At 60.6% G+C, this 56,778-nt stretch carries 58 protein-coding genes (2 of these 58 only partly in view); 38 read left to right on the forward strand and 20 right to left on the reverse strand.

Features of this window, described 5'->3' with window-relative positions:
* The 5 genes from VF684_RS07985 to VF684_RS08005 form a co-directional block, all read left to right on the forward strand.
* Positions 1–292: the end of a TenA family transcriptional regulator gene (locus VF684_RS07985; protein ID WP_005362310.1), read on the forward strand. It extends 362 nt beyond the left edge of the window; the window shows 292 of its 654 coding nt (coding positions 363–654); its start codon lies beyond the left edge, outside the window; the stop codon is at positions 290–292.
* Between the two features lie 42 nt (positions 293–334).
* Positions 335–1,204, forward strand: a complete 870-nt coding sequence (locus VF684_RS07990; RefSeq protein ID WP_139731166.1) for an SDR family oxidoreductase — start codon at positions 335–337, stop codon at positions 1,202–1,204.
* Between the two features lies 1 nt (position 1,205).
* Positions 1,206–1,838, forward strand: coding sequence for a tetratricopeptide repeat protein (locus tag VF684_RS07995; protein WP_201998445.1), 633 nt, complete (start codon positions 1,206–1,208; stop codon positions 1,836–1,838).
* Between the two features lie 130 nt (positions 1,839–1,968).
* Positions 1,969–2,655: a response regulator gene (locus VF684_RS08000; RefSeq protein WP_005335091.1), complete on the forward strand. Its 687-nt coding sequence runs from the start codon at positions 1,969–1,971 to the stop codon at positions 2,653–2,655.
* Positions 2,652–4,094: an ATP-binding protein gene (locus VF684_RS08005; RefSeq protein ID WP_139439962.1), complete on the forward strand. Its 1,443-nt coding sequence runs from the start codon at positions 2,652–2,654 to the stop codon at positions 4,092–4,094. The genes VF684_RS08000 and VF684_RS08005 overlap by 4 nt, the downstream gene beginning before the upstream one ends.
* A gap of 94 nt (positions 4,095–4,188) precedes the next feature.
* Here the strand turns inward: VF684_RS08005 and VF684_RS08010 are convergent, their stop codons facing one another.
* From VF684_RS08010 to rloA3, 3 genes are all read right to left on the reverse strand, one after another.
* Positions 4,189–5,481 (reverse strand): phospholipase, encoded by a 1,293-nt coding sequence (locus tag VF684_RS08010; protein ID WP_139439961.1) that lies wholly within the window; start codon positions 5,479–5,481, stop codon positions 4,189–4,191.
* 33 nt (positions 5,482–5,514) lie between these two features.
* Positions 5,515–5,991 (reverse strand): CesT family type III secretion system chaperone, encoded by a 477-nt coding sequence (locus VF684_RS08015; RefSeq protein WP_234879851.1) that lies wholly within the window; start codon positions 5,989–5,991, stop codon positions 5,515–5,517.
* 138 nt (positions 5,992–6,129) lie between these two features.
* A complete protein-coding gene (gene rloA3, locus VF684_RS08020) occupies positions 6,130–6,624 on the reverse strand; it encodes a retropepsin-like aspartic peptidase RloA3 (protein ID WP_139439960.1) in 495 nt (164 codons plus the stop codon).
* Positions 6,625–7,006: 382 nt separating this feature from the next.
* Here rloA3 and VF684_RS08025 point away from each other — a divergent pair, with 382 nt between their 5' ends.
* From VF684_RS08025 to VF684_RS08045, 5 genes are all read left to right on the forward strand, one after another.
* A complete protein-coding gene (locus VF684_RS08025) occupies positions 7,007–8,050 on the forward strand; it encodes a GMP reductase (protein WP_139439959.1) in 1,044 nt (347 codons plus the stop codon).
* Positions 8,051–8,144: 94 nt separating this feature from the next.
* Entirely contained in the window at positions 8,145–9,341 is a 1,197-nt protein-coding gene (gene earP, locus VF684_RS08030; RefSeq protein ID WP_376899849.1) for an elongation factor P maturation arginine rhamnosyltransferase EarP, read from the forward strand.
* 45 nt (positions 9,342–9,386) lie between these two features.
* Positions 9,387–9,953 (forward strand): elongation factor P, encoded by a 567-nt coding sequence (gene efp, locus VF684_RS08035; protein WP_005335100.1) that lies wholly within the window; start codon positions 9,387–9,389, stop codon positions 9,951–9,953.
* A gap of 134 nt (positions 9,954–10,087) precedes the next feature.
* Positions 10,088–10,852 (forward strand): DUF3530 family protein, encoded by a 765-nt coding sequence (locus VF684_RS08040; protein ID WP_139439957.1) that lies wholly within the window; start codon positions 10,088–10,090, stop codon positions 10,850–10,852.
* Between the two features lie 145 nt (positions 10,853–10,997).
* Positions 10,998–11,954 carry a D-2-hydroxyacid dehydrogenase gene (locus VF684_RS08045; RefSeq protein ID WP_139439956.1) on the forward strand — a complete coding sequence of 319 codons (957 nt, stop codon included), beginning with the start codon at positions 10,998–11,000 and terminating at the stop codon, positions 11,952–11,954.
* A gap of 80 nt (positions 11,955–12,034) precedes the next feature.
* Here VF684_RS08045 and VF684_RS08050 read toward each other — a convergent pair whose 3' ends face one another.
* Positions 12,035–12,517, reverse strand: coding sequence for a YMGG-like glycine zipper-containing protein (locus VF684_RS08050; protein WP_005354064.1), 483 nt, complete (start codon positions 12,515–12,517; stop codon positions 12,035–12,037).
* A gap of 487 nt (positions 12,518–13,004) precedes the next feature.
* On the opposite strand from VF684_RS08050, the gene VF684_RS08055 reads away from it, so the two are divergent.
* Positions 13,005–13,607 (forward strand): nitroreductase family protein, encoded by a 603-nt coding sequence (locus tag VF684_RS08055; protein WP_139439955.1) that lies wholly within the window; start codon positions 13,005–13,007, stop codon positions 13,605–13,607.
* 113 nt (positions 13,608–13,720) lie between these two features.
* On the opposite strand, the gene VF684_RS08060 is transcribed toward VF684_RS08055, so the two are convergent.
* Both VF684_RS08060 and VF684_RS08065 read right to left on the reverse strand, forming a co-directional pair.
* Complete coding sequence (locus VF684_RS08060) at positions 13,721–14,371, reverse strand: HAD-IA family hydrolase (RefSeq protein ID WP_139439954.1); 651 nt, start codon at positions 14,369–14,371, stop codon at positions 13,721–13,723.
* An 8-nt stretch (positions 14,372–14,379) separates the two neighbouring features.
* On the reverse strand, positions 14,380–14,625 hold the full coding sequence (locus VF684_RS08065; RefSeq protein ID WP_123172510.1) for a hypothetical protein: 246 nt from the start codon (positions 14,623–14,625) through the stop codon (positions 14,380–14,382).
* 116 nt (positions 14,626–14,741) lie between these two features.
* Between VF684_RS08065 and VF684_RS08070 the strand changes: the two genes are divergently transcribed.
* Positions 14,742–15,650, forward strand: coding sequence for a LysR family transcriptional regulator (locus tag VF684_RS08070; protein ID WP_139439953.1), 909 nt, complete (start codon positions 14,742–14,744; stop codon positions 15,648–15,650).
* Positions 15,651–15,744: 94 nt separating this feature from the next.
* Here the strand turns inward: VF684_RS08070 and VF684_RS08075 are convergent, their stop codons facing one another.
* From VF684_RS08075 to VF684_RS08090, 4 genes are all read right to left on the reverse strand, one after another.
* A complete protein-coding gene (locus tag VF684_RS08075) occupies positions 15,745–16,683 on the reverse strand; it encodes a sensor domain-containing diguanylate cyclase (protein ID WP_139439952.1) in 939 nt (312 codons plus the stop codon).
* A gap of 199 nt (positions 16,684–16,882) precedes the next feature.
* Entirely contained in the window at positions 16,883–17,539 is a 657-nt protein-coding gene (locus VF684_RS08080; protein WP_139439968.1) for an excalibur calcium-binding domain-containing protein, read from the reverse strand.
* A 132-nt stretch (positions 17,540–17,671) separates the two neighbouring features.
* Positions 17,672–18,238: a cysteine hydrolase family protein gene (locus VF684_RS08085; protein ID WP_139439951.1), complete on the reverse strand. Its 567-nt coding sequence runs from the start codon at positions 18,236–18,238 to the stop codon at positions 17,672–17,674.
* Between the two features lie 49 nt (positions 18,239–18,287).
* A complete protein-coding gene (locus VF684_RS08090) occupies positions 18,288–19,451 on the reverse strand; it encodes an FAD-dependent oxidoreductase (protein WP_139439950.1) in 1,164 nt (387 codons plus the stop codon).
* A gap of 265 nt (positions 19,452–19,716) precedes the next feature.
* Between VF684_RS08090 and miaB the strand changes: the two genes are divergently transcribed.
* The 5 genes from miaB to lnt all read left to right on the forward strand — a co-directional run bounded on the left by miaB (position 19,717) and on the right by lnt (position 25,388).
* Complete coding sequence (gene miaB, locus VF684_RS08095; protein WP_005335132.1) at positions 19,717–21,150, forward strand: tRNA (N6-isopentenyl adenosine(37)-C2)-methylthiotransferase MiaB; 1,434 nt, start codon at positions 19,717–19,719, stop codon at positions 21,148–21,150.
* A gap of 54 nt (positions 21,151–21,204) precedes the next feature.
* Entirely contained in the window at positions 21,205–22,254 is a 1,050-nt protein-coding gene (locus VF684_RS08100; protein WP_005362369.1) for a PhoH family protein, read from the forward strand.
* Positions 22,251–22,715: an rRNA maturation RNase YbeY gene (ybeY, locus tag VF684_RS08105; RefSeq protein WP_376899843.1), complete on the forward strand. Its 465-nt coding sequence runs from the start codon at positions 22,251–22,253 to the stop codon at positions 22,713–22,715. Before VF684_RS08100 ends, ybeY begins: the two co-directional genes overlap by 4 nt.
* 95 nt (positions 22,716–22,810) lie before the next feature.
* On the forward strand, positions 22,811–23,695 hold the full coding sequence (gene corC, locus VF684_RS08110; RefSeq protein WP_005354092.1) for a CNNM family magnesium/cobalt transport protein CorC: 885 nt from the start codon (positions 22,811–22,813) through the stop codon (positions 23,693–23,695).
* Between the two features lie 148 nt (positions 23,696–23,843).
* Positions 23,844–25,388 (forward strand): apolipoprotein N-acyltransferase, encoded by a 1,545-nt coding sequence (gene lnt, locus VF684_RS08115; protein ID WP_376899841.1) that lies wholly within the window; start codon positions 23,844–23,846, stop codon positions 25,386–25,388.
* A gap of 65 nt (positions 25,389–25,453) precedes the next feature.
* Here the strand turns inward: lnt and nqrE are convergent, their stop codons facing one another.
* The 5 genes from nqrE to VF684_RS08140 form a co-directional block, all read right to left on the reverse strand.
* On the reverse strand, positions 25,454–26,053 hold the full coding sequence (nqrE, locus tag VF684_RS08120) for an NADH:ubiquinone reductase (Na(+)-transporting) subunit E (protein WP_043822505.1): 600 nt from the start codon (positions 26,051–26,053) through the stop codon (positions 25,454–25,456).
* Between the two features lie 200 nt (positions 26,054–26,253).
* The gene (locus tag VF684_RS08125; RefSeq protein WP_162516372.1) at positions 26,254–26,646 is read right to left on the reverse strand and encodes a hypothetical protein; all 393 of its coding nucleotides are present in this window, start codon (positions 26,644–26,646) and stop codon (positions 26,254–26,256) included.
* Between the two features lie 260 nt (positions 26,647–26,906).
* Positions 26,907–28,088 (reverse strand): MerR family transcriptional regulator, encoded by a 1,182-nt coding sequence (locus VF684_RS08130; protein WP_376899838.1) that lies wholly within the window; start codon positions 28,086–28,088, stop codon positions 26,907–26,909.
* Positions 28,089–28,245: 157 nt separating this feature from the next.
* Positions 28,246–29,976, reverse strand: a complete 1,731-nt coding sequence (gene recJ / locus VF684_RS08135; RefSeq protein ID WP_323924968.1) for a single-stranded-DNA-specific exonuclease RecJ — start codon at positions 29,974–29,976, stop codon at positions 28,246–28,248.
* Positions 29,942–30,589 (reverse strand): disulfide isomerase DsbC N-terminal domain-containing protein, encoded by a 648-nt coding sequence (locus VF684_RS08140; RefSeq protein ID WP_005335146.1) that lies wholly within the window; start codon positions 30,587–30,589, stop codon positions 29,942–29,944. Before VF684_RS08140 ends, recJ begins: the two co-directional genes overlap by 35 nt.
* A gap of 316 nt (positions 30,590–30,905) precedes the next feature.
* On the opposite strand from VF684_RS08140, the gene mscL reads away from it, so the two are divergent.
* Positions 30,906–31,316, forward strand: coding sequence for a large-conductance mechanosensitive channel protein MscL (gene mscL / locus VF684_RS08145; RefSeq protein ID WP_047438040.1), 411 nt, complete (start codon positions 30,906–30,908; stop codon positions 31,314–31,316).
* 72 nt (positions 31,317–31,388) lie between these two features.
* On the opposite strand, the gene xerD is transcribed toward mscL, so the two are convergent.
* The gene (gene xerD / locus VF684_RS08150) at positions 31,389–32,288 is read right to left on the reverse strand and encodes a site-specific tyrosine recombinase XerD (protein ID WP_088868661.1); all 900 of its coding nucleotides are present in this window, start codon (positions 32,286–32,288) and stop codon (positions 31,389–31,391) included.
* Positions 32,289–32,538: 250 nt separating this feature from the next.
* Between xerD and fldB the strand changes: the two genes are divergently transcribed.
* The 3 genes from fldB (at position 32,539) to VF684_RS08165 (ending at position 36,000) form a co-directional block, all read left to right on the forward strand.
* Entirely contained in the window at positions 32,539–33,057 is a 519-nt protein-coding gene (gene fldB, locus VF684_RS08155; RefSeq protein ID WP_021229741.1) for a flavodoxin FldB, read from the forward strand.
* Positions 33,058–33,259: 202 nt separating this feature from the next.
* The gene (locus VF684_RS08160; protein WP_323876039.1) at positions 33,260–34,660 is read left to right on the forward strand and encodes a TldD/PmbA family protein; all 1,401 of its coding nucleotides are present in this window, start codon (positions 33,260–33,262) and stop codon (positions 34,658–34,660) included.
* Complete coding sequence (locus VF684_RS08165; protein ID WP_376899834.1) at positions 34,660–36,000, forward strand: TldD/PmbA family protein; 1,341 nt, start codon at positions 34,660–34,662, stop codon at positions 35,998–36,000. Before VF684_RS08160 ends, VF684_RS08165 begins: the two co-directional genes overlap by 1 nt.
* An 84-nt stretch (positions 36,001–36,084) precedes the next feature.
* Here VF684_RS08165 and VF684_RS08170 read toward each other — a convergent pair whose 3' ends face one another.
* On the reverse strand, positions 36,085–36,579 hold the full coding sequence (locus VF684_RS08170; RefSeq protein WP_279461712.1) for a zinc ribbon-containing protein: 495 nt from the start codon (positions 36,577–36,579) through the stop codon (positions 36,085–36,087).
* A 145-nt stretch (positions 36,580–36,724) separates the two neighbouring features.
* Here VF684_RS08170 and leuS point away from each other — a divergent pair, with 145 nt between their 5' ends.
* The 14 genes from leuS to lipA all read left to right on the forward strand — a co-directional run bounded on the left by leuS (position 36,725) and on the right by lipA (position 51,279).
* Positions 36,725–39,301, forward strand: coding sequence for a leucine--tRNA ligase (leuS, locus tag VF684_RS08175; protein ID WP_201913181.1), 2,577 nt, complete (start codon positions 36,725–36,727; stop codon positions 39,299–39,301).
* 205 nt (positions 39,302–39,506) lie between these two features.
* Complete coding sequence (locus VF684_RS08180; protein ID WP_005335160.1) at positions 39,507–39,989, forward strand: LPS-assembly lipoprotein LptE; 483 nt, start codon at positions 39,507–39,509, stop codon at positions 39,987–39,989.
* Positions 39,989–41,026, forward strand: a complete 1,038-nt coding sequence (gene holA, locus VF684_RS08185; RefSeq protein ID WP_120415559.1) for a DNA polymerase III subunit delta — start codon at positions 39,989–39,991, stop codon at positions 41,024–41,026. Before VF684_RS08180 ends, holA begins: the two co-directional genes overlap by 1 nt.
* Positions 41,020–41,670, forward strand: a complete 651-nt coding sequence (gene nadD, locus VF684_RS08190; protein ID WP_139731226.1) for a nicotinate-nucleotide adenylyltransferase — start codon at positions 41,020–41,022, stop codon at positions 41,668–41,670. Before holA ends, nadD begins: the two co-directional genes overlap by 7 nt.
* A 103-nt stretch (positions 41,671–41,773) precedes the next feature.
* Entirely contained in the window at positions 41,774–42,115 is a 342-nt protein-coding gene (gene rsfS / locus VF684_RS08195) for a ribosome silencing factor (RefSeq protein WP_005335165.1), read from the forward strand.
* A 19-nt stretch (positions 42,116–42,134) separates the two neighbouring features.
* A complete protein-coding gene (rlmH, locus tag VF684_RS08200; protein WP_005335166.1) occupies positions 42,135–42,602 on the forward strand; it encodes a 23S rRNA (pseudouridine(1915)-N(3))-methyltransferase RlmH in 468 nt (155 codons plus the stop codon).
* A 103-nt stretch (positions 42,603–42,705) separates the two neighbouring features.
* On the forward strand, positions 42,706–44,628 hold the full coding sequence (gene mrdA / locus VF684_RS08205) for a penicillin-binding protein 2 (protein WP_139442252.1): 1,923 nt from the start codon (positions 42,706–42,708) through the stop codon (positions 44,626–44,628).
* Positions 44,621–45,724 carry a rod shape-determining protein RodA gene (gene rodA / locus VF684_RS08210; RefSeq protein ID WP_005335170.1) on the forward strand — a complete coding sequence of 368 codons (1,104 nt, stop codon included), beginning with the start codon at positions 44,621–44,623 and terminating at the stop codon, positions 45,722–45,724. The genes mrdA and rodA overlap by 8 nt, the downstream gene beginning before the upstream one ends.
* Complete coding sequence (gene mltB, locus VF684_RS08215) at positions 45,724–46,722, forward strand: lytic murein transglycosylase B (RefSeq protein WP_201913180.1); 999 nt, start codon at positions 45,724–45,726, stop codon at positions 46,720–46,722. Before rodA ends, mltB begins: the two co-directional genes overlap by 1 nt.
* On the forward strand, positions 46,664–47,644 hold the full coding sequence (locus VF684_RS08220) for a septal ring lytic transglycosylase RlpA family protein (RefSeq protein WP_201913179.1): 981 nt from the start codon (positions 46,664–46,666) through the stop codon (positions 47,642–47,644). The genes mltB and VF684_RS08220 overlap by 59 nt, the downstream gene beginning before the upstream one ends.
* A 186-nt stretch (positions 47,645–47,830) precedes the next feature.
* Positions 47,831–49,021 carry a D-alanyl-D-alanine carboxypeptidase family protein gene (locus VF684_RS08225; protein WP_064335649.1) on the forward strand — a complete coding sequence of 397 codons (1,191 nt, stop codon included), beginning with the start codon at positions 47,831–47,833 and terminating at the stop codon, positions 49,019–49,021.
* Positions 49,022–49,313: 292 nt separating this feature from the next.
* Positions 49,314–49,577: a DUF493 family protein YbeD gene (gene ybeD, locus VF684_RS08230; protein WP_005335178.1), complete on the forward strand. Its 264-nt coding sequence runs from the start codon at positions 49,314–49,316 to the stop codon at positions 49,575–49,577.
* Positions 49,578–49,639: 62 nt separating this feature from the next.
* Positions 49,640–50,317, forward strand: coding sequence for a lipoyl(octanoyl) transferase LipB (gene lipB / locus VF684_RS08235; protein ID WP_040066806.1), 678 nt, complete (start codon positions 49,640–49,642; stop codon positions 50,315–50,317).
* The gene (lipA, locus tag VF684_RS08240) at positions 50,314–51,279 is read left to right on the forward strand and encodes a lipoyl synthase (RefSeq protein WP_181223069.1); all 966 of its coding nucleotides are present in this window, start codon (positions 50,314–50,316) and stop codon (positions 51,277–51,279) included. Before lipB ends, lipA begins: the two co-directional genes overlap by 4 nt.
* A gap of 107 nt (positions 51,280–51,386) precedes the next feature.
* Here the strand turns inward: lipA and VF684_RS08245 are convergent, their stop codons facing one another.
* Both VF684_RS08245 and VF684_RS08250 read right to left on the reverse strand, forming a co-directional pair.
* Positions 51,387–51,950: an NUDIX domain-containing protein gene (locus VF684_RS08245; RefSeq protein ID WP_058059287.1), complete on the reverse strand. Its 564-nt coding sequence runs from the start codon at positions 51,948–51,950 to the stop codon at positions 51,387–51,389.
* A gap of 7 nt (positions 51,951–51,957) precedes the next feature.
* Complete coding sequence (locus tag VF684_RS08250) at positions 51,958–52,758, reverse strand: DUF2989 domain-containing protein (protein WP_270905309.1); 801 nt, start codon at positions 52,756–52,758, stop codon at positions 51,958–51,960.
* A 211-nt stretch (positions 52,759–52,969) separates the two neighbouring features.
* Here VF684_RS08250 and VF684_RS08255 point away from each other — a divergent pair, with 211 nt between their 5' ends.
* Both VF684_RS08255 and VF684_RS08260 read left to right on the forward strand, forming a co-directional pair.
* The gene (locus tag VF684_RS08255) at positions 52,970–54,403 is read left to right on the forward strand and encodes a glyceraldehyde-3-phosphate dehydrogenase (protein ID WP_376899826.1); all 1,434 of its coding nucleotides are present in this window, start codon (positions 52,970–52,972) and stop codon (positions 54,401–54,403) included.
* 87 nt (positions 54,404–54,490) lie between these two features.
* Entirely contained in the window at positions 54,491–54,784 is a 294-nt protein-coding gene (locus VF684_RS08260; protein ID WP_201913173.1) for a YeaC family protein, read from the forward strand.
* Between the two features lie 261 nt (positions 54,785–55,045).
* Here VF684_RS08260 and ansA read toward each other — a convergent pair whose 3' ends face one another.
* Positions 55,046–56,053 (reverse strand): asparaginase, encoded by a 1,008-nt coding sequence (gene ansA, locus VF684_RS08265; RefSeq protein ID WP_042054747.1) that lies wholly within the window; start codon positions 56,051–56,053, stop codon positions 55,046–55,048.
* Positions 56,054–56,499: 446 nt separating this feature from the next.
* Here ansA and gltS point away from each other — a divergent pair, with 446 nt between their 5' ends.
* Positions 56,500–56,778 carry the 5' portion of a sodium/glutamate symporter gene (gltS, locus tag VF684_RS08270; RefSeq protein WP_005348115.1) on the forward strand. 921 nt of this gene lie beyond the right edge of the window, so the window shows 279 of its 1,200 coding nt (coding positions 1–279); its start codon is at positions 56,500–56,502; its stop codon lies beyond the right edge, outside the window.

Raw genomic sequence — 56,778 nt, forward strand, 5'->3', positions numbered from 1 at the left:
CCAGCGCGGCAACCCCATGGGCTTCTTCGGCATGGTACAGGTGCTGGAAGGCACCAGCGTGGCCATCGCCCTCACCGTCGCCGACCAGCTGAAAAAGGGACTCGGCCTGCCACCGCAGGCGATGAGCTACCTGAGTTCCCACGGCGCCCTGGATCAGGAGCACCTCAAGTTCTTTGAATCCCTGATGGATCGGGTCGAGAGTCCGGCGGATCAGGCCGCCATCATCCACGGGGCCAAGGTGGTCTACCGCCTCTATGGCGAGATGCTCTACAACCTCACCGCCACACCGTAAGTTGGCAGCGGATCAGCAGACAGCAAAAAGGGAACCCACACCATGAACCTTGAAGGGAAACTCGTGCTGCTCACCGGCGCCAGCGGTGGCATAGGTGAGGAGCTGGCACAGGAGCTGGCGGCCCAAGGGGCACACCTGCTGCTGCACGGTCGTCGCGGCCCGGCACTGGAGCGGCTGTGCAAGTCACTGCCCCATCCCGAGCGCCATCAGGTGGTGCTCGCCGACCTCGGCTCTGCGCAGGAGCGGGCCAAGCTGTTGCAACACCCGGCGCTGGAGGACGGGATCGACATCCTGATCAACAACGCTGGCTGCAACCAGTTTGCCTGGCTGGAAGATCAGAGCTTCGAGCAGGTGGAGCGCCAGCTGCTGCTCAATATCGAGGCGCCCATCCAGCTCACCCGAGCCCTGCTGCCAACCATGCGCAAGCCGGGGATCATCATGAACATGGGGTCGAGCCTGGGCAGCATCGGCTACCCCGGTTACAGCGTCTACTGCGCCAGCAAATTTGCCCTGCGCGGCTTTAGCGAAGCGCTGGGACGGGAGCTGGAGGGGAGTGGCATCAAGGTGCTGCATTTCGCCCCACGCGCCACCCGCACCAAACTCAATTCCGAGGCCGCTTACGAGATGAATGCAGCGCTCGGCACCCAGACCGACAGCCCGCAGGAAGTGGCCGAAGAGGCGGTCATCGCCCTGTGCAACGAAACCCGCCGCAGCTGGCTCGGCTGGCCGGAAAAACTGTTCGTGCGGCTCAATGCCCTGCTGCCCGGTATCGTCGACAAAGCGCTGGCCAGACAGCTGCCGATCATCAAACGTTATGCCCGTCATCTTCAGCCAGGGACGACTGATACCGGCGCCAACAGTGCGCCACAACCAGACTTGTCCCGCCCGATCCCGACCAAGAAGGAGCATTAATATGAATTTTTTCCGTCAATCCGTGACCTCTTGTGCCATCGCCATCCTGCTGGGATCCACCTCAGTCATGGCCGCGAGTGATGCCCTCGTCCCCATCCAGCAACAGTGGGCCGCCTGCCAGTATCAACAGAGCGGCAAGGCGAAAGAGAGCTGCCTCGAAACCTTGAGCACCCAGGCCGAAGCGGCCAGCGCCAAGGAGCCTTTTCGCGCCGATCTGCTGATCTGGTCGGCCATCGTCAAGAGCACCTGGGCGGGGGCCAAAGGGGGGCTGGGGGCACTGGGTCTGGTGAAAGAGGCCAAAGCCAAGCTGGAGCTGGCACTCAAACAGGATCCCAAGGCGCTGGACGGCTCCGCCTATACCAGTCTGGGCTCCCTCTACTATCAGGTGCCCGGCTGGCCGGTCGGCTTTGGCGATGACGAAAAGGCAGAGCAACTGCTCAAGCAGGCGCTGGCCATCAATCCCGATGGCATCGATCCCAACTTCTTCTACGGTGACTTCCTGCTGGATCAGGGTCGCAAGGCCGAGGCCAAAACCTACCTCGACAAGGCGCTGGCCGCCCCGGCCCGCCTGGGTCGCGAAGTGGCCGATGAAGGGCGTAGAATGGAGATCCGCGATCGGCTGGCCAAGCTATAAAACCCTGATGGATCAAAGAACTATTTAAACTCTGCCCACCAGCTTGCATACTGGTGGGCAGGGTTGTTTATGCCACGGCACGCCCTGGCGCTGAGCCAGATCGCCACACCCAACAAACAGGGAGAAAAGAATGCGGATCCTGCTGGTAGAAGATGATGTGATGCTGGGGGATGGTATGCAGGATGCACTGCGCCATAGCGGCTATACGGTGGACTGGCTGCAACAGGGGTTGCCCGCTCTGGCAGCCCTCAAGAGTGACGAGTTCGCCGCCCTGATCCTCGATCTCAACCTGCCCGACATCGATGGCCTCAGCCTGCTGCGCAAGCTGCGGCGAGAGGGCCACCAGTTGCCGGTGTTGATCCTCACCGCCCGCGATGCGCTGGACGATCGGGTGGTCGGCCTCGATGCCGGCTCCGACGACTACATGGTCAAGCCCTTCGCCCTGCAGGAGCTCAACGCCCGCCTGCGCGCCCTGGTTCGCCGCAGCAAGGGGCAGGCTCAGGCGGTGCTGGAGTATGGCGATATCCTTATCTATCCAGAATCCCAGCAGGTCACCTATCAGGGCGAGGCGGTCAAACTCACCCCCCATGAATACAAGTTGCTGCAGGAGCTGATCAGCCAGAGCGGCCGGGTGCTGAGCAAGGATCAGCTGCAACAGAGCCTCTACGGCTGGGATGAAGGGGCCGAGAGCAACGCGGTAGAGGTGCATATCCACCATCTGCGCAAGAAGTTCTACAGCGACCTCATCCGCAATATTCGCGGGGTCGGTTACATCATTCCCCAGCTCGAACAGCCAAGCCGGACACCCGCACGATGAAACGTCCCCGCTCCATTCGCCGCTTTCTGCTCACCGGTATCCTGACGCTGGTGAGCCTGAGTCTTACCATCAGCGCCTTTATCGGCTACATGGAGGCGAGCCACGAAATGGAGGAGCTGTTTGATGCCCGCCTCGCCCAGTCGGCCCGCATCACCAACCAGCTGCTGGCCCGCTACATGGCCCAGCAGGGGCAGTTGCCCGCCAACGGCACCGTCTATCAGGAGTGGGAGGCGCAAAACCCCGATGAGTGGCAAAAAGATCCCGGCCTCAACCTGACCGGCGAGGATCGGGAGATCACCCCCTACGGCCATGAGTTCGAACGCAATCTCTACTTCCAGCTGCTCGATGAAAAGGGCGGCTTGCTGCTGCGCGCCCCCAGCGCCCCTGATCAGCCGCTGGTCACCCTGGCTATCGGCTTCGACACGGTCGAAAAAGATAATCACCAGTGGCGCACCTTCACTCTCTACAACCAGCAGGAGCAGACCTGGCTGGTGGTGGCCGAGCGGGACGACGAGCGCAGCGAACTGGCCAGCAAGATGGCCACCCTCACCATGCTGCCGCTGCTGATCACCCTGCCGTTCCTGCTGGCCCTGCTCTGGTGGCTCATCACCCGCGGGCTGGCCCCCCTGCGTCAGCTGGCCCAGGCCATCAGCGAGCGTCACCCCGCCAACCTGAGCCCCCTCAGCCTCAAGACAAGCGCTCAGGAGCTGACGCCCCTCACCAACGAGATCAACCGGCTGATGCAGGCGCTGGCGGAAACCATAGAGCGGGAGAAGCAGTTCACCAACGAGGCGGCCCACGAGCTGCGCACCCCGCTGGCGGTACTGCGGATCCACAGTGAAAATGCCCTTGCGGCCGAAGATGAAGTGAGCCGCCAGCAATCCCTGCACAAGATGCTGCAGGCCCTCGATCGCAGCGATCGGCTGATCCGCCAACTGCTGACCCAGGCCCGCATCGACAACCAGCAGGGGCTGGTATTGACCGAACTGGAGGTGGGTCACCTGCTGCAAGGCACCCTGGCAACGCTTGCTCCCATCGCGCTCAAGAAGGATCAGCAGCTGTCGCTGGAGTGTGAATTGCCGCTGCTGGTGATGGGGCAGGCCACCCTGCTCGATCTGCTGTTCAGCAATCTCATCGACAATGCGCTGCGCTATACCCAGCCGGAGGGCGAGATCAGGGTGCGGGTACTGCGAGAGGGCAACCGGGTGAGGGTGGATGTGAGTGACAACGGCCCCGGCATTCCCGCCAGTGCCTTGCCCCGGCTGTATGAACGCTTCTTTCGGGTCAATCCCCAGCAGGGGGATGGCGTGGGGCTCGGCATGGCCATCGTCTCACGCATCGCCCAGCTGCACGGCGCCGACCTCGATGTCCACAACCGGCCGGAAGGGGGGCTGGAGGTGAGCGTCTGGCTACCGACCCACACCCACTCCCTGCCCTGATCCGAAAATGACAACGCCTCCCGAGGGAGGCGTTGTTTATAGATAATTAGCACGCTGATGCTACGCGACTTGTCGCCGCGCCATCACCGGCAGATCAGGCAAGCAGCGCATCCAGACCTGCCGTCACCGCCTCCATGCGATGCCCGCCAGAGTGTTCAATCACATAACGCTTGCCCACCTGGGAAGAGGCATCCAGCCCGAACACACCGTGTTCCACCTTCTGGCTCAGCGGATCCCCGCTGGTGTTGACGTGGGTGACATTGGCATCGTCCAGCTTGTGAGCGAGGCGATCCCGCAATCCGACATGCAGCCCCATGCTGTTGAACGCCGTGACCTTGAGCCCGTGCTTGATGCCGGCATATTGCGCCAGACCGCCCCCCAATGAGTGGCCTAGCACCTCGACCTTGCAGCCATACTGCTGGGCAAAGGCCTTCACCAGCCGGTCGGCATCTTGAAACGCGCTGTCCTTGATGCCAAGGGCCGCGCCAGCATCGCTCTTCAGGGTGCCGGGGCGTTTGGCAGGCTGAGTGCCCACAAACGAGAGCACCATGGTATCGCCACGCTTGTAAACGGCGACCTTGAGCGCAGACCAGGCATCACCTGTCAGGATAAAGGGGTCATTCTCGTTCTTGCCCGGGGTGACATGAAGTGTCAGGGCACTCCCGGTGCCACCGGAACCATCTTCACGGCGGGCCAATATCGAAGGGGGAATATCTGCCAGCGTGGCGTGACTGTAGCCTGCCGGCATCTCCCGATAACTGCTGGAGCAGCTGACCCGCGCCAGCTGGGCCGCATCCATCACCGCTCTCGCCCCCTCGGCAGTCAGCGGTTCCTGCTGCGCCTTCGCCACGAAGGCCGGTTTGATGATCCCCTTGGCGGCACTCAAGGCCTGCTGTGAGCCCTGTTGCAACCGCTCTGACATACCGAGCGGCAGATGGGAGGCCCCCTTCATCACGCTCCCCGCCAACCCCAGAGAGGAGGAGGCCACCAGACGCGCCGCTGACTCGCCAAGGTTTTTCATCCCGGCCACTCCTGCCGTCACCGCACCGCTGGCCACGCTGCTGACACCACCGGTGATATTGGCCAGCCCTTTGATGATGGCGCCCGTCCAGTAACGGGCTTTGCCCTTGGCGCTCTGGGCATGGGAGTCATGGCCGCCCTGGATGGCGATGCCAATCTTGCGAGCCGGGGCACTGAGGGTCAACCACTTGAGCGAGGTGTTCAAGACCTTGCCCGGCTGAACCCGGGAGCCGAAGCCGAGGCTGGTATAGTGAGAGGCCAGATTATGATGAACCGAGTGCTGGCGAGATGAGGATTGCACCTCCCCATGCTCATGAGAGGCCACAGCGGTAGCGCGCTGGGGTTGTCCAATGCTTTGAATAGACATCTTCTACTCCTGATTAATACCAATGACGATCCATCAACACGGGATCATGACGCCAGATAACGGGGAGGGAATGGCAGCTGTCTCCTGCCGGGCGCTCAACGCCTGCAACTGCGTCTGCAAGGTGACGCCGAGATCAAGAAATTCACCCAGGGTTTGCATAAACAGGGTTTTATCGAGCATCTCGATGAGAGAGGAAAAGGTCAGCACCAGATGATTGCTGCGACTGTCCAGACTGATCTGACTTCCCCCCGTGGCCAAACCAAACATGTTCAGCTCAAGGGCCGAGCGGGTCAGCTGCAACTGACTGACCGCATCGTCAGGCAGACGCAGCAAGGGGATATAAAGGTAGCATGCCTGCAGCTCATCGTTATCGGGCACTTCGACCAGGCACTCGCCATCCAGACCGAATGGCACACGACAGTGGCCATCGCTGCCCAGACTCAAGGCTACGCCCTGCTGTTCGCCCGCGAGCAATAGCCATTCAGATACGATTTGTTGATAGGGTTTCACTATGATGCACTCCACGCTCAAGCCCTTGCTGGCGAACGAGCTCGCACACTTCAGGGTATGGTGGAGATGCTACCTCTGGTAGAGGGGCGGGGATTTAGCTGTGAAACGGCGTTTTTTAGATTCACGCCGAAATTGCCCCTAACGGCAGGCGGGCTGTACGGTAAAGGTTCGACTGGCATCCACCGGGCCCAGCTCCGCCAGCAGACGTCGGCCCAGCAGCACCGGATAGATCATCTTGCTGCGATCCCGCAGGGTGAACCACTCCTCATACACCTTGTCTCCCAGACAGATGGACATGGTCACCGTTGGCCGCTGCTCCATACCGCCCGCCCCGCGCACCGTCACGCTGCGCTCGACCCGCCGTTCGAACTGTTGTTTGACCAGTTTGCCGCTGTCGGCATCGGTCACCACCAGCATGAAGCGCACCCAGGGCTTGCCATCCCGTTTGAATCTGGTGATGGAGCGTGCATCAAGGGAAGAGGTGAGCGCCCCAGTGTCGAGCTTCATCTTCACCGCCACGCCGGTAGGCAAAATAAGCCCCTTCTCGATCCAGCCATAGCTGGTCGGGGTCTCAGCCAGCGCACTGCCACACAGTGCCAGCATCAGGGTGATCCCCACCATCATCTTGCCCATTTTACTGCCCTGCCTTGTCAATCCTGCGCCCAGATCTACCACAGTCCCATTGTGGGTCAATCCGATTTATTTCAGCTACTTGGATAATATCTGGCGGGTCAGGAGAGAGACGACAAAGAGTGGCCGAACGGCGGCCCAAGCGGGCAGGAATATCGAAGGAGAGCAATGCACCGAACGGTGCTGGATGAAACTGGTGGTTAACCTCAGGTTGTGACGCCAAAGGCTACCACAAGGATTTACAAATTATCAGTCTTGTTCTGAAGGGATTTTTGCCTACACTGTTGTAAACCGGAGGGCCTGAAAACCACCGGTTTTTTTTGCGCCTGCCGAAAATTTGCCACTGCAAAAGTGACTTTCAACAAGGCTCAATAAGGAATTTGTAATGCGTATCGAAGAAGACTTGAAGCTCGGTTTCAAGGATGTCCTGTTCCGCCCCAAGCGCTCTACTCTCAAGAGCCGTTCCCAAGTAAGCCTGACCCGTCAGTTCACCTTCAAACACACTCAGACCCAATGGCAAGGCGTACCCGTCATCGCCGCCAACATGGATACCGTCGGCAGCTTCGCCATGGCGCGCACGCTGGCCGGCTTCGAGATGATGACCGCGGTACACAAGCACTACAGCCTTGAGCAGTGGCAAGCTTTCGTCAACGAGACCGACCCGGCGCTGCTGGGCCATGTGATGGTCTCCACCGGCACCTCGGCTGAAGATTTCGCCAAGACCCGCCAAATCCTCGCCATGTCCGAAGCGCTGCGCTTCATCTGTGTCGACGTGGCCAACGGCTACTCCGAACACTTCGTCGAGTTTGTACGCAAGATTCGTGAAGCCTGCCCCAACCACGTCATTCTGGCGGGCAACGTGGTGACCGGCGAGATGGTCGAAGAGCTGATCCTCTCCGGCGCCGACATCGTCAAGGTCGGCATCGGCCCGGGCTCGGTCTGCACCACTCGCGTCAAGACCGGTGTCGGTTATCCGCAACTCTCCGCCATCATCGAGTGTGCCGATGCGGCCCACGGCCTCGGCGGCCAGATCGTCGGTGACGGCGGCTGCACCTGCCCTGGCGACGTCGCCAAAGCCTTCGGCGGTGGCGCCGACTTCGTCATGCTGGGTGGCATGCTGGCAGCCCACGAGGAGTGCGGTGGCGAGATCGTCGATGTAGACGGCGCACCCTTCATGAAGTTCTACGGCATGAGCTCCTCCAGCGCCATGGACAAACATGCCGGCGGCGTTGCCGAATACCGCGCCTCCGAGGGTAAAACCGTGCTGCTGCCCTACCGCGGCCCGGTCGAGAACGCCGTGCGCGACATTCTGGGCGGCGTGCGCTCCACCTGTACCTACGTGGGCGCCAGCCAGCTGAAAGAGTTGACCAAGCGCACCACCTTCATCCGGGTTCGTGAGCAAGAGAACAACGTCTACGGCAAGGAGTAACCTGCCGCAGCGACCGTCACGCGCTGACGGTTAGAAGCCAGTCAACCGGTGTGCTACCCTGCGCACCGGTTTTTTGCATCCGGGATCCCGCGCCATGACAACTCCCCTACCCCCGTTTGACTGGGACATCTTCTGTTGCGTCGTCGACAACTTCGGCGACATCGGCGTCACCTGGCGACTCTCCCGCCAGCTAAAACGGGAGGGGAATATTGCGGCACATGGCAATGAGGTTCAGGTGCGGCTCTGGGTGGATGACCTGGCAAGTTTCGCCCGCATCTGTCCAGGTCTCGACCCTGCGCAGGATGGCCAGTGGGTCGATGGCATCTATATCCAGCACTGGCATGAGACCCTGCCGAGCGACATGACCCCGGCCAAGGTGGTGATCGAAGCCTTTGCCTGCGAGCTGCCCGCCCCCTTCATAGAGCTGATGGCGAGCCAACCCAGCCCCCCATGCTGGATCAATCTGGAGTACCTCTCGGCGGAGAGCTGGGTCGAGGATTGCCACGGCCTCGCCTCACCCCAGCGTGTTGGCAATAAAAGCCTCAACAAATACTTCTTCTTCCCGGGCTTTACCGCTAAAACCGGCGGCCTTTTGTGCGAGCACGACCTGATCGCCGAACGGGAGCTGTGGCAGCAAGATGATGCGGGACTGGCAGCCTACTGGGCCAGTCTCGGTTTGCCGCCAAAACAAGAGCACGAGCTGCGGGTCAGTCTCTTTACCTACGAGAGCAATGCGCTGAAGAGTCTGGTCGAGAGCTGGTGCCAGAGCGCCACGCCCGTCACCCTGCTGCTGCCGCTGGGGCGCTCTCTCAACGATGTGCTCACCGGTGCCGGTCTGGCAGATGCCATCACCACCGCCCAAGCGGGGGATCTGCTCCACGCGGGCAACCTCACTATCAAGCTGCTGCCGATGACCGATCAGGCCGGTTACGATCGGCTGCTGTGGAGCTGCGATCTCAATCTGGTGCGTGGGGAGGACTCCTTCGTACGGGCCCAGTGGGCGGCTCGTCCTTTCCTCTGGCACATCTACCAACAGGAGGAGGAGGCCCATCTGGTCAAGCTGGAGCAGTTCCTCGATCACAACTTATCCGATTTGCCTGCCGAATGTGCTCAATGGCTGCGCTGGTTCAATCTGGCTCTCAATCGTGGCGAAGATTGCCGCGAACTTTGGGCCCAATGGCCCCGATATAGCGCCATTTGGCAGCAACATGGGCGAAGCTGGTCACAGAAGTTGCTCCGGGATGGGGATCTCGTCACACGGTTGGTGAAATTTTTAGAAAGCCGTATATAATCTGGCAGTTTTTATCCGTCCGTTTCACGAACAGGAATTTTTTACATGAAAACCGCACAGGAAATCCGCGCTGGTAACGTAGTCATGATCGGCACCGAGCCGATGGTGGTTCAGAAGGCTGAATTCAACAAATCCGGCCGTAACTCCGCCGTGGTCAAAATGAAGCTGAAGGGCCTGCTGAACGGCAGCGCTACCGAGACCGTCTTCAAGGCCGACGACAAGCTGGACGTTGTTCAGCTGGAACGTAAAGAGTGCACCTACTCCTACTTCTCCGATCCCCTGTATGTCTTTATGGACACCGAGTACAACCAGTACGACGTAGAGAAAGACAACCTGGGTGACGTGCTGAACTACCTGGTAGACGGCATGGAAGATCTGTGTGAAGTGACTTTCTACAACGAGAAAGCCATCTCCGTAGAACTGCCGACCACCATCGTGCGCGAAGTTGAGTACACCGAACCGGCTGCCCGTGGCGACACCTCCGGTAAAGTGACCAAGCCTGCCCGTCTGAAAGGCACTACCTACGAGCTGGCCGTTGCCGCTTTCGTAGAGATCGGTGACAAGATCGAAATCGATACCCGCACCGGTGAATTCAAGCGTCGCGTCAACTAATTGACCGCTTTGAATTGATTACAAAAAAGCGAGCCAACGGCTCGCTTTTTTATTGCTTGCGAGTTGCCATCACACCGCCCGCCTTCAGAAAATCCCGCCGCCGCCGCTAACCCAGATAACCGGGGGAGCACACTATGGCCAGATTATCCTTATCACTGCTGTTATTGACCTTGCTGGCTGGCTATGGGGCAGAGGCGAGCGAGGTCGCGCCCCCCGTTGCCGAGCCAATGCCCCTCGACCATTGGCAAGCGAGCGACTGGAAAGGGCTACCCGATGCCACCCAGATCGATAAGCAGACGGTGCTGTTTGCCAAACACGACAGTGAAAACTATCTGGGGCTCGCCATTTTACTGCCCGACTGGCAGCGCAGCGGCCAGCTCTGGCAACTGACTCGCGCCCTCGGTCGACTGGGCTTTGATACCCTGCTGCTACTCCCCTCCCCCCAGCAGACCGAACTGGACCCAGCCGCCGAGAAAAAAGCGAAAAACAGCGATACATTTCGCAAACAGTTTGCCGAGCGGATCAGCAAGCTGGCGGACGCCAAGCTGCAGGAGGGGGGCTTCAAGCTGATCCTGGCGCAAGGCACAGGCGCTGCCTGGACCACCAACCTCATTGCTAGCGAACAGTTGCCAGCCCCCGATGCACTGGTGCTGCTCGATGGTTTTTTCCCCAACCAGCAGAGCAACCAGACCCTGGCCAAACAGGTGGCTCAGGCGGCCATCCCCACCCTGGACCTCTATCAGGAGGATGGCGGTCGGTGGCCCCTGCTGGCCGCCGAGGCCCGCAAAAGCGAGAGCCGGCGCAGCAACAAGCTCAACTATCGCCCCTACGCCCTGATGGAGCTGGAGGAGACCCCCACCCGCATTCAGGGCTGGCTCAACCATCTGGGCTGGCTCTAAATCAGCCGCCACCGTGGCGCAATAAAGCGCGCGCCAGCTCACATCTGCCGGATAAAGCCCAACCCTGCCACGGCGACGATCTGGCCCTGACCGCATCCTCTTTGGCATCATGGCCTCTCGAACCTGAACAATGGCAGGAAGGCCCATGCAGCAGATTGTGTTTCTCGACAGCGATACCCTGGATGCGGGCATCACCCTGCATCACCCCGACTTCCCCCACCACTGGCAGAGCTATCCAAGTACTACCCCGGAACAGGTGGTGGAACGGCTCAAAGATGCCAGCATCGCTATCATCAACAAGGTACGGATCGGCGCCGCCGAACTGGCCCTGCTGCCAGAGCTCAAACTCATCGCCCTGGCCGCAACCGGCAGCGACAACGTGGATCTGGAAGCGTGCCGCGCCGCCAACGTCGGGGTGTGCAATATCCGCAATTACTCGGGTCCCTCGGTGCCGGAGCACGCCATGGCGCTGATGCTGGCCCTGTCGCGCAACCTCTTCTGCTGGCGCCAGTCGCTGCTGGAGGGGCGCTGGCAACAGAGCGGCCAGTTCTGCTTCTTCGACCACAACATCATGGATCTGCACGGCAAGCAGCTTGGCATCATCGGCAAAGGAACGCTCGGACAGGCGCTCGGCGAGCGGGCCAAAGGGATGGGGATGACAGTGCGTTACGCCCAGAGCCAGGTTGGCACCAGTCACGACGAGGATCGCCTACCCCTCGACGAGTTGCTGCAAAGCTCGGACGTCATCAGCCTGCACTGCCCGCTCACCCCCTACACCCGCAACCTCATTGGCGAGCGGGAGCTGGATCTGATGAAACCGGGCGCCCTGCTGATCAACGTCGGCCGTGGCGGTCTGGTGGATGAGGAGGCGCTGCTGCAAGCGCTGGCCAACGGCCGCCTCGGTGGCGCCGGTTTCGATGTGGCGAGCGTCGAACCCCCGCCCCCCGACCATCCCTTGATGAAGGCGCTGCAATACCCCCACTTCATTCTGACCCCCCATGTGGCCTGGGCCAGCGAGGAGTCGATGCAGCGGCTGGCCGATCAACTGATCGACAACATCAACGCCTTTGCCGCCGGTCGCCGCCAGCACCGGCTGGTGTGACTGCACGATCGAGTCACCACACAATGCACAACGGGGCCAACAGGCCCCGTTTAGCATCTTTCGCACTCACTGCGCGCACATCAATCGTCGTCGTGCCATCTGTGCTTTTTATGCTTTTTGTACTTCTTGTGGTGCTTGTGATGGTGATGATCATCGTCATCATCGTAATAGCGATCCTGGCTCTTGTGGCCATCGCCGGTCTTGGCACCGATGGCCGAACCGCTCGCCCCACCGACCCCGGCGCCGATCAGCTGACCGGTATCGCCACCGACACTCTTACCGATGGCGGCACCGCCCAGCGCCCCCACCGCACCGCCAAGGGCCGCTTCATTCTTGTTGCCCTTGTTGGCCGTCGCAGCCCCACCGGCAGCACCGCCCAATGCAGCCCCCACCAACGCACCGGTATCGCCACCCAGCTCCTTGCCGATCATGGTGCCCGCTACACCGCCTGCGCCGCCACCCAGAATGGTATTGAGGGTCTCGGAGGCGTGTACGGTCGTGCTGCCAGCCAGCAAGGCGCCCAGCAGTGCCAGTGCGCGAAGAGCACGCGAATTCATCTCCATGGGTACTCCTGTCCAATCTGATTAATTTCCTCTGCACTATACAAACCGGCAGGCAGCAAACCAGTGGGTGACTAGCGGCAAGCAGATCCTCACTTGAAGCCCAGCAATAGGCGTGACCGGCAAGCCCGAATTCAATCTCTTGAATAACCACAAGAAATTTTTTATTTCACAGGTATGGCGTGTCCCTCGGCAGGGGTGGGAGGCTGTCGCAGCCCCACCCCAACTACTGGCGATCGGACAGCTCCTGTCACCTGCGCAGGGTTGGGTGGCGCAATCTCAGCTGGGCTGGCAGTTCAGCGCGCCTCAACCCCGTTCACTGGGGAGCAACAGGATCGCCTATGTGCGGGGTGTTAACCCTCAGTTGAAAGTGTCACCACTACATGTAAACGCCCGGAAGATAATCGGGTGGTATAGTCTATAGCTTGAACAACAGGGGATGGCTGGCCACAAGGCTGGCGCCCGGTGACTATCAAGCAAAGGAGATGTTATGAGCAGTCCGTTTATCGAGCAGATCAAAGCACGTCGTACCATCTATGCCCTGGGTGACCAGGTCTCCCATACACCGGAGCAGCTGACGGCCCTGATCCAGGATGCCGTCAGACACAGCCCCTCCTCCTTCAACTCCCAGAGCTCCCGTGCTGTCATCCTGTTTGGCGCCCAGCACCACAAGCTGTGGGATATCGTCAAAGCCGAGCTGAAAAAAATTGTGCCGCCGGAAGCCTACGCCCAGAGTGAGGCAAAGGTGGATGGCAGCTTCCGCGCAGGCTTCGGCACTGTGTTGTTTTTTGAGGACACCGACGTCATCAAGGATCTGCAGCAAAAATTCGCCCTCTATGCAGACAACTTCCCCATCTGGTCGGAACATGCCACCGGCATCGCCCAGTTTGCGGTCTGGACGACGCTGGCGCAGGAGAAAGTCGGTGCCTCCCTGCAGCACTACAACCCGCTGATCGACGAGGCGGTACGCAAGGAGTGGAACCTGCCCGCCAGCTGGCTGCTGCGCGCCCAGATGCCCTTTGGCAGCATCAAGCAACCGGCCGGTGACAAGACCTTTATCGACGACGCTACCCGTTTCCGCGTCTTCAAATAACAGTCAGATAGCAAAACGCCCCCGCATCTCGGGGGCGTTTTTATTGCAACATAGAGTGCGGATAGCGATGGTTCATACTGCAATCTGCGGTCGTAATACGCTCTATCCACCACTCAGGCGGGCAGCATCACCAGCAGGGACTCGCTTTCCTCCAACTCCACCTTCACCTCGCGCCAGTCGCGGATCACCGCCACCACCGCCGGATTGAGCGGCGCATCGCCCCCTACCTGCACCACGGTGCAACCTGCACGCAGGGCGCTCTCGATACCGGCCGGGGCATCCTCGAACACCAGACAACAATCGGGCGACACGCCAAGCCGTTCAGCCCCCAGCAGATAGGGTTCGGGATCGGGTTTGCCATTGATCACAGCTTCGGCCCCCACCAGTACGTGGGGCAGCGGCAAACCGGCACAACTCAGGCGATGGCGGGCAACCCGCTCACTGGCGGAGGTCACAATGGCCCAATGCTCTGGCGGCAAGCGGCGCAGCAACTCGCCAGCCCCAAAGATGGCGTCGCCACCGGTATGCAGCATCTCCAGATCGTCGAGGCGCGCGGCCTCCCGCTCCACATCCAGCTGCGGGGCCAACGCCCGGATTACCTCACGTGAGCGCATACCGTGGCACATAGCCAACACCGGCTCTGGGGCAAGCTGATGATGCTGACACCAGAGCCGCCACACCTTCTCCACATCGCCGGTCGAGCAGACCAGGGTGCCATCCATATCGAGCAGCAGGGCGGATACCGACAGGGTGATCGTGTTCATGCCAGCACTCATACAGGCACCCCGGCCAGCTCGGGCAGAGAGCCAGAGAGTGCATCGGCAAAGGCCTGCTGCTGGGCGACACGCTCATAACAAGCGAGCGCCTGCTCGGTACTGCCAGCCCACACTTGCAAGGGGCCGACCACAAACCCCTGTTGCAACAGGCTGGCGAGCAGCTCCCCCGTCTCCGGGGCCGCCAATGGCTGGGCCAGCACCAGCGTGCCCTTGATCAAAAAGAGATAGCGTTGGGTAGACATGATATGGCTCCTTGTTCCGGTTCAGAGGAGGGCGATTCCTCCCTTGCCGAGCCATTAGAACAAGGCGATTAGATAATTTATAATCAATAAATCGCCACCTTGGATAACCAATTGGAATGAAATTCGACTTGAGGCAACTACAGGCGTTTGTGACGCTGGCCGACACCGCCAACTACCGGGAAGCGGCCAGCCGCCTCTTTATCACCCAGCCGGCCCTCACCAAGCAGATCCAGGGGCTGGAGCAGACGCTGGGCTGCACCCTGTTCAAACGGGGCCGCCACGGCGCCGAGCTGACGGCGCTCGGCGCCCAGCTGCTCACCCAGGCGAGTGCGCTGGTCGAGCACGGTCGGGAGTTCGAAAGCCATGCGCTGGCGGTGGCGAGCGGCGTGGCCGGTCGGCTCAAGATTGGGTTTGGCCTGTCGAGTTTCGCGCTGGCCCCTGCGCTGGTGGCCCGCTTCAAACAGCAGGTCACGGACGTGATGGTCCATCTGCAGGATATGCCCTCCGCGATCCAGCAGGAGCAGCTGCTCTCCGGCCAGTTGCAGCTTGGCTTTATGCGCAGACCTCAGGTGCCGCAGTTACAGGAGCACAGACTGCTGATCGACCGGCTGGTGCTGGCGGTGCCGACACGGATGACCGAGCCAGACCCGGCCACGTTCGACGTCCAGCAGGCACTGACCAGTCAACCCCTTTTGCAGATGGTGGGCCACCGCTGCCCCGGGCTCAGCCAGCAGATCGCCGGTTTTCTCGGCGCCAATCGGCTGACCGGCATGGTCCAGGAGGCCGAGGATATCCAGACACTGGTGGCGCTGGTCGCGGCGGGCATCGGCAACGCCATCCTGCCGCGCAGCGTCAGCTTTATCGCAGGGCCCGATGTCACCCTCTATCCCCTCTCAGGCCCCAGCTCCGAGTGGGAAGTCAGCATGGTATGGAATCCGGACTTTGCCGACCCCATCCGGGATCACTTCGTCAGGCAGGTGATCGCCAGCCATCCCCTGCCGGTGTCAGCCACGCCCGAGCGCTGAAACCAACCCTTGCTGGTAGCTAACACCGTGACCAGCCAAATAACAGTGCGCCCCCATCAAGGGGGCGCATGCAGGAAAAAAGCGGCAATGCGGCTCAACAGCTGGCGCAGTGACTACGGTTTTTACCCGCCCCCTTGGCGCAATAAAGCGCCGCATCGGCCGCGGCCAGCAACGCCCCTTCCCCCTCCAGCAGTTGCTCTGCCGTGTAGGTGGCAATGCCAATACTGGCGCTAAGCTGAATATTATTTGCCACCACGATGTCGAGATCGTTGATGGCCTGGCGGATCTCCTCTCCAATCCGCTGGGCCGTATTTTGGTCGGTATTGCCGAGGATCAGGGCAAATTCGTCACCACCAAAACGGCAGGGCAGATCCGCAGGACGCTGGCAGAAAGATTGCAGAAGATGGCCCACCAGCTGGAGCGAGCCATCTCCCATCTGATGACCAAGATGGTCATTGCACGCCTTGAAGTTATCCAGATCCAGCATGATGAGGGAGAGCGGGGTATGTTCCCGCATGCTGCGCCGCCACTCGTTATGCAAAAAACTGTTGAACAGCCGCCGATTAGCCAGTCCGGTCAAAGGATCGTGGAGGGAGAGGCTTTCCACTTCCAGCTCTAGCAGCTTGCGCTCGGTGATATTGATATGGGCGATGGAAAAATACTCGGCATCAAGCCCGGGTACCGGCGCTACTCGCATCATAAACCAGCGCTGGGTGTCGGGGCTGTGGCAGGGGTATTCCAGATAGAACTTATCCTGCTGATGACGGATAACCCGGAGGATCCCCTCCACGGCAGCCAATCCAGAGGGCTCGGCTTCATCGTCACAAGCCCCCATGTAATTGACTCCGAGCCAGTTATATCCCTTGGGCATGCCGTTTTGTTCACCAAACAGCTCCCAGGCGAGATTGGTGTAATGGATCACGCCATCCCGGTCTATCACCGATATCTGGTCTTCCAGCGAATCCAGCAGCGCAGCCAGATAATGAGCCCGCTCGGAGAAGTGACTTCGCGGCCTCTGTATATCATCCACCATGATGGCCATCCTGTGGCAAAAGTGGCATACCGCCATCTATTAACAATAAAGTCAGCAGATAGAGTAAAGCACCCAATTTCCACTTAGCCAACTGAGACCAAATTTCACCATCGAACACTATCCGGCAAGGTTTCAGGCCAGTTTCCCTGTTCCGGATAACAAGAGCACATCATGAGCATATGTATCTGATAAGTCACATTTAATGCCCACACCACTGATTTTCACAGGGGATGCCATCGCCCTCTCCGTCCATTTTGGTGTTCGGACAATGTTGCAAAAACCAGGTTGCCTCCTCGCAGGAGGTCATCTGGGAGCAATGCTGCCGACCATCACACTGGCGAATAAAGGTCGTTCCCTGTGGCGTGCTGACTTCCTCCTGATTGAAAGAGGAGACCGGCAATGGCGCCATCGACTCGGCCGAGAAACGGGAATAGATGGAAAAGAGGCCGACGAGCACCAGCAGAGGGATCAATTTGCCACTCCAGCTGCTCTTGCGACGTCGATAGGGGTTACTTCTCTCACTGGTCGAGGTGGGGCGTGGCGGCTGACTTGCCGCCCGAAACGATGGCGCCGCTGATGATGCGGATGAAGGCTCGGCATCCGCCAACGTGAGCGGGCGATCGGGGAAAAAGACCTGTAACGCCCTCGGTTTGCCATCCTGGCCACTGCCGATCAGATAGGTGACACGCTCCCCCGGCACTGGCACGCGGCCATCTGATTGCAGCGCCGTAACATGCACAAACAGCCCTGCACTGCGTGCTCCATTGATTGCCTGCTCGGCGCCATTTTGCTCCGGCGTAATAAATCCAAAGCCGCGCGCCTCGTTCCAGCTCGCGATCCGTCCCTGATAACGCATCTGTCCATCCTTGTTGTTATCCATGTGAGCACTATATTGCCCGACAATCATGTTGCCCAAAAGCGCTGCGGCCCGATAGGGAGCCGCTGAGTCAATCTCAACACGGTGCTCGGGTGCTGCCTGCGTTAAGGATCAAGCCAGCTGGGACACCTTGATGATCTCGGCGATGCGACCCAGCATCCGCAGCGAGGTGTGATGCTCGGTGGCATCTACGGCGGCGCAGGCATCCTCCAGAATGGTGATGGCGTAGTCGCGATCGTGACCATCCCGCGTCGCAGCCTGAATGGCCCAGCTGGTGCTCACTCCGCACAGATAGAGGTGGTCGATGTGATTGGCCCGCAGCGCAGGCTCCAGCGCCGTGCCATAGAAGGGGCTGACCCTGGGCTTGGCCAGCACCAGATCACCGGGTTGCACATCCAGATCCGGGTGAAAGTCGGTGCCCGGGTCGGTAAGCGACAGCGCGCCGAACTGGTGAGCACGACCAAACATGGGAGACCCCTTGGGTTGCAGCTGATAGCCGCCGTCAAAGCCCACCTTGATCAGCACCACCAGCCAGCGGTGGGCGCGGGCATGGGCCAGCGCCTGATTGGCATGCGCGATGGCATCCTGCTCCACCACATGGGCAGCCGAGGCGGCAATGCGCCCGTCGGGGTGGGCGATGTCGTTGATAAAATCGATCACCAGCAGTGCCTTGTTCATCACCTTTGCTCCTTCGCGCATTCAGCCCGTGCTATCTGGTTTCTACCTGTCAAACCAGCCCCAGTGCATAGCGCAGCGCCATCTCCTTTAAGGGGCCAGCTTTATCCGCCAGATTGAGGGCCAGATTGCGGGCCAGCTTGAGGGGGCCAATCTCGTTGCTGAATACCCCGTAGAAGAGATCCATTCCCGACTGCATCAGCCGGTTGTCGGGGCGACGGCGTCGCTCGTAACGCTCGGCCAGCTCCAGCTGATGCCAGTCGGCGCCAGCTCCTTGCAACAGATCAGCCCAGCAGGCCACATCCTTGAAGCCAAGGTTGACCCCCTGCCCCGCCAGCGGGTTGATGGTGTGGGCAGCATCGCCAAGCAGCACCACCCGACCGGCGTAATAGTCGTTGGCGTGGCGGCGCACCAGCGGGAAGCTCCCCTTGCCGGTGACGGTGAACCCGCCGAGCCGACTCGGGAAGTGGCGGCGCACTTCGGCGGCAAGCCCTTCGTTGCTCATGACTGCCAGCGCCCGGATCCGGGCCGGGCTGTCATACCACACCAGAGAGCCGTGCTGACCGGGCAGTGGCAGGAAGGCGCGCGGACCGCTCGGGGTGAACTGCTGCCAGGTGATATCTTCCTGCGCAAAGTCGGTGTCGATATTGATCAGCATGCAGTGCTGGCGGTACTCGAAGCGCGATACACCGATACCCGCCAGCTTGCGGGTGTGGGATTCGGCACCGTCACAGGCCAGCACCCAGCGGGCCGCCAGCTCGGTGTCATCATCCAGAGTCAGCACAGCTTCATCCGCACTCTGGCGCAGGCTGGTCACCGCCGCCGGGGTGTGGGTCTGGATGGTGGGGAAATCCTCCATCCGTTTGAGCAGGGCGAGCTGCACCAGCCGGTTTTCGATGATGTAGCCGAGCTGGGGCAGACCGAGATCGGCGGAATTGAAGCGGGTGGCAAAACCGTCCAGCTCCCAGGTCTCCAGTCGGCGGTAGGGGCAGAGTCGCATCTGCTGCAGATGGTGCCAGGCACCGGCCTGCTCCAGCAGCGCCACCGAGGCCTGACTGATGGCGGAGACCCGCAGATCCAGCGGCTGCTCCGGCTCGTAATGCTCCGGCAGTTGGGTCTCGATGACCCGCACCGAGAGGCCCTGAGCCGCCAGCAGACAGGCGGTGGCGGCGCCCACCATGCCGGCGCCGACGATGGCGATATCACACTGTTCCATACATTTATTCCTGAAAGGGTGCGTCCGGCGACAGCGCCCGGACGTGAACCGGATGGCAGCATGATAGCGCAAGGGCGGCTGATAAACAGTGAGACAAACGGGGAATTGCTGCGTCAAATCAAGGAGAAAGCTTATTGAGCTTGCTGGCAACAGGTATCGGGTGAGCACCATTGCCAGCTGGATATTAGCTAGGCAGTATCCAGATTGCGGAGTAAAATGCGCGGTCCTTTGACCATGCCGATTTCAAAACAAGTCAAGAGAAGCAATGAGCAAGAAACTTCACATTAAAACCTGGGGTTGCCAGATGAACGAGTATGACTCGTCCAAAATGGCCGACCTGTTGGATGCCAGCAATGGCTACACCCTTACCGAAGAGCCCGAAGAGGCAGATGTCTTGCTGCTGAATACCTGCTCCATCCGCGAAAAGGCGCAGGAGAAGGTGTTCCACCAGCTGGGACGCTGGAAAAAGCTCAAGGCCAACAAGCCCGGTCTGGTGATCGGCGTGGGTGGCTGCGTTGCCTCTCAGGAGGGCGATGCGATTCGCCAACGCGCTCCCTATGTGGATATCGTGTTCGGCCCGCAGACCCTGCATCGCCTGCCCGCCATGATCAAGGAAGTGCAAGAGGGCCGTGGCGCCCAGGTTGATATCGCCTTCCCCGAGATCGAAAAATTCGACAGCCTGCCCGAACCGCGCGCCGAAGGGGCTACCGCGTTCGTCTCCATCATGGAAGGCTGCTCCAAATACTGTACTTACTGCGTGGTGCCCTACACCCGCGGTGAAGAAGTGAGCCGACCGCTGGACGACGTGCTCTACGAAATAGCCCAGCTCGCCCAGCAGGGCGTGCGCGAAGTGAACCTGCTCGGCCAGAACGTCAACGCTTACCGCGGCCCGACCTTTGATGGCGGCATCTGCACCTTCGCCGAGTTGCTGCGTCTGGTGGCCGCTATCGACGGTATCGATCGCATTCGCTACACCACCAGCCACCCGATCGAGTTCACCGACGACATCATCGAAGTCTACAAAGACACCCCGGAAGTGGTCAGCTTCCTGCACCTGCCGGTGCAGAGCGGCTCCGACCGTATCCTGACCATGATGAAGCGCCCGCACACCATCCTGGAGTACAAATCCAAGATCCGTCGCCTGCGTGCCGCCCGTCCCGACATCACCATCAGCTCCGACTTCATCGTTGGCTTCCCGAACGAGACGGACGAAGACTTTGAAGCGACCATGAAGCTGATCGAGGATGTGGGTTTCGACATGAGCTTCAGCTTCATCTTCAGTCCGCGCCCGGGCACCCCGGCCGCCGACATGCCCGACGATGTCGATATGGAAGTGAAGAAAGCCCGTCTGGCCCGCCTGCAGCACGTCATCAACAACCAGGCGATGCAGATTGGCCGCGCCATGCTGGGCACCACCCAGCGCATCCTGGTGGAAGGACCCTCCAAGCTTGACCCGATGCAGCTGTGTGGCCGCACCGAGAACAACCGGGTGGTCAACTTCGAAGGCCAGCACACCCTGATCGGCGGCTTTGCCGACGTGGAGATCACCGAGGTGCGTCCCAACTCTCTGCGCGGCAAGTTCATCCGCGGCGAGAGCGAGATGAACCTGCGGATCGCCACCGCCCCGAGCGAAATCCTGGCCCGTCGCCCGGATAACGTACCGGACGAGCTGGGCGTTGCCGCCTTCACTCCCCATTAATCCCCTCCTCCCCATTCGCCCGGCGGATGGGGAGCGCCTTGAGACGAGGATATTTTGAGCCGACACATCTCGACCCTGAATCTGCATCTGGAGCCCGCCGACAACCAGCGCCTTGCCAGCCTGTGCGGCCCCTTCGATGACAACATCAAGCAGCTGGAGCGCCGCCTCGGCGTCGAGATCAGCTACCGTGACAGCCACTTCCAGTTGGTGGGCAAACCGGCCCAGCTGGATGCCGCCGCCGTCATCCTCAAACACCTCTATGTGGAAACCCAGCCCCTCAAGGGTGGCAAGGTGACCGACATTACTCCCGATATGGTCCATCTGGCTATTCAGGAGTCGCGAGTGCTGGAGCAGGATGACGAACCGGCGCCGAGCATCCCCTATGGCAAGGAAGTGACGGTCAAGACCAAGCGCGGTCTCATCAAGCCACGCAGCCCAAATCAGGCCCAGTACATCGCCAATATCGTGCGCCACGATATCTGCTTCGGCATCGGCCCAGCCGGTACCGGCAAGACCTATCTGGCGGTCGCAGCGGCGGTGGATGCGCTGGAGCGTCAGGAAATTCGCCGCATTCTGCTGACTCGCCCGGCGGTGGAAGCGGGCGAGAAGCTGGGCTTCCTGCCCGGGGATCTCTCCCAGAAGGTGGATCCTTACCTGCGCCCGCTCTACGACGCCCTGTTCGAGATGCTGGGCTTTGAGCGGGTCGAGAAGCTGATGGAGCGCAACATCATCGAAGTGGCGCCGCTCGCCTATATGCGCGGAAGAACCCTCAATGACGCCTTTATCATTCTCGATGAGGCCCAGAACACCACCACCGAGCAGATGAAGATGTTCCTCACCCGCATCGGCTTCAACTCCAAGGCAGTGGTCACCGGCGACATCACCCAGGTAGACCTGCCGCGCAACGCCAAATCCGGCCTGCGCCACGCGCTGGAAGTGCTGCCAGGGGTCGATGGTCTGTCGTTCAACTTCTTCGAGTCCAAAGACGTGGTGCGCCACCCTGTGGTGGCCCGCATCGTGCAGGCTTATGAGGCATTCGATGCCAAACAGGCAGCCGAGAAGGTGGCCGGCCAAACAAACGCCAGCAAAGAGAGCGAGCAATGAGCGTAACCCTGGATCTGCAGCTGGCCAGTGCCAGCACCGACGGCCTGCCCACCGAAGCCCAGATGCAAGGCTGGCTCGACGGCACCATTCTCGGCTTCCAGCAGGAGGCAGAAGTGACGGTGCGCATCGTCGACGAGGCGGAGAGCAACGAACTCAACCTCACCTATCGCGGCAAGAACAAGCCCACCAACGTGCTCTCCTTCCCGTTCGAGGCGCCACCCGGTCTGGAGCTGCCGCTGCTCGGCGATCTGGTGATCTGCCGTCAGGTGGTAGAGCGCGAGGCCGAGGAGCAGGGCAAGCCCCTCATGGCCCACTGGGCCCACATGGTTGTGCACGGCAGTCTGCATCTGCTAGGTTATGACCATATCGAGGATGAGGAAGCCGAAGAGATGGAAGCGCTTGAGCGCGACATCATGCAGGAGCTAGGTTTTGCCGATCCTTATCTGAACGACGAAGAGTAAAGAACCGGATGGTCATCGTCTTGAAACAGCAGATGGCCATCCTTATATAACCCGAACTATTTCAAGTGTGTTCATACGAGTAACCAAGAGAGAAAATGACCGACGATCACCCTAGTACCGGCTCGCCGAAGAAAACCTGGCTCGACAAACTCAGCCAACTCTTCCAGGGCGAGCCAAAAGACCGCAATGATTTGGTAGACGTGATAGCCGATGCCGAAGAGCGCGACCTCATCGATCAGGACACCAAGGACATGATCGAGGGGGTGCTGGAGATCGCCGATCTTCGCGTGCGCGATATCATGATCCCCCGCTCCCAGATGGTGACCATCGAGAAATCCCAACCGGTGGATGCAATCCTGCCGGTGATCATCGAGTCCGGTCACTCCCGCTTCCCGGTGATCAACGAGGACAAGGACCATGTGGAGGGCATTCTGCTCGCCAAGGATCTGCTCCCCTTCGGGTTTGGCGGCCATCACGCCAGCGAGCCGCTGCAGCTCGAGAAAATCTTGCGCCCCACGGTGATCGTGCCGGAAAGCAAACGGGTTGACCGTCTGCTCAAGGAATTCCGTGAAGAGCGCTACCACATGGCCATCGTGGTCGACGAATTTGGTGGCGTCTCCGGTCTGGTGACCATCGAAGACATACTGGAACTGATCGTTGGCGAGATCGACGACGAGTTTGACGACATCGAGGATGAGCCGGACGAAATCCGCCGTCTCAGCAAGCGGGTCTTCTCCATCAGCGCCCTGACCGAGATCGAGGATTTCAACGACTTCTTCGGCACCAAATTCAGCGATGAAGAGGTGGATACGGTGGGTGGTCTGGTAATGCACGCCTTCAGCCACCTGCCAAAGAAGGGCGAGGAGATCGAGCTGGACGGCTACCTGTTCAAGGTGATGCATGCCGACCGGCGCCGTCTGCAGCAACTGCAGGTGAAGATCCCCGAGCACCACGCGGCGGCGCAATCCGAGCCGCAATAAGCAGATCCGCTCGATGTGTGAAACAACGCCCCGACCTCGGGGCGTTGTGCTCTCTGCCACCGGCATCGAGGCTCGCCGTTGCCCCGCTTACAGGTTAAGATACCGGCCATTCGACCCCAGTTGCACACCAAGACGAGCACCATCGCCCGTGAGATTATCCCCTGTTACTTCCAAAATTCTGTTAAGCCTCAGTGCATTGGCCTCTGGTGCCATCGCCGTGCTGGCCTTCTCCCCCTTCGGCTACTGGCCGCTGGTGATCCCCTCCCTGCTCGGCCTCTACGCCCTGCTGGACAAAGCCACGCCGAAACAGGCTGCCTGGCGCGGTTTTGGCTACGCCATGGGACTCTTTTTGCCGGGGCTGTGGTGGATCCATGTCAGCATGACCGAGTTTGGCGGCATCCCGCTACCGGTCGCCTTCGTGCTGCTGGCCGGGCTCTCCGCCTATCTGGCCCTCTACCCGACGCTCGCCTGCTGGATCTTTGCCCGCTGCTTTGGCGGCCGTCACTGGAGCCGCTGGCTGCTCGCCTTCCCGGCACTGTGGTTGGTGGCTGACTGGATGCGCGGCTGGGTGATGACCGGCTTCCCCTGGCTCTGGTTTGGTTACAGCCAGATCGACGGCCCGCTCAAGGGATTTGCTCCCATTCTCGGGGTGCAGGGCATCACCCTCGCCCTGTTGCTGTCCGCCTCCGCTATCTGGCTGGTGTGGAAATCCCGCTCCCCGCTCTGGCTGGCGGTGCCTGCCCTGCTGGTGGCAGGTGCTCACGGTCTGATGCAGCTCAACTGGGTCACCCGTGGTGAGCCGGTCAAGGTGGCACTGGTGCAGGGCAATATCGCCCAATCCCTCAAATGGGATCCGGAGGCGCTGGCCCCCACGGTGCGCACCTATCAGGACTTGAGCCGCGAGAATCAGGATGCCGACATCATCATCTGGCCGGAGTCGGCGATCCCGGCCATCGAGAAGGCGATGGGCCCCTATCTGGATAATCTGGACAAGGCGATGAAGGTGAACGATACCGGCCTGCTGGCTGGGATTATTCACTACGACGAGCAGCAACAGCGCTTCTATAATACCGTGCTCGGCATGGGGGTGCAGGATGCGGATGGCAAGGAGTCCTACTTCTACAACCACTCCAACCGCTACAACAAATACCACCTGCTGCCCATCGGCGAGTTCGTGCCGTTTGAAGATCTGCTGCGCCCCATCGCCCCCTTCTTCAACCTGCCGATGTCCTCCTTCAGCCGGGGTGACGAAGTGCAGCCCAACCTGATCGCCAAGGGGCTCAAGTTTGCCGCCGCCATCTGCTACGAGATCATCTTCCCGGAGGAGGTGCGCCGCAACGTCAATGCCGATACCGACTTCCTGCTGACCGTCTCCAACGATGCCTGGTTCGGCACCAGCATCGGCCCCTGGCAACATATGGAGATCGCCCGGATGCGCGCGCTGGAGCTGGCTCGTCCGCTGCTGCGGGATACCAATACCGGCATCACTATCGTGACCGAGATCGATGGCAGCATCATCAGCCAGATCCCGCAGTTTGAAGCGGGTGTGCTGCGCAGCGAGGTGCGTCCCGCCCACGGCGAGACCCCCTACATGCGCTTTGGCAGCTGGCCCCTCTATGGCCTGACCGTGCTGCTGCTGGGTCTGGCGCTGGCGCTGCGTCCCAAGGCTCATCCCTGGGCCCGCGAGCTGTAATGGCCATCCGCAATCCCTGATAAACAACGAGGCGCCCGCAGGCGCCTCGTTTTTTTCATCTCCAATCAAAGCGATATGCCTGAGAAGGACATAAAGCCGAGGGACATCAGCCCCGCCACGATAAAGGTGATGCCGATGCCCCGCAGCCCCTCGGGAACATCGGCGTACTTCAGTTTCTGGCGCAGCCCGGCCATGGCGACAATGGCCAGCAGCCAGCCAAGCCCCGAGCCTGCGCTGTAGACCAGCGACTCGACAAAATCGTAATCCCGCTGCGCCATAAACATCACCCCGCCAAAGATGGCGCAGTGCACCGTCAACAGCGGCAGATAGATGCCGAGCGCCTGATAGAGCGCCGGAACGTACTTGTCGAGCACCATCTCCATCACCTGCACCAGCGCCGCCAACACCCCGATGTAGATGATGTAATCGAGAAATCCCAGATCGAATTCCCCGAAAAAGGTGCTGCCTGCCCGCAAGATATGGCGGTAAATCAAGTTGTTGAGGGGAATGGCGATCACCATCACCACCAGGATCGTCATGCCAAGGCCAAAGGCGGTGTTGATGTTCTTCGAGACGGCCAGAAAGGTACACATCCCCAGAAAGAAGGCCAAGGCGAGGTTTTCGACAAAGATTGAGTGAATAAACAGGTTGAGGTAGTAGTCCATAGGGTGTGCTCACCAGGTGTTTGCGCAAAGAGAAAGTCTGCCTCTGGCCGATGGACAGCAGCATGGACGAAACAACAGAAAGCGCGGACGCAACTCCGGACGATAGAGCGCAGGCTGCAGGTGTCAGCCTGCCCCGTCAGTCAATCGGGAGCGTTAAAAGTCGTGTGAAAACGTGGATGAGCGTCCGCCAGCTGGGTGAGCTAGTCGCCGTGACAGAAGCGAAATTGCAGATGGTGGCCGCAGAGTTGCCGTTTATGCAGATAGCCAACGTGGCCACAAGCTTGTCTGACATAGATCAGCGGCACAAAGAACAGCAGGCCACAGAGCAGGCCGAGGATATCGTGCTGGAACCAGGCCAGCAGCATCTGGTAGAGATGGCCGTCCCGCTCCTTCGCCAACCGCCGCCCCTGCTCGACCCCGTGGCGCCACTGGTTGCCCGGCAGCAAGCCGACCGTGTCGACCAGACGCTGGTTGATCGGGTCTTGCAGTGCCATCCCCGCCATCGCCCCGGCAGATGGCCCCTGCGACACGGCGCTCAGCCCAGCTGCGGCAAAAGCAGCGAGCCACAGAATGCAGGCGATGGCAAACGCCATTGCACCGTGCTGTATGCGGCTTGGGGGTAAGCGACTGGCAAGAGGCAAGGTTCGAGCTCCTTCAGGGATGACAGGAATGCGGGGATAAATATATCACAAGCCATCGCTTTATTGGATTTTGATATTCACCTAATCATTAAAATCAGCACTAAACTCTCAATTATCACTGAACTGAGCATTTAAAAACCCAAACAAATGGGGGAGCATCTGCTCCCCCCGTCCGGTCACTGGCTCACCCTCAATGGCAATAGCCATCCTCTTCACATCGCCTGCAGGCAGAAGATCACATAGCCGTAACTGCCCAGATATTGGCGGTGGATGGCCACTTCCCGGCTCAAGTCCTGCCAGGCGGCACTCTCCCCCAGCTCGTCTCGATAGCGCACCAGATTGACCTCAATAGGGTCCAGATAGTTGTTCCAGGCGCTCAGCGGCAAGGGAGTGTGCGACAGGCAGCGGTAGCCTGCCGCTTGTATCGTCTCAAGCAGGCCCGCCAGCGTCTGCATGGCGGGATAATCCTGCTGCCAGAATGCCAACGCCTCCTCGGGCGGGTTATCGGTCAGCCAGACCGTATCACTGAGCACGATGCAAGCCTGCGGGCTCGCGAGCAGCGCACGCCACGCCTTCAGCGCATTAGCAACCCCCATCACGTAAGCGCTCCCCTCTGCCCAGATGAGGTCGGCTGGGACCAGATCGTCCCGCAGTGCCGCCATGTTGGCGCAGAGGGTGGAGACATGCTCAAAGCCCGCAGCACGGGCGGAGTGCGCCACGGCGGCCAGCGCCTCCTCTTCCAGATCGATGGCCACAATGGCGGCATCGGTCACCTGAGCCAGCGCCATGGTCGAGGCACCGCGCCCGCAGCCCATGTCGAGGATCCGGCGCGGCCGGATGGGCAAGGCGGCAAACTGCTGCTGGGTGAAGGCGCGATCCCCCGGCCCCCAGTAACTCATGCCATCCAGCAGCTGGATAAAGTCCTTGATGTAACGCTCATGTTCATTCATGTCTTTGCTCAACCATTGCAAGTGGTAGCGATCTTTCTCGCTAAAACCCTGTTTCATCACCCACGCGAAGTAGGCCTCCGGTGCCTCGCGCTGCAGTTGCAACTGCCAGGCCTTGAATTCCTCACCGGAGCGCGGGCGCAGCCCTGCCAGATCCGCCAACAGATCCCGGGCGCGCTGCATCCGCGCCAGCTCCTCATCCAGCTCCCTGACCCGGGCCTGCAATGCCGCCTGATCTATCTCGCCAGCCAGACAAGCGAGGCACTGCTTGAGGCTGAGGCCACCTGCCTGCAGGGCCTGCACCATCTGCAGTCGCTGCAGATCCCCCTCGTCATAGTGGCGATAGCCGTTGGCGGCCCGGGTACCGGCAATCACCCCCAGCTTCTCGTAATAGAGCAGGGTGGAGCGGGCGAGGCCGCAGCGGCGGGCCAGTTCGGATATTTTCATGGCAATCACTCACGGTGCGGGCCCTCAGGTGACCCGATAGAGACGAGCTTAAACTGTAAAGCTATAGACAGGTCAACGCCCTTTTCCAGAGATCTGCCAACAAAAACGGCCACCCGAGGGTGGCCGTTGTCAGCGATAGGGCTGCGATGCTCTTGACTCAGAGACCGGCTGCCTCCAGATGCTCCACCAGCAGTTGCACGCTGCGGTTGCCGCGCCACTCGTTGACGTCAAGCCGGTAGACAAGCCGCACCCGCTTGACCGAGGCATCGGGCCAGCGCTTGAGATCGACGCCAAAGGCGATGGCATCCACCGCGTGACCGGAATCTGTTGTCAGCATCATCTTGAGGTGCTTCTCCCCCACCAGCCGCTGCTGAACCAGCACGAACTCGCCGTCGAACAGCGGCTCGGGGAAGGCCTGACCCCAGGGGCCGGAGGCGCGAATCAGCTCCGCCAGCTCGATATTGAGCTCATCCGGCAACAACTCGCCATCGGTGAGCAGCACCCCGGTCAAGAGCTCCGGCGTCACCAGCTCGCTGATGACCGCCTCAAAGGCCCGACCGAACGCCTCAATGTTGGCCTTGGGGAGGGTCAACCCCGCCGCCATGGCATGGCCACCAAACTTGCCCATCAGGCCCGGGTGGCGGGTATCGAGCAGTTCCAGCGCATCGCGCAAGTGCACGCCAGGGATGGAGCGGCCGGAGCCCTTGAGCTCGGTCTCGCTGCTCTCGGCAAACGCGATGACCGGGCGGTAGTATTTCTCCTTCACCTTGGAGGCCACCAGCCCCACCACCCCCTGATGCCACTCGTCCCGGTGCAGCACTATGCCCGACGGCACCTCGCCATCGCGAAAACGGATCTGCTCCAGGGTGGCGAGGGCCTCCTGCTGCATCCCCTGCTCAATCTCCTTGCGCTCCTGATTGAGGCTGTCCATCTCAGCCGCAAGCTGGCGCGCCAAATTGAGATCATCGCAGAGCAGACAGGCGACCCCGAGGGACATGTCATCGAGACGGCCCACCGCGTTGAGACGCGGCCCCAGCGCAAAACCGAGGTCGGCAGCGGTGAGACGGCGACCATCGCGACCCGAGACATCCACCAGCGCCTGAATGCCGGGGCGACAGCGCCCGGCCCGGATCCGCTGCAAGCCCTGATGGACCAAAATGCGGTTGTTGCCATCGAGCGCCACCACGTCGGCGACCGTGCCGAGGGCCACCAGATCGAGGTAATCCGCCACATTGGGGGCGCGCAACCCTTGCCGTTCGTACCAGCCAAGCTGACGCAGATGGGTGTTGAGGGCCGCCATCAGGTAGAAGGCCACCCCCACCCCGGCCAGGGACTTGGAGGGGAAATCGCAACCATGCTGGTTCGGATTGACGATGGCATCGGCATCAGGCAGCTCCTGACCCGGCAAATGGTGATCGGTAACCAGTACCTGCATGCCGGCCGCCTTGGCTGCCGCCACCCCGGCGATGCTGGAGATGCCGTTATCCACCGTGATCAGAAACTCGGCGCCACGGGCCACCGCCAGCTCGACAATTTCGGGGGTGAGGCCGTAGCCAAACTCGAAGCGGTTGGGCACCAGAAAATCGATGTGGCGACCCCCCATGGCGCGCAGGGCCAGCACACACAGCGCCGAACTGGTGGCACCATCGCAGTCGAAGTCGCCGACGATAAGGATCCGTTTCTGGGCAGTCAGGGCATCCGCCAGCAGCGGCACCGCCTGCTCCATGCCATAGAGGCGCTGGGGCGGCAACAGCTGGCTGGCGCTGCGCTCCAGCAGGGCGGGATCCTCTACGCCACGACTGGCGAAGATTTGGCGAAGCAGAGGATGCAATGTGGCAGGCAGATGGGAATCATCAACTCGCGGACGACGACGGATTTGCAGGGACATCAATATGATCCAGTATCTTGAGCAGCTGTTCGGGGCTCTGATACCCGCGCACCAGATCCCCGTCGGAGGAGACCCAGGCCGGCAGTACCTTGACCCCCAACCATTGGCTCAGGCCAATATTTTGGATAAGGGTCTCACTACATGCCGTTTGAGGCAAATAGGCTTTTAACGGATCATTTTGCAGCAGGGGATCGCTGCACCAGTCGGCGGCCCGTTCGGCGTGATCAATCACCGGATAGAGAGCCACGCTCACCCCGGATGCCTGCAGGTGTTGCAAGGTGCCGGAGAGCTGACGGCGTTTGGCATCCTGCTCACCGAGAAACAGCGCAACCCGGTGACGCTCATCACGGGCCTTGAGCACGATGGGGGCATGGGCCACCTGTGCCAAGCCAAGTCGGCGCTGCTCGCGCATACCCGAGATGGTCAGGTTCTTCATGTCACGGGTCATATCCAGCATGACCCCCTGCACCACATAATCCCCTTTGGCATCGCTGTAGAGCACCCCCTGCGAGGTGCCCAGCATATACAACCCCGCGATCGGGGTCGGTTCAACCAGATAGACGGGGACCCCCAGCCGGGCCGTGATGGTCTGTTTCAAGGCTTGGGTATCCATCCCCGCTCTGGCAGCAAATGTGCACAAAAGCATCATTCCCAGTAGTAAATACTTCACTTGTTTACTCACGTGGTATGAATGAATCGACCCAGCAAACTACAGCAGCACAGCTCATCATTCAACCAGCTACTTACCAAAAAATTAATATCACTTTGTACCAAAAAAATGGTTCCCCCCGATTGCCAAGGACTCATAACGCCCGCAAGCTAGTCAGGACGACAGGAACAACGCGGCTTAGCCTCTGTTTTTCCTGACAAGAGTTCACCCTTTGGCAAGGGTAATCAACGCGCTATCTTGTTTAATTTCGGAGGAAATAATGAGTCTGATTCAAGAGTTCAAAGCCTTTGCCGCCCGCGGCAACGTCATCGATATGGCGGTCGGTATCATCATTGGTGCCGCCTTCGGCAAAATTGTCTCCTCTTTTGTCGGTGACGTGATCATGCCGCCCATCGGCCTGATCCTGGGCGGCGTGGACTTCAGCGACCTGGCGGTCACCCTGAAGGCCGCAGAAGGTGCAACACCCGCCGTGGTCATCGCCTATGGCAAGTTCATCCAGACCATCATCGACTTTCTGATCATCTCTTTTGCCATCTTCATGGGACTGAAGGCCATCAACACCCTGAAGAAAAAGCAGGAAGAGGAAGCCGCCGCCCCGGCAGGCCCGACCAAGGATCAGGAGCTGCTGACCGAGATCCGTGATCTGCTGAAATCCCAGCAAGGGAAATAAGCGCCATCTCCTGTCGTGTAGAGATAAAAAAACCGCCTGCTGGCGGTTTTTTGTTTTTGGGAGGCCAGCCACTCAAGCTCTGGGGTGGTGCTCCCCGTGCAGGGCCTTGAGCCGCTCGTTGGCGACATGGGTGTAGATCTGGGTGGTGGAGAGATCCGCATGGCCCAGCAGCATCTGTACCACCCGCAGATCGGCGCCGTGGTTGAGCAGATGGGTGGCAAAGGCGTGGCGCAAGGTATGGGGGGATAGCTCGCCGTTAATCCCGGCCCGCAGGGCATAGAGCTTGATGCGATGCCAGAAGGTCTGGCGGGTCATCATACGGGCCTGTTTGGAGGGAAACACCACATCCGAGCTGGTGCCACCCAGCAGCAGGGTGCGGGCCTCCCGGTAGTAACGCTCCAGCCAGTGCATCGCCTCCTCGCCCATCGGCACCAGCCGCTCCTTGTTGCCCTTGCCGACCACCCGCACCAAACCCTGACGTAAACTGACATGCTCGGCGGTGAGCCCCACCAGCTCGGAAACCCGCAAGCCGGTGGCGTAGAGCAGCTCCAGCATTGCCTTGTCCCGCAACTCCAGCGGGTCATCCACCAGCGGCGCACTCAGCAACGCATCCACCTCCGTTTCGCTTAAATCGGAGGGAAGTTTTTTCGGCAGCTTGGGCCCCTCCAGCAGCACAGTCGGATCGTCGCTGCGCAGCTTCTCGCGGTTGAGATACTGGTAAAAGCGGCGCAGGGCCGACAGAAAGCGGGCGGTGCTGCTGGCCGCAAACTGGTGATCGACCCGCCAGGCGAGGTAGTGCTGGATCTCGTCCATCCCCGCCAGCAGCAGCGAGCTCCCCTGCTCGTCGAGCCAGAGGGAGAACTTTTCCAGATCGCTGCGATAAGAGCTGACCGTGTTGTCAGACAACCCCCGCTCCAGCCAGAGAGCATCGAGAAAGGGTTCAATCAGGGGATGGGGGTCGGGCTTGCTCATGGTGCGCTGCAATCAGGGGATCGATGGCCCATTGTAACGCGCCAACTCCTTGGAAAGACAAGGTACTTTCATTGGAAAGATAAGGCACGTTTGCCACACTCCTTACCGGGCGGTGAAGGTCGAATGGCAATCTGCTAGACTGGCGCCCTCCCCTTACGTTACCCATCGTGTTGCCAACATGGCGCAGCCCACACGAGCATGCGAGAACGCGCCAAAAGCAAGCGAGAACGCGCCAACAGAGAGAAGAGCGATGAAGATTGGTCTGTTTTACGGTTCCACCACCTGCTACACCGAGATGGCTGCCGAGAAGATCCGCGCCCTCATCGGCCCCGAGCTGGTGGATATTCACAATATCAAGGATGTCTCCCTGCGCCTGATGGAGGATTACGAGATCCTGATCCTCGGCATCTCCACCTGGGATTTTGGCGAACTGCAGGAGGACTGGGAGTCCCGCTGGGAAGATATCGCCGATCTCCATCTGGAGGGACGCATCGTGGCCCTGTTTGGCCTCGGCGATCAGCTCGGTTATGGCGAATGGTTCCAGGACGCCCTCGGCATGCTGCACGATCAGCTGGTGCCAAAAGGGGTCAAGTTGGTGGGCTACTGGCCCAACGAAGGGTACGAATTCGATGCCTCCAAGGCACTGATCGACGATGGTCGTCACTTCGTCGGGCTGGCGCTGGACGATGCCAATCAATATGACCAGACCGATCCGCGCATCGAGCAGTGGGTCGAGCAGATCCTGAGCGAAATCCACGCCCTGCTCTGATCTTTCCCACGTTTTGGCAAAACGACCCTGAGAGCCTGGCCCTGGCCGCCGGGCGCAGTTATCGCACCGATTTTCTCAATCGGTATCATCGCATGACGCTATAGCGACTTTTTTGTGCTGGTCTGCAACAATGGACTCGACATCCCATAACAATCAGAGCCGGATGTCGGAAGCAAACGGACAGACCAGAAAAGGATATTCTATGACCCCATTCTCCCTGTTGGCCCCCGCCATTGCCCGTGACGTGCTCGATCACGCACTGGCGCTGGGTGCCGATTTCGCCGAGCTGTTTGTCGAGCGCAAGCGCCGCAGCCAGCTCAGCCTGCTCTCCAGCCAGATAGAGAACATCAGCGGCGGCCTCGATTTCGGCATCGGTGTACGCCTCTGTTACGGCCACAAGGTGCTCTACGGCTACACCAATCTGGCCAGCCGCGACGAGCTGCTGCGCATCGTCACCCTGCTGGCGGCCAAAGACCGCCGTGACCCCGTGGTGACCGCCACCGCCTTCGATTTCACCCGCCTGAGCGATCGCAACCCGGTGGCCATGCCCCTGTCGGCAGACAAGCTGCTGGAGCAGAAGATCGCCTATCTGCACGCCATGGATGCGGCGGCCCGCGCCGAGAGCGACAAGGTGAGCCAGTTCTCCGGCAACGTGCTGGGCTGGGAGCAGGAGGTGGAGATCTTCAACAGCGAAGGGTTGCAAGTCGCCGATCGCCGCCACTACAACCGCATCATGGCCCAGACCATCGCCATGGAAGGGAGCGAGCAGAGCGTCGGTTACGAGGCCCCCGGCGCCCTGATGGGGTGGGAGCATGCCGATCGCATCGATCCGCGCGAGCTGGCCCTCACCGCCACCCGTCAGGCACTGGTGAAACTGGGGGCGGCTCCCTGCCCGAGCGGCACCCTACCGGTCATCATGGAGAACGGCTTTGGCGGCGTCATCTTCCACGAGGCGTGCGGCCATCTGCTGGAGACCACCTCGGTAGCCAAAAAGGCCTCGGTATTCCACGACAAGATGGGCCAGCTTATCGCCAATCCGGTGGTCAATGCGGTGGATGAAGGCTTGCAGAGCAACGCCTGGGGCTCCATCAACGTCGATGACGAGGGGATGGCGACCCAGCATACCCAGCTCATCAAGGACGGCGTACTGACCGGCTTTCTGGTGGACAGAATGGGTGCCCTCAAAACGGGCTACGCCCGCACCGGCTCCGGGCGGCGCGAATCCTACAAGTACGCCCCCACCTCGCGCATGCGCAACACCTATATCGAGCCGGGCAACCACAGCCTCGACGACATGTTGGCCACGGTGGAGCACGGTATCTACGCCAAGAAGATGGGGGGCGGCTCGGTACAGCCCGGCACCGGTGAATTCAACTTCAATGTGCAGGAGGCCTACCTCATCGAGCACGGCAAAATAACCAAACCGCTCAAGTCGGCCACCCTGATCGGCACCGGCCCGCAGGTGCTGAAAGAGATCTCCATGGTGGGCCGCAATCTGGCGCTGGCCGCCGGCATGTGCGGCTCGGTCTCGGGCTCGGTCCCCACCTCGGTGGGCCAGCCAGCTCTGAAAGTGGACAATATTCTGGTGGGAGGGAATGCCTGATGAGCCAGCTCGACATGAACCAACTGATCACCCGCCTGCTCGACAAGGTGGCCGATCTCAACGCCGAAGCGGACATCATCGCCAATCAGGAGAGAGCCTTCTCCCTCAAGGCCGACAAGGGCGAGCTCGGCGAATACAAGGTGACCAGCAGTCAGCAGATCGGCATTCGCCTGATAAAAGAGGGCCGGGTCGGCATCGCCTACTCGGAAGCGCTCGATGAGTCAGCGCTCGATGCCATGCTGCAGGATGCGCTCGATGCCAGCCGCTTTGCCAAGGTGGATCCGGATCAGCGCATCTCGGTGGCCAATAGCCGGATCACCACAGATTGCGCCGAGATCAATCAACCCGATACCACGCCGGTTGAGGAGAAGATCGCCCTGGCCCTGCGCCTGGAGTCAGACATGCTGGCCATGCCCGATGTGAGCGGCGCCCCCTACAACAGCTTCTTCGAAGGGGAGAGCCAGCTCTGGCTCGCCAACAGTCAGGGCACCCTCTGTCAGCACGGTGAGTTCAGCGTCGGCTGCTACACCTCGGCGCTGGTCGAACGGGATGGCCGCCAGTCGATGCTCTCGCAGGGGCAGTATGGCCGTCGCTTCGACGAGCTGGATAGCCAGCGGCTCATCGCGCAGATCTACGCCATCGCCGATGGCCTGCTGCCCGGTGAAGCGGTGCCGAGCGGTCGCTACAGCGTCATCTTCAGCACCAACTGCTTCGCCAGCCTGTTTGGCTGCTTTCAGGGCGTGCTATCGGGCAAGTGGGCCCAGCAGGGGATCAACCCCTGGCGCAGCAAGGTCGGCCAGAGCGTGGCGTCACGCTGGCTCACTCTGGAGAGCAGGGTCTATATGCCTGGCGGCATGAACATCAAGGCGTTTGATGGCGAGGGGGCGGCCAGCTCGGATCTGCTGCTGATTGGCGAAGGGGAGCTTAAGACCCTGCTCCACAACAGCGCCACCGCCCGCCACTTTGGCGTCGCCAGCAACGGCTCGGCCGCTCGCGGTGCCCGCAGCGCCCTCGATGTGACCGTTCGCCATCTGGTGTTTGGCGCGGGCCCCCATAGCGAAGCGGAGGTGCAGAGCGGCGACTATCTGGAGCTGGTCAAGCTGGACGGCCTGCACTCCGGTGCCGATGCGGTGAGTGGCGACTTCTCCTTTGGCGCGTCAGGGTTCCTCTGTCGCGATGGAGTTCGCCTGCGGCCGGTGCGCGGCATCACGGTAGCAGGCAACTTCTACCGCCTGCTGGGCGAGCTGGAAGCGGTCGGGGATACCCTGCACCACAACGACGGCAAGAGCTTCTACGCCCCGCAGATCCGTTTTGGCGGCCTCTCCGTCGCGGGCAAGTAAACGCCCCAACGAAACCTGCAAGCAAGAAAAAGGCGCCTGATGGCGCCTTTTTGCTCGTTGTCTCGTCCGAATTGATGGCATGACTCAGGGCGAGAGCGGCTCGCGGTGATACTCGGCGCAGCCGCATTCGGGGCAAGTATCGAGCTGCTGGGGATGCAGCACGGTATGGCGCCAGCCACACTGGTCGCACACCATGACCCCGAGCCCTACCCAGTCACCCGCTTCGTAAACACCCTTGTGCTCCAACTCGTCGGCCAGCTCCCGCCACTCCACCTGGGCGCGGTCGGTCACATCCGCCAGCCAGGACCAGGCGGTGTCTTTGAGGGCCAACATAAAGGCAGACTCTTCCACCTGCGCACTATCGTCATGGCGCCCCTCGTCATAGTTGCCCAGATCCCGCTTCACATACTCGGCGATCAGCGCCAGTTCGTCCTGAGTCAGGTCGCTGGCTGCCTCCAGATAGGCCTGCACCTTGGCAATCATCCGGTTGAGGCGCTCCCCCTGGAACTGCTCTGTCTCTTGCCACTGCTTTTGCAGTTCGGCAATGAAGGTTTCATACCCTTTTTGACGTTTGTCCATGGCTGTTACTCCTCTGCTAAATCCCTTTCTGGCCCGGCTTCAGGCTTGACGGATGCTGGCGGTTGTTGCCGCCGCAGGATATGGGTATTCTATTGCGATTTCCCAGCTGATTTATCTATTCATTTCACAGATCCGGATGTCACCAATGCAAGAGCAATACGTTCCCCAATCAATCGAACCAGCAGTGCAGAAGCACTGGGATGCCAAGAAAACCTTCAAGGCCGTGGAAAAAGTAGACAAAGAGAAGTTCTACTGCCTCTCCATGTTCCCCTATCCGTCTGGTCGTCTACACATGGGGCACGTTCGCAACTACACCATAGGTGATGTGATCTCCCGTTATCAACGCCTCAATGGCAAGAACGTGCTGCAACCCATAGGTTGGGATGCGTTCGGTCTGCCGGCGGAAAACGCCGCCATCAAGAACAACACAGCGCCGGCCCCCTGGACCTACGAAAACATCGAATACATGAAGAACCAGCTGAAGATGCTGGGTCTGGGTTATGACTGGGATCGTGAAGTCGCCACCTGCAAACCGGATTACTACCGCTGGGAGCAGTGGTTCTTCACCAAGCTCTACGAGAAGGGTCTGGTCTACAAGAAGACCTCCTCCGTCAACTGGTGCCCGAACGACATGACCGTGCTGGCCAACGAGCAGGTTGTCGACAACTGCTGCTGGCGCTGTGACACCCCGGTGGAGCAGAAAGAGATCCCCCAGTGGTTCATCAAGATCACCGACTACGCCGAAGAGCTGCTGAACGATATCGACAACCTCGAAGGCTGGCCGGAGATGGTCAAGACCATGCAGCGCAACTGGATTGGCCGCTCCGAAGGGGTCAACATCAGCTTCAATATCGAGGGTCAGGCTGAGCAGCTGGAGGTCTACACCACCCGTCCGGACACCTTCATGGGCGTGACTTATGTCGGTATCGCTGCCGGTCACCCGCTGGCGCTGCAAGCAGCCCAGAACAATCCGGAGCTGGCCGCCTTCATCGAAGAGTGCAAGAACACCAAGGTCGCCGAAGCGGAACTGGCTACCATGGAGAAGAAGGGCATGGCCACCGGCCTCTATGCCATTCACCCGCTGGATGGCCGCAAGGTACCGGTCTGGGTCGCCAACTTCGTGCTGATGAACTACGGCACCGGCGCCGTGATGGCGGTTCCGGCCCACGATCAGCGAGACTTCGAATTCGCCACCAAATATGGCCTCGACATCAAGGCGGTGATCAAGCCGGTTGATGGCGACGTCGACGTGAGCGAAGCCGCTTACACCGAGAAGGGCGTGCTGTTCAACTCCGGCGAGTTCGACGGTCTCGACTTCCAGGGCGCCTTCGATGCCATCGCCAGCAAGCTGGAAGGGCTCGGCAAGGGCAAGCGCACCGTCAACTACCGTCTGCGTGACTGGGGTGTCTCCCGTCAGCGTTACTGGGGTGCCCCCATCCCGATGCTGACCCTGGCTGACGGCTCCGTGGTGCCGACGCCGGAAGACCAGCTGCCGGTACTGCTGCCGGAAGATGTGGTGATGGACGGTATCCAAAGCCCGATCAAGGCTGACGCCGAGTGGGCCAAAACCACTTACAACGGTCAGGAAGCGTTCCGCGAGACCGATACCTTCGACACCTTTATGGAGTCCTCCTGGTACTACGCGCGCTACTGCTCCCCGGACTACGACAAGGGCATGCTGGATCCGGCGGCTGCCAACCACTGGCTGCCGGTGGATCAGTACATCGGCGGTATCGAACACGCCTGTATGCACCTGCTCTATGCCCGCTTCTTCCACAAGCTGCTGCGTGACGCCGGTCTGGTCAACAGCGACGAGCCGTTCAAGCGCCTGCTCTGCCAGGGCATGGTGCTGGCCGACGCCTTCTACTACAAAGACGAGAAGGGCGGCAACGTCTGGGTCAGCCCGACCGACGTCAAGGTAGAGCGTGACGAAAAGGGTCGCATCACCAAGGCCATCGACAACGAAGGTCGTGAGGTAATGCACTCCGGCATGACCAAGATGTCCAAGTCCAAGAACAACGGCATCGACCCGCAGCTGATGGTCGAGCGTTACGGCGCCGATACCGTCCGTCTGTTCATGATGTTCGCCTCTCCGGCCGAGATGACGCTGGAGTGGTCCGACTCCGGCGTAGAGGGTGCCCAGCGCTTCCTGCGTCGCCTGTGGCGCGTCACCTTCGAACACGTTTCCGGTGGCGCCGTTGCCGCGCTGGATGTGGCTGCTCTCACCAACGAGCAGAAAGCGGTACGCCGTGAACTGCACAAGACCATCGCCAAGGTGAGTGATGACGTGGGTCGCCGTCAGACCTTCAACACCGCCATCGCCGCCATCATGGAGCTGATGAACAATCTATCCAAGCTGGGCAACGACGAGCAGGACCGCGCCCTGATGCAGGAAGCGCTGGAAGCTGTGGTAGTCATGCTCTACCCCATCACTCCGCACATCGGCTTCGAGCTGTGGAAGATGCTGGGCAAGGGCGACGACATCGATCACGCAGCCTGGCCGGTGGCCGATGAAGCGGCCATGGTCGAGACCGAGAAGCTGGTAGTGGTGCAGATCAACGGCAAGATGCGCGGCAAACTGACCGTGCCGGCCGAGATCAGCCAGGCCGACGTCGAGAAGCTGGCGATGGCCGATGCCTCGGTACAGAAGTTCACCGACGGTCTGACCGTGCGCAAGGTGATCTATGTACCAGGCAAGCTGCTCAATATTGTCGCTAACTGATCGGTTGCCAACTGATGTCATACCATTTGGCGACCTTGGCTGACTGTGTGGCCACTCATGGGTAACAACGTACCGGCCCATGACAGCTCAACATTGTCGCTAACTAATTGGCTGCCAACTGATCATTGCCAATCTGTGACAGCAAACGGATGATAACGGCGGGCCCTGCGCCCGCCGCTTTCCCTTAATGCAAAGAGGATTTTCTATGGGCACCATCTTCACCCGCTGGATGGCCATCGTGCTGGCTGGTCTGCTGCTGCAAGGCTGCGGCTTTCACATGCGCGGCAACGGCATTCCGAGCGAGCTGATGACCATGAAGGTCGTGGGCGACAACAAGAGCGACTTCTACCGGATGGTTACCACCCGTCTGAAGGCCTCTGGCGTGACCCTGGCCGACAAGGAGGGCATTCCGGTGCTCACTCTGGGCGGTGTAGGCAGCACCAGTCAGGTTGCCTCGGTCAACGCGCTGGGGACGGACACCGAATATGTGCTGGGCTTTGGTACCCAGTTCACCATCTCGGTACCGGGCAAGCCGACTCAGGTCTTCCCCATCAACTTCAACCGCAGCTTCCTCAACAAACCGGATGCAGCGCTCGCCTCTTCTCGTGAGCAGGAGCAGCTCAACCGCGAGATGCAGGAGCAGGCGGCCAATCAGGTGATCCGGCAGTTGAGTCAGGTCAGCTTCTGATGCGGATTTACCCGGAACAATTTGGTGACCACCTCAAAGCAGGGCTTCGGCCCTGCTATCTCGTTTTTGGCGACGAGCCCCTGCTGCGACTGGAGGCCATCGATGCCATTCGTCAGATCGCCCGCAAGCAGGGTTTCGATGAACGCCACACCTTCGTGGTAGAACAGGGGCTGGACTGGAATCAGGTCTACGATGCCTGTCAGGCGATGAGCCTCTTCTCCGCCCGCCAGATCATCGAGCTGGAGCTGCCCGCCAAGGTGGACAAGGATCTGGCCGCCCGTATCAGCGAAATTGGCAAGCAGCTTCATCCCGACCTGCTGCTGGTGCTGAGTGGCGGTCGCCTCAACCAGACCCAGATGAAGGCGGCCTGGTTCGACAAGCTCTACCAGATTGGCACCTATGTGCCGGTCAACCATCCGGAGCCCAAGTTTTTCCCGCGCTGGATGAGCGCCCGCTTTGCGCGTTTCGGCCTCAAGGCGCTGCCGGATGCCATCAACTTCATGTGCCACTCCTACGAGGGCAACCTGCTGGCCGCCAGCCAGGAGATCGAGAAGCTGACCCTGCTCTCGCCGCCCCAGCCCATCAGCGTCACCTATCTGCAAGAGACCATTATCCGCCACGCCCACTTCACCCCGTTCCAGCTGGTCGATACCCTGCTGGAAGGCAAGGTGAACCGGGCCCAGCGCATTCTGGCCGCCCTGCGGGCCGAAGGTACCGAGCCGGGCATGCTGGCCTGGACCCTTTGCCGCGAACTGGAGCAGCTGACCGAGCTGTCGCTGGCGATGCGCAACGGCCAGCCGCTGGGTGAGCACTTCAGCCGCCTGCGCATCTGGCAGAGCCGCCAGCAGCTCATTCAGCAAGCACTAACCCGACTGCCGTTTGCCAAGTTGCAGCAACTGTGGCAGCTGATGGCCCAACTGGACGATGCCCAGCGCCGCTTCGATACCGAGCAGGCCTGGCTGATGCTGCAGACCATTGCCCTCGGCTTTCGTGATGGCCCCCCGCTGCCGCTGGTGATGGAGAGCAGCCCGTGCTGAAGGCGCCCATTGGCCTGCTGGGAGGCACGTTCGATCCTATCCATATCGGCCATCTGCGCCCGGCCATCGAGGCGCGCGATGCCCTCGGGCTAGCCGAAATGCGGCTCATCCCGAACCATATCCCGCCCCACCGCGCCAATCCGTTCTGCTCCAGCGAACAACGCCTCGCCATGGTCAAACTGGCGGCGGCGGAGAACCACCACTTTGTGGTGGATGAGCGGGAGCTGCGACGAGACAAGCCCTCTTACACCATCGATACCCTGATCGAGCTGCGTCATGAACTGCCCGATACGCCGCTCTGTTTTCTGATGGGGATGGATTCCCTGCTGAGCCTGCCAAGCTGGCACCGCTGGCAGGAGCTGCTCGACCATGCCCATCTGGTGGTGAGCGTGCGGCCGGGCTGGCAACCGGATTATCCGGCCGAGGTGGCGCAGCTGCTTGCGCGCCATCACACCGCGGATGCCAACGCGCTGCATCAGCGTCTGGCCGGTCATATCTGGCTGGCGGACAACCAGCCCATCGAACTGTCAGCCACCCGACTGCGGGCCTTGCTGGATGCGGGGCAAGACACCCGCTACCTCTTGCCCGAGTCGGTTGCGCACTATATTGATCAACAGGGGCTCTACCGCGCCAACCGCCGCTAACCCCTGTCGTAATCCCGCCCCGCCCGATGGGAAACGGGAGTGACCATGATATAATCCGCCGCCCTGACGCAAACGCTGCGCGCCGGAATACAGGAGAGACTCATTGCAAGGCCAAGAATTGCATGCCTTTATCATCGACAAGATCGATGACATGAAAGGTCGCGACATCATCACCCTCGATGTACGCGGCAAATCCAGCATTACTGACACCATGATCATCTGTTCCGGCAACTCCAGTCGTCACGTCAGCGCCATTGCCCACCATCTGGCCAGCGAGGCCCGCCACGCGGGTCTGGATCTGCTGAGCGTGGAAGGACAACTGAGCGGTGAATGGGTGCTGGTAGATATGGGCTCGGTGATCGTCCATGTGATGCAGGATGAACATCGTGACTTCTACCAACTGGAAAAGCTGTGGAGCGGTGCCGCTCAAATGAATACGCAATAAGAGCACAAGTGTAACGACCATGAAGATCCAGTTGATTGCGGTGGGCACCAAGATGCCCGCCTGGGTAGAGCATGGCTTCGAAGAGTATCGTCGCCGCTTCCCCAAAGACATGCCGTTTGAACTCGTCGAGATTGGCGCAGGCAAGCGGGGCAAAAATGCCGACATTCCGCGCATCCTGCAGAAGGAAGGGGAAGCCATGCTGGCGGCTGCGGGGCGCTCGCGCATCGTCACCCTCGACATTCCAGGCAAGCCCTGGACCACGGAGCAGCTGGCGACCCAGCTGGAGGCGTGGAAACTCGATGGCCGCGATGTAGCACTGCTGGTAGGCGGGCCGGAAGGCTTGTCCCCCGAGTGCAAGGCTGCCGCTGAACAGAGCTGGTCACTGTCACCGCTCACCCTGCCCCATCCGCTGGTGCGGGTGCTGGTGGCAGAGAGCCTCTATCGGGCCTGGAGCATCACCACCAATCATCCGTATCATAGAGAGTGAGCCATGCGTCTCTGGAGTCTCACCTCTCATATTCACCCCTATCACAGAGAGTGAACAATGCAGTTCCTGCTCTTATTGCCCCCAAGGGTCTTGAGGTAAAGGCATGCTGAAACAACGCATCGAAATGCGCGATCACAGTGCCGAGGGCAATCTGTTCTTCCGGCGCACCCTGGTAGCCTACATCGGCATCGTCGTGCTGATGCTGGTGCTGCTGGGCAATCTCTATTATCTGCAGGTCGAGTCCTACGACACCTACCAGACTCGCTCCAACTCCAACCGAATCCGCGTGGTGCCGGTGGCGCCGCCACGGGGCCTCATCTATGACACCAACGGTGTGCTGCTGGCGGAAAACCGCCCGGTCTACAGTCTGGAAATCGTGCCGGAAGAGACCAAAGATCTCGAAAAAACCGCCGACCAGCTGATCACCCTGCTGGGTCTGCCGGAAGGCACCAAGGAGAAGTTCCTCGCCGAAGTGAAGCGCCAGCGCCGCTTCAAGCCGGTCGCCCTCTACGAGAAGCTGACCGAATATCAGGTGGCCCTCTTCTCGGTCAACCAGCATAACTACCCGGGCGCCAGCATCGAGGCCTACCTCAAGCGCTACTACCCGTTTGGTGACACCCTCACCCATGCTTTGGGCTATGTGGCCAAGATCAACACCCGTGACGTGGAGCGCCTCGAGAAGGAAGAAAAACTCGCCAACTACGCGGCCACCAAGGATATCGGCAAGCAGGGGGTGGAGAAGTATTACGAAGATGAGCTGCACGGTGTGGCGGGCTATCAGGAGGTCGAGGTGAACAACCGCGGCCGGATTGTCCGCACCCTCAAGTTCCAGCCACCTATTCCGGGCAAGGATATCTACCTCAATATCGACGTCCGGATGCAGCTCAAGGCCCAGCAACTGCTGGCTGGCCAGCGCGGTGCCATCGTGATGATGGACCCGAAAACCGGCGCCATCCTGGCCCTGGAGTCGAGCCCCAGCTACGACCCCAACCTGTTCGTGACCGGTATCTCCAGCGCCAACTACTCGGCGCTCCTCAACGATCCGGCGCGGCCGCTGGTGAACCGCACCACTCAGGGCATTTATGCCCCTGCCTCCACCGTCAAGCCCATGATGTCCATCATGGGTCTCAACGAGGGGGCCATCACCCCGGGCTACCGCTATTTCGGCGGCCCGAGCTTCTCCATTCCCGGTACCACCAAGAAGTTTCGCGACTGGCGCCGCTGGGGTCATGGCTGGCTCGACGTCTATCGCGCCATCGAGGTCTCGGCAGATACCTACTTCTACGATCTCGCCTATCGGGTCGGCATCGACAAGATCCACAGCTATATGACCAAGTTCGGCTTCGGTCAGTACACCGGGGTCGATCTCTATGAAGAGACCAAGGGTGTCATGCCGTCCCGTGACTGGAAAATGGCCCGTTGGCGCCAGCCCTGGTATCAGGGTGACACCATCTCTGTCGGTATCGGTCAGGGCTACTGGAGCGCCACCCCGCTCCAACTAGCCAAGGCGATCAGCATCCTGACCCAGAATGGTCACGACGTCACCCCGCACCTGCTCAAGAGCACCGCCTCCCAGGCGGGGGTGGTCGATGCCCCCATCAACCCCAATATCGCCCTCAAGCTCAAGAACGACAGCTTCTGGAAAGTGGCGCAGGATGGGATGTGGCGAGTCAACCATGGCAGTGAAGGCAGTGGCCGTCACTCGTTTGCCAAGGCGCCTTACTCCTCAGGCGGCAAATCGGGCACAGCCCAGGTAGTCGGTTTGAAGGAAAATCAGGTTTACAACATCAAGACGGTCAAGGCGGAACATCGCGATAACGCTTTGTTCGTTGCTTATGCCCCCTTCGAGGCGCCCAAAGCGGTGGTAGCTCTGGTACTGGAAAACTCCATCGGAGGTGGCGGTGGTCGAGCTGCATCGCCCATTGCACGCCAAATGCTGGATGCCTATCTGCTGCCCCCTGATCCGCAACTGCCACCGGCACCGGAAAAGCAGTCCCAACCGAGTGAGGTCGCTCCCAATGAGTAATTCTGCCCGCCAGCAGAGCATCTGGTACAAGCTGCATATCGACTTGCCCCTGCTGCTCGGTCTGCTGGCCGTGATGACCCTCTCCATGGTGGTGCTCTACTCCGCCTCCGGTCAGGATATGGACTCCATCGTGCGCCAGCTGGTGCGCGGCGGTCTCGCCTTTGCTCTGATGATCGGCCTGGCCCAGCTGCCCCCCTCCCTCTACGCCCGCTGGTCGGTGCCGCTGTTCGCCGTGGTGGTGCTGATGCTGATTGCGGTGGACGTATTCGGCCATATCGGCAAGGGGGCCCAGCGCTGGCTCGATCTGGGCTTTATGAAGTTCCAGCCCTCCGAGGTGATGAAGCTCTCCATGCCGATCATGGTGGCCGCCTGGCTCAGTCGCCACTCGCTGCCCCCCAAGTTCAGCCATGTGGTGATCGCCCTCATCATGGTGCTGCTGCCCACCCTGCTGATCGCCGCCCAGCCTGACCTTGGCACCTCCATTCTGGTGGCCGCCTCCGGCTTCTTCGTTATCTTCCTGGCGGGGCTCAGCTGGTGGCTGATCGGCTTGGCGGTCCTGCTGATGCTGGCCTTTATGCCGGTGCTCTGGTTCTTCCTGATGCACGACTACCAGCGCCAGCGAGTGCTGATGCTGCTCGACCCGGAGAAAGACCCGCTCGGCCGCGGCTACCACATCATCCAGTCCAAGATTGCTATCGGCTCCGGCGGCGTCTTTGGCAAGGGGTGGCTGCAAGGGACCCAGTCCCAGCTGGAGTTCCTGCCCGAGCGCCATACCGACTTCATCTTCGCAGTATTCAGCGAGGAGTTCGGTCTGGTGGGGGTTGCCCTGCTGCTGGTGCTCTACCTCTACGTCATCAGCCGCTGCCTGTTTATCTCGATGCAGGCCCAGAACAGCTTCGAGCGACTGCTGGGTGGTGCCATCACCCTCACCTTCTTCGTCTATGTGTTCGTTAACATGGGCATGGTGAGCGGCATCTTGCCGGTGGTAGGGGTACCCCTGCCGCTGGTGAGCTATGGCGGCACCTCCATGGTGACCCTGATGGCCGGATTCGGTATCCTGATGTCCATCCAGACTCATAGAAGACTGCTCGCCTGATGAGACGGGTTGGATTGCTGCTCTCTCTCGCCACCACGATAGCGACCGCCGCCGTGGCGCCGGATCGGTTGGCCCTGCTCGCCGAACAGCAGCTGGTGCCGCTGGCGGAGCTGCAGGCTGCCGTCGCCCGCGCTCAGTTACGGCAGGAGGTGCTCGACACCATCAGCAAGCCGTGGGAAGCCAAACCCTGGCATCGCTACCGGCCGCTGTTCGTTACCCCGGATCGCATCCGTGACGGCCAGCAGTTCTGGCAGCAACATGCCGAGACACTGGCCCGCGCTGAGCAGACCTATCGGGTGCCCGCCTCGCTCATCGTGGCCATCATAGGGGTAGAAACCTTCTATGGTCGCCAGATGGGCCGTCATCCGGTGCTCGATAGCCTCTACACCCTGGGGTTCCACTACCCCGAGCGGGCGGACTTCTTTGCCAAGGAGTTTGCCCAGCTGGTGGTGCTGGCCAAAGAGGAAGGGTGGCAACTCGATACCCTCAAGGGCTCCTATGCCGGCGCCATGGGGATGGGGCAGTTCATGCCCTCCAGCTATCGCCACTATGCCGTCGACTTTGACGGGGATGGCAAGCGGGATCTGTTTGCCAACCCGGTCGATGCCATCGGCAGCGTGGCCAACTATTTTGCCAGCCACCAGTGGCGCTGGGGCGAATCCGTGGTGGAACCGGCCCAGATCGGGTTGATGGCAGTCGAACCTCTACTCAGGCCTGAGCCCGAGCTAACACAACAGTGGTCAGAACTGGCGGCGGCAGGGATTGAGCTCGCCACGCCGCTGGCCCCACAGACGCCGGTCAAGTTGCTGGCGTTTGCCCAAGCCGATGGACCGGAATACTGGGTCGCACGGCATAACTTTTATGTGATCACCCGTTACAATCGCAGCCCACTCTATGCGATGGCGGTGTATCAACTTAGCCAAGCCATTCAGGAAGCGTATGCATCTTCGTCACAAACTCCTCCCGCTCAGCCTGAGCTTGTTGCTGGCCGCCTGTAGCAGCCAGCCGGAACAGAGCGCCCCCGTCGAGCCGCAAGCACCGGTCAGCAAGCCACCCGTTATCGAGATCCCGCAAGCCACCGGCGCCATTCCGCGCCCCGAGCCCCTGAGTGCCAGCGGCAACCGGGACTACTGGATCGGCAAGCAGAAGCACGAGGTGTGGCGCGACATCAAACACTACAGCGAAGAGGGCACCGCCAGCTGGTTGTCGCCGGATCTGGACGGCCAGAAGACCGCCAACGGCGATGTGCTGGACAGCAAGCTGTTCAGTGCCGCCCACCGCAACCTGCCCATCCCGAGCTATGTGCGGGTCACCAATCTGGACAACGGGCTGGAGACCATAGTGCGGGTCAACGATCGCGGCCCGTTCAACAGCCCGCGCCTGATCGACCTCTCCTACGCAGCGGCCAAGCAGCTGGAGATGGTCGATAGCGGTGAGGCCCGAGTACGGCTGGAGCTGATCAGCGACACTCCGGATCAGATGGTGATCATGGAGCCAATGAAGCCCATCGAAATGACTCCGACCACTCCGGCTGCGGCCTCCAGCACGCTGTCGCAAGATGGCTTCCTGGGTGAACCAACCGCACTGGCGATGACCACTCCCGCAGCCGATCCGGCTCCCGTCAAGGCGCCCGCGGCCACACCCGCCAAAGCGGCACCGGTCAAGTCAGCTCCGGCCAAGGCCGCAGCGCCCGCCAGCAGTGGTGATGGCAAGATGATCCAGGTACTGGCCAGCGGCTCCCGGGATCGGGCAGAGGCGATGGGCAAGGTGATGACCCAGCGTTACGGCGTGCCTTACCGGATCGATGCCCATGGCGCTATTTTCCGGGTGCTGATTGGCCCGGTCGCCGTCGACCAGCAGGCAAGTGTGCTGGAAAAAGTACGTCAGGGCGGGCTGGAACAGGCCTTTATCGTGCCCTGATCGCCCCCCTTTGCTGCGGATGTGACTAACCGCTTACTCACTGTCATCACGTCGTTTTATGGCGTGATGACAGGGAGTGATGGATAAAAAACCAGTTCTGATCGCCATCTCGGGCTATAACCTGCGGGCGCATCTGGTATAGTTAGGCCCGCATTTTATCCCCATCTGGCTCGCAGGAATTTCAAGATGTCCAAATTTGCCCGTTCAGTTCTTCTGGCCTCACTGATCAGCGTAACCGCCCAGGCCAATACGCCGGTGCCGACACCGAATGCCATGCCCATGGTGGTTCCCGCCGCGCCGGAGATCTCCGCCAAGGCCCATATTCTGATCGACTACTACTCCGGTCAGGTGCTGGCCGAGCAGAACGCCGAAGAGCGTCTGCCGCCCGCCAGTCTGACCAAGATGATGACCTCCTACATCATCGGCCAGGAGCTGCTGAAGGGGAACATCAAGCGCACCGACATGGTGACCATCAGCCAGAACGCCTGGTCCAAGAACTACTCCGACTCCTCCAAGATGTTTATCGAGGTGGGCAAGCAGGTCTCCGTCGATGATCTCAACAAGGGCATCATCATCCAGTCCGGCAACGATGCCTGCGTCGCCATGGCCGAGTTCCTGGCGGGCAGCACCGACTCCTTCGCCAGCCTGATGAACAGCTGGGCCGCCAAGCTCGGTATGAACGACAGCCACTTCATGAACCCGCACGGTCTGGATGCGGAAGGTCACTACAGTACCGCTCACGACATGGCCCGTCTGGGTCAGGCGCTGATCCGCGACCTGCCGGAGGAGTACAAGATCTACTCCCAGAAATCCTTCGTGTTCAACGGCATCACCCAGCACAACCGCAACCGCCTGCTGTGGGATCAATCCCTGCAGGTGGATGGCATCAAGACCGGCCACGTCAGCCAGGTCGGCTATAACCTGGTCTCCTCTGCCACCAACAACGAAGGCATGCGCCTGATCGCCGTGGTACTGGGCGCCAGCAGCGAGGCCTCCCGCGCCGCCGAGAGCAAAAAACTGCTCACCTACGGCTTCCGCTTCTTCCAGAGCCTGACCCCGTACAAAGCAGGCACCGAGCTGGTCACCCAGAAGATCTGGATGGGCGACAAACCGGAAGTGAAACTGGGCGTCGACAAAGATGTCTCCGTGCTGGTCACCCGTGGTCAGGGTAACAACCTGAAGGCTGACTTCCAGCTCGACAGCGAGCTGAAAGCGCCGCTGGCCAAGGGGCAGCGCGTCGGTACCGTGTTCCTGAAACAGGGCGACAAAGAGATCAAGCAGGTGCCGCTGGTTGCCCTGGAAGAGGTACAGGAAGGTGGCTTGATGAGCCGTCTGTGGGACTACCTGGTACTGCTGGTCACCAGCTGGTTCAAGTAATCCAACGCACAATCCTCACCAAACAGCGGCGCCAACAGGCGCCGCTGCTGTCTGTGACCGGCAAAGGCAGTGAATAACCCTGTAAACTGCAGGTTCCGCCTTACCCTGATTTGTGGTAAAAAGCAGCACTTCCATCCTTGTCTGACCGATCCTGGCCTTGATCCCGGTCCGGGCAGCGCCCATATAGTTATGAGCCGTGCCCATATAGACTTGAAATGGCGGCCTCCACGGGCCATCGGCCACTAGCCATCCAAGATGAAGTCATCCCGGTGATGACACAAAAGGTGAGTAAATGAATACCAAGTTTGATGAACTGCTGGAGTTTCCCTGCAAATTCCCGTTCAAGGTACTCGGCGTTGCCGACCCGGCACTGCCGGAAATGGTGGTTGAAGTGCTGCAGCAGCACGCCCCCGGCACCTACAGCCCGACAGTCCAGCCCAGCTCCAAGGGCAACTACCACTCGGTCCGCGTGACCGTGACTGCCCAGAGCAAAGAGCACATCGAAGCGATGTACCACGCCCTTGGCAAGATCGAGCTGGTGAAATACGTACTGTAATTTCTCTCTCGCCCCGTTCTGCGGGGCGACTGTTTTTGGCCGCAGCACGCCGCGAGGACGCCATGTCATCCCAGATCCCCGCCCAGTCCAGCCTGATTGTCAGGCAGCTGGGTCGCCGCCCCTACCAGCCGGTATGGGACGCCATGAAAGCCTTCACCGACAACCGCACCAGCGACACCCCAGACGAGTTCTGGGTGGTCGAGCACGATCCCGTCTACACCCAGGGCCAGGCCGGCAAGGCCGAACACCTGCTCAATCCGGGCAATATCCCGGTGGTGCAGAGCGATCGCGGCGGTCAGGTGACCTATCACGGCCCGGGCCAGCTGGTGCTCTACGTACTGGTGGATGTCCGCCGCTGCAAATTCTCGGTTCGCGAGCTGGTGACCGCGCTGGAGACAGCCATCATCAATACCCTCGCCAAAAGCGATATCCAGGCTTATGCCAAGGCCGATGCCCCCGGGGTCTATGTGAAAAATGACCTTGGCATGGAGGCAAAACTGGCCTCGCTGGGTCTGCGCATCCGCAAGGGGTGCTCGTTCCACGGGCTGGCCCTCAACATCAACATGGACATGACCCCCTTCCTGCACATCAATCCGTGCGGCTATGCGGGCATGGCCATGACCCAGACCAGCGCCCTGGGCGGCCCGCAAAGCGTGGCCGAGGCGCAATCCATTCTGGTGGCCGAACTGGCCCGCCTGATTGGCTATCAAACAATAACAAACACCGAGAGTGAATCATGAGCAAACCCGTTCGTATGGAGCCGGGCGTCAAGCTGCGCGATGGCGACAAGATGGCCCTGATCCCGGTGAAATTCATGCCGGATCCCAACGAAGAACTCCTTCGCAAGCCGGACTGGATGCGGATCAAGCTGCCCCCCTCCAGCCAGAAGATCGAACACATCAAGAGCACCTTGCGCAAGAACAAGCTGCACTCGGTCTGTGAAGAGGCCTCCTGCCCCAATCTGGCGGAGTGCTTCAACCACGGCACCGCCACCTTCATGATCATGGGCGCCATCTGCACTCGTCGCTGCCCCTTCTGCGACGTGGCCCACGGCCGCCCGCTGGCACTCGATCCGGAAGAGCCGAAGAAGCTGGCGCTGACCATCAAGGAGATGAACCTCAAGTATGTGGTGATCACCTCGGTGGACCGCGACGATCTGCGCGACGGCGGTGCCCAGCACTTCGCCGACTGCATCCGCGAGATCCGCGAGCACAGCCCGCAGACCCGCATCGAGATCCTGACCCCGGACTTCCGTGGCCGGATGGAGCAGGCACTGGCGGTGTTCCGCGAGACCCCGCCGGACGTCTTCAACCACAACCTGGAAACCGCGCCGCGCATGTATCGCGTCGCCCGCCCGGGTGCCGACTACAAGTGGTCGCTGGAGCTGCTGCGCCGCATCAAGGAGATGCACCCCCACGTGCCGACCAAATCCGGTCTGATGATGGGCCTTGGCGAGACCAACGAAGAGATCGTCGAGGTGCTCAAGGATCTGCGCGCCCACGGCGTCAACATGCTGACCTTGGGTCAGTATCTGCAGCCGAGCCGCCACCACCTGCCGGTCAAGCGCTACGTGCCGCCAGCAGAGTTTGACGAGCTGAAAGATGTCGCTATGGAGCTGGGCTTTACCCACGCCGCCTGTGGTCCTTTCGTTCGCTCCTCCTACCATGCTGATCTGCAAGCCAAGGGCGAAGAGGTCAAATGATCTCGCACGACAGAGTGGCCAAGTAACCGCCACCCTCACAATGAAAAAAAGAGCGCCTATTGGCGCTCTTTTTATTGGTGTCACTGACCGTTGCTGCTTGATCTACTTCAGTAGCCGTGGTCGAAAATCCCCTGCTGATGCCAGCGTTGCAACTGGGCCAGCACCCGGGTCTCTCGCGCCGTCCACTGGGGACAGGGCCCCGCCAGCTGGGTCTTGTTGGTCTGCAGCGCCTCGTCAAGGGCAAACCAGCCGGGCACGAAGCCAAGGCGGATCTCGTAGGGTTGTGGCTGCGGGGCCACCAGCTGATCGCCAATCCGGCACAAGTAGTAGAGCGAGCGGATACAGTAGGCATCAAACCCCGGCTCGCGGGCGGCGCGATATTCACGGGTCTCGCCAAGCAGGCCCCCCACTTCCCGCAGCTCGGCACCACACTCCTCCAGCAGCTCGCGAGCGAGCGCCACATGGTGGCTCTCCCCCGCTTCAATGCCGCCCCCGGGGAACATCAGATCGCCGTTGACCCGGGAGTGGACCAGCAGCAGCTCGTCGCCACGGGGCACCACGGCGCGCACCGTGAGGCGCTCAAGCGTGCGGCCATCGGTACGTACCTCGCCATGAACGAAAGAGAGATCGAACGGATTGGGCCAGCAGCTGGCCGGGGAGAGCGTCGTCATCACTGCCTCAGGGCCGGTAGCTGCCATGCTTTAGCTGCTCGACAATCTCGGCAGCCCGCACATCGTAGCCATCCTGCTCTGTCTTGCTCAGGGTGTGGTAGATGCCAAAACGCTTGGCTGAGACCTCGGGGCTATCCTGAAACGATTCGCTCACCTTGCCCCACAGATAGGCCAGCCCATACTGTTTCTGGCCCATATAGAGGGTGCTGAGGGAGGTGAACATGCGGCTGTTGACCTTATCTCCCTCCTGATAGAGGGAGAGCCCGTGCTGCAAGGTGGCAATGGCCTTTTCCGGGTCGCTCTTGGCGTAGATACCGCCGAGCGCCAGTTGCAGCTCGGGTTCATCCAGCGCCTTGGTGCCTTCCAGAGCCATAAACTGCTGGCGAGCCAGCTCGTTGGTGTTGTTGGTCCAGTGCCAGAGCAGCAGGTAGGGATCTTGTGAATTGCGAGTCGCCGCATCGAGCTGGGCCAACTGATCCCCAGCCGCCAGCATACCCTCGACCCGTGGGCTCTTCTGCTCGCGGGCATTCTTGTACTCAATGCTGGTGGAGCGCTCGGCACATTTGAGATAGCGCTCAAGGTTACGCATCAGCTCATACTTGCGCCGATCCGTCCCCTCCTCCTTGAGATAGAAGCGACTGCGGATCACATCGGTACGCTCGTAGCGACACCAGCCATCGTCCACCAGATCCTGGCAGAGCTCGGGATGATTGCCACAGATGTTGTGGATCCGATCGTCATTGCAGCCAGCCACAGCAAGGCCGACTGAAAGCATGATGAAGGTCTGTCGCAGGGGGAAATTGGCCATGGTTCACATCTTGTTGGTAACGCGGGTTGGTAACAACTGGCGCCTTTACGGGCCACCTCCGGCTAGCAAACCGGTTACATATCCATTACAATGCGCGCGCCATATAAGGCCGCGATTGCAGAATAATATAACGAAATATACACCCCTACACTGATCTGCATTCGACGAATTTTCTATTTACACCAACAACGTGAAATAAAGGATCTGGTCAATGACCCACGAGCACTACTTGCAAGCGTGGCAGGAGAGCCAGGAGCTCGCCGAAGCCATGCAGCCCTTGATTGGTCGCCTCTACCGACAACAAGGAGTCGAGATCACCCTCTACGGCCGCCCGCTGCAAAACGCCTCCACCATCGATATCCTCAAGGCCCACCGGGTCGTCCGCCGCCACCAGGGCGCTCCCCTCCCCATCCAGAAAAGCTTCCCCCTGCTTCAGGCCATCGTTGCCCTCAAACCCACCGCCGCCGAGGTAGACCTTGGCAAGCTGGCAGTCGGCTACTGGCAGGATCATCAGGATGAGGCGGGGATCGAGGACTATCTGCAAGCGCGACTGGCACCGGCCCTTGGCCGCAGCCAGATGCCGCAGCCGACCGACGTGGTGCTCTACGGCTTTGGCCGCATTGGCCGCCTGCTGGCCCGCCTGCTGATCGAGCGCACCGGCGCCGCCAATCCGCTGCGGCTGCGTGCCATCGTGGTGCGTGGCGGTCGCGACGGGGATCTGGAGAAACGCGCCAGCCTGCTGCGCCGCGACTCGGTGCATGGCCCCTTCAACGGTTCCATCGAGGTAGATGTGGAGCGCAGCGCCATCATCGCCAACGGCACCTTCATTCAGGTGATCTACGCCAATAGCCCGGCCGACATCGACTACACCGCCTACGGCATTCACGATGCGCTGATCGTCGACAACACCGGGGTATGGCGCGATGAAGCGAGTCTCTCCGAGCACCTCAAGGCGCGCGGTGCCAGCAAGGTGCTGCTGACCGCCCCCGGCAAGGGCGAGATGAAGAACGTGGTGTTTGGGGTCAACCATGAGGTGATAGGTCCCGATGACAGGATCATCTCCGCCGCCTCCTGTACCACCAACGCCATCACCCCGGTGCTCAAGGTGATGCAGGAGCGTTACGGCATCCGCCACGGCCACGTGGAGACGGTCCACTCCTACACCAACGATCAGAACCTCATCGACAACTATCACAAAGGCGAGCGCCGCGGTCGCAGCGCAGCTCTCAATATGGTGATGACCAGCACTGGCGCCGCCAAGGCGGTGGCCAAGGCGCTGCCGGAACTCAAGGGCAAGCTGACCGGCAACGCTATCCGGGTGCCGACCCCCAATGTGTCGCTGGCGATTATCAATCTGTCGCTGGAGCAGGCAACCGATCGGGAGAGCCTCAACGCCTATCTGCAGCAGATGGCGCTAAGCTCGGCCCTTCATCGCCAGATCGACTTCAGCGCTAGTACCGAGCTGGTCTCCTCCGACATGGTAGGTTCCCGTTATGCGGGCATCGTCGACTCCCAGGCGACCATCGCCGAAGGGGATCATTGTGTGCTCTACGTATGGTATGACAACGAGTTCGGGTACAGTTGTCAGGTAGTGCGGGTGATGGAACAGATGGCTGGCGTAGTCCGCCAGGATCTACCTGCATAGACCCCGATAGGGTCTAGCTGCACAGCCCGCCAGGATCTGCCGGGCTGACCCCGAAGTTTATGGCTCAATAGTTCAAGGAGAGGCCGGATGTCGTTTCAACAGAGTGAGTTTTTACAAGCAATCAGGCAGATGCCCGAAGAGGTGTACGAGCGGCTCAAGACCGCAGTCGAGCTGGGCAAGTGGCCCGATGGCAAGCCCCTCACCGACGAGCAGAAGGCCACCTCCCTGCAAGCCGTTATGGCCTGGCAGGCGATGCATCTCGACAATCCCGAGCACATGAACATCGGTCGTGACGGCGAGATCGTGATGAAGAGCAAGAGCGAGCTCAAGCGTCAGTATCGCGACGAGGAAGAGATAGTACGGGTCGACCTCAACCACTGAACCTGACCCGGCAGGCTGCTCGCGGCGGCCACAACAGAGAGGGGAGCCATGCTGGCTCCCCTCTTTTTCCTATCGATGCCGGGTGACTCATCCCCCTCATCCCCAACCCTTCTCCCGCCAGGGGGAGAAGGGAGCAGGCTCGCACCTGCGAACAGTGAACGGGCCACCTGCCAACGCTCTTCATGGCAAGCCTCGTGGCCAACAGCACCTCGCTCTATCCCCTCTCCCGCCGGGAGAGGGTTAGGGTGAGGGCCGCATCGCTTAGGGAGTCAGCTCCCCTCGCAGCGACTGCTGCATCAGCTCGCGAATGCGGTGGGAGGGCAAGTCCTGACTCAACAGGAAGTGGAGCTTGGTGAGCGCAGCTTCGGCGGTCATGTCAAAGCCCGAGATCACCCCGGCCCGCGACAGGGCGTTGCCGGTAGCATAACCCCCCATATTGACCTTGCCGTGCAGGCACTGGCTCAGGTTGACGATGATGACGCCGCGGGCCGAGGCCTCGGAGAGCAGCGCCAGCATGGCCGGGTTCTGCGGCGCATTGCCGACCCCGAACGACAGCAGGATCAGCGCCTTCACCGGCTGTTGCAGGATGTTGGCGATCACCTCACTGGAGATACCCGGATAGAGGGTCACCACGCCGATGGGCTGGGGAGTGATGTCGTGCAGCACCAGCGGCCGAGCGGAGGGCACGCCCAGCTCGCCCGCTTCCAGCGAGATGGCGATCCCGGCATTGAGCAGCGGCGGATAGTTGGGCGAATCGAAGGCGTGGAAACCATCGGCGTGCACCTTCTTGCTACGGTTGCCGCGATAGAGCTGATTGTTGAAGAACAGCGTCACCTCGTGGATCGGGTAGTTGGCCGCGATATAGAGGGCGTTGAGCAGGTTCTGCTGACCGTCGGAGCGCAACTCGGCCAATGGGATCTGGGAGCCGGTGATGATGACCGGCTTGTGCAGATCTTCCAGCATGAAGGAGAGCGCAGAGGCGGTGAACGACATGGTGTCGGTGCCATGCAGGATCACGAAACCATCGTATTTCTCGTAGTTGTCGCGAATATCCTCGGCGATACGCTGCCAATCCGCCGGGGTCATGTCGGAGGAGTCGATGAGGGGCGCATATTCGTGGATATGGTAATCCGGCATCTCGGGGCGGTGGAACTCGGGCATCCGCGCCAGACAGTCTTCCATAAAGCCCGCCATCGGCACGTAGCCGTGATCGGAACGCTGCATCCCTATGGTGCCGCCTGTGTAGGCAATGTAGATAGACTTCTTCACACCCTCTCCTCTTGATGAAGTGAACACCGCCAAAACATGAACCATGTCGGGGTGAACCACAATGTCAACGCCCGCCAGCGCCTCTGCGTGCAGCGGAAACCGGCGAATTATAGAGACTGGCGCCCCAAATGACAGCCGTTCCATGCACCCTTTTCGGCTTTTCTGCCCTCTACCTACATAGTGTTAAATGTCACAATAAACCACTAAAACGAGCATTAATACGACAAAGATGGAATTAAACGATGCTTTTTGCTACAATCCGCCGGATTTTACTAAAATCTCATCTGGATGCCTGAGCATTTCAGGCCCGCACAAGCCCCATCTTTCCTGGGGCGGGGAGATGTTTCCCCTTCTTTGCTGGCACATAAGCCACACTGTTTTCATCCCGGCTGAATCTGTAAGTCTTTTGCTATGAAAGACACAGCCAATCAACATGGGAGTACTGAATGTTACAACTTGATTCCTACGCAACGCTGGTCGCTGCCACTCTGGTATTGCTGCTTGGCCGGGTGTTGGTTACCCGAGTCGGGCTGCTGCGTACCTTCAACATCCCCAAACCGGTAGCCGGCGGCCTGGTGGTCGCGCTGGTACTGCTACTGCTGCGCTCCACCCTGCAGATGGAGCTGCAATTTGATACCAGTCTGCAAACCCCGCTGATGCTGGCCTTCTTCGCCTCCATCGGTCTCTCCGCCGATCTCGCCAGCCTGAAACGCGGCGGCAAGGCG

The organism is Aeromonas sp. Lyrl_2, assembly GCF_051948815.1.
GTDB lineage: Bacteria > Pseudomonadota > Gammaproteobacteria > Enterobacterales > Aeromonadaceae > Aeromonas > Aeromonas veronii.

Coding starts and splice junctions, on each gene's coding strand:
- VF684_RS08040 (WP_139439957.1), top strand. CDS start 10,088: ATGGCCAGATTATCCTTATCACTGCTGTTATTGACCTTGCTGGCTGGC.
- xerD (WP_088868661.1), bottom strand. CDS start 32,288: ATGAGCAAGCCCGACCCCCATCCCCTGATTGAACCCTTTCTCGATGCT.
- earP (WP_376899849.1), top strand. CDS start 8,145: ATGACAACTCCCCTACCCCCGTTTGACTGGGACATCTTCTGTTGCGTC.
- VF684_RS08010 (WP_139439961.1), bottom strand. CDS start 5,481: ATGTCTATTCAAAGCATTGGACAACCCCAGCGCGCTACCGCTGTGGCC.
- VF684_RS07990 (WP_139731166.1), top strand. CDS start 335: ATGAACCTTGAAGGGAAACTCGTGCTGCTCACCGGCGCCAGCGGTGGC.
- VF684_RS08140 (WP_005335146.1), bottom strand. CDS start 30,589: ATGGATACCCAAGCCTTGAAACAGACCATCACGGCCCGGCTGGGGGTC.
- holA (WP_120415559.1), top strand. CDS start 39,989: ATGCGGATTTACCCGGAACAATTTGGTGACCACCTCAAAGCAGGGCTT.
- mltB (WP_201913180.1), top strand. CDS start 45,724: ATGAGACGGGTTGGATTGCTGCTCTCTCTCGCCACCACGATAGCGACC.
- VF684_RS08085 (WP_139439951.1), bottom strand. CDS start 18,238: ATGAACAAGGCACTGCTGGTGATCGATTTTATCAACGACATCGCCCAC.
- VF684_RS08130 (WP_376899838.1), bottom strand. CDS start 28,088: ATGAAAATATCCGAACTGGCCCGCCGCTGCGGCCTCGCCCGCTCCACC.
- rloA3 (WP_139439960.1), bottom strand. CDS start 6,624: ATGGGCAAGATGATGGTGGGGATCACCCTGATGCTGGCACTGTGTGGC.
- mrdA (WP_139442252.1), top strand. CDS start 42,706: ATGCTGAAACAACGCATCGAAATGCGCGATCACAGTGCCGAGGGCAAT.
- VF684_RS08060 (WP_139439954.1), bottom strand. CDS start 14,371: ATGAACACGATCACCCTGTCGGTATCCGCCCTGCTGCTCGATATGGAT.
- VF684_RS08090 (WP_139439950.1), bottom strand. CDS start 19,451: ATGGAACAGTGTGATATCGCCATCGTCGGCGCCGGCATGGTGGGCGCC.
- VF684_RS08065 (WP_123172510.1), bottom strand. CDS start 14,625: ATGTCTACCCAACGCTATCTCTTTTTGATCAAGGGCACGCTGGTGCTG.
- rodA (WP_005335170.1), top strand. CDS start 44,621: ATGAGTAATTCTGCCCGCCAGCAGAGCATCTGGTACAAGCTGCATATC.
- recJ (WP_323924968.1), bottom strand. CDS start 29,976: ATGTCCCTGCAAATCCGTCGTCGTCCGCGAGTTGATGATTCCCATCTG.
- miaB (WP_005335132.1), top strand. CDS start 19,717: ATGAGCAAGAAACTTCACATTAAAACCTGGGGTTGCCAGATGAACGAG.
- nqrE (WP_043822505.1), bottom strand. CDS start 26,053: ATGGACTACTACCTCAACCTGTTTATTCACTCAATCTTTGTCGAAAAC.
- ybeY (WP_376899843.1), top strand. CDS start 22,251: ATGAGCGTAACCCTGGATCTGCAGCTGGCCAGTGCCAGCACCGACGGC.
- VF684_RS08165 (WP_376899834.1), top strand. CDS start 34,660: ATGAGCCAGCTCGACATGAACCAACTGATCACCCGCCTGCTCGACAAG.
- corC (WP_005354092.1), top strand. CDS start 22,811: ATGACCGACGATCACCCTAGTACCGGCTCGCCGAAGAAAACCTGGCTC.
- VF684_RS08255 (WP_376899826.1), top strand. CDS start 52,970: ATGACCCACGAGCACTACTTGCAAGCGTGGCAGGAGAGCCAGGAGCTC.
- VF684_RS08250 (WP_270905309.1), bottom strand. CDS start 52,758: ATGGCCAATTTCCCCCTGCGACAGACCTTCATCATGCTTTCAGTCGGC.
- VF684_RS08050 (WP_005354064.1), bottom strand. CDS start 12,517: ATGGAGATGAATTCGCGTGCTCTTCGCGCACTGGCACTGCTGGGCGCC.
- lipA (WP_181223069.1), top strand. CDS start 50,314: ATGAGCAAACCCGTTCGTATGGAGCCGGGCGTCAAGCTGCGCGATGGC.
- leuS (WP_201913181.1), top strand. CDS start 36,725: ATGCAAGAGCAATACGTTCCCCAATCAATCGAACCAGCAGTGCAGAAG.
- VF684_RS08000 (WP_005335091.1), top strand. CDS start 1,969: ATGCGGATCCTGCTGGTAGAAGATGATGTGATGCTGGGGGATGGTATG.
- VF684_RS08045 (WP_139439956.1), top strand. CDS start 10,998: ATGCAGCAGATTGTGTTTCTCGACAGCGATACCCTGGATGCGGGCATC.
- VF684_RS08170 (WP_279461712.1), bottom strand. CDS start 36,579: ATGGACAAACGTCAAAAAGGGTATGAAACCTTCATTGCCGAACTGCAA.
- VF684_RS08245 (WP_058059287.1), bottom strand. CDS start 51,950: ATGACGACGCTCTCCCCGGCCAGCTGCTGGCCCAATCCGTTCGATCTC.
- lipB (WP_040066806.1), top strand. CDS start 49,640: ATGTCATCCCAGATCCCCGCCCAGTCCAGCCTGATTGTCAGGCAGCTG.
- fldB (WP_021229741.1), top strand. CDS start 32,539: ATGAAGATTGGTCTGTTTTACGGTTCCACCACCTGCTACACCGAGATG.
- VF684_RS08070 (WP_139439953.1), top strand. CDS start 14,742: ATGAAATTCGACTTGAGGCAACTACAGGCGTTTGTGACGCTGGCCGAC.
- VF684_RS08055 (WP_139439955.1), top strand. CDS start 13,005: ATGAGCAGTCCGTTTATCGAGCAGATCAAAGCACGTCGTACCATCTAT.
- VF684_RS08025 (WP_139439959.1), top strand. CDS start 7,007: ATGCGTATCGAAGAAGACTTGAAGCTCGGTTTCAAGGATGTCCTGTTC.
- efp (WP_005335100.1), top strand. CDS start 9,387: ATGAAAACCGCACAGGAAATCCGCGCTGGTAACGTAGTCATGATCGGC.
- VF684_RS08080 (WP_139439968.1), bottom strand. CDS start 17,539: ATGCGTTATCAGGGACGGATCGCGAGCTGGAACGAGGCGCGCGGCTTT.
- VF684_RS08220 (WP_201913179.1), top strand. CDS start 46,664: ATGCATCTTCGTCACAAACTCCTCCCGCTCAGCCTGAGCTTGTTGCTG.
- VF684_RS08260 (WP_201913173.1), top strand. CDS start 54,491: ATGTCGTTTCAACAGAGTGAGTTTTTACAAGCAATCAGGCAGATGCCC.
- mscL (WP_047438040.1), top strand. CDS start 30,906: ATGAGTCTGATTCAAGAGTTCAAAGCCTTTGCCGCCCGCGGCAACGTC.
- VF684_RS08160 (WP_323876039.1), top strand. CDS start 33,260: ATGACCCCATTCTCCCTGTTGGCCCCCGCCATTGCCCGTGACGTGCTC.
- VF684_RS08005 (WP_139439962.1), top strand. CDS start 2,652: ATGAAACGTCCCCGCTCCATTCGCCGCTTTCTGCTCACCGGTATCCTG.
- VF684_RS08225 (WP_064335649.1), top strand. CDS start 47,831: ATGTCCAAATTTGCCCGTTCAGTTCTTCTGGCCTCACTGATCAGCGTA.
- VF684_RS08075 (WP_139439952.1), bottom strand. CDS start 16,683: ATGGTGGATGATATACAGAGGCCGCGAAGTCACTTCTCCGAGCGGGCT.
- VF684_RS08180 (WP_005335160.1), top strand. CDS start 39,507: ATGGGCACCATCTTCACCCGCTGGATGGCCATCGTGCTGGCTGGTCTG.
- VF684_RS08125 (WP_162516372.1), bottom strand. CDS start 26,646: ATGGCGTTTGCCATCGCCTGCATTCTGTGGCTCGCTGCTTTTGCCGCA.
- ybeD (WP_005335178.1), top strand. CDS start 49,314: ATGAATACCAAGTTTGATGAACTGCTGGAGTTTCCCTGCAAATTCCCG.
- rlmH (WP_005335166.1), top strand. CDS start 42,135: ATGAAGATCCAGTTGATTGCGGTGGGCACCAAGATGCCCGCCTGGGTA.
- VF684_RS07995 (WP_201998445.1), top strand. CDS start 1,206: ATGAATTTTTTCCGTCAATCCGTGACCTCTTGTGCCATCGCCATCCTG.